The sequence below is a fragment of the Marinirhabdus gelatinilytica genome (assembly GCF_003353425.1).
GTDB lineage: Bacteria > Bacteroidota > Bacteroidia > Flavobacteriales > Flavobacteriaceae > Marinirhabdus > Marinirhabdus gelatinilytica.
In genome coordinates, this window is record NZ_QRAO01000004.1 from 172264 (window position 1) to 229934 (window position 57671).

The 57671-nt window shown below is 40.0% G+C and carries 57 protein-coding genes and 2 tRNA genes (2 of these 59 only partly in view); 40 read left to right on the forward strand and 19 right to left on the reverse strand.

The annotated features are described in order from the left end of the window. From C8D94_RS12090 to C8D94_RS12145, 12 genes are all read left to right on the forward strand, one after another. Window position 1, forward strand: a 1-nt sliver of a protein-coding gene (locus tag C8D94_RS12090) for an SDR family oxidoreductase (protein ID WP_245946316.1). Its footprint begins 989 nt before the window's first position; just 1 of its 990 coding nucleotides falls inside the window; its start codon lies beyond the left edge, outside the window; its stop codon straddles the left edge of the window (only 1 of its three bases is visible, at window position 1). A gap of 7 nt (window positions 2-8) precedes the next feature. Next, a complete protein-coding gene (locus C8D94_RS12095; protein WP_147278548.1) occupies window positions 9-806 on the forward strand; it encodes a sulfotransferase family 2 domain-containing protein in 798 nt (265 codons plus the stop codon). A gap of 53 nt (window positions 807-859) precedes the next feature. Continuing rightward, window positions 860-1717, forward strand: coding sequence for an ABC transporter permease (locus C8D94_RS12100; RefSeq protein WP_115124218.1), 858 nt, complete (start codon window positions 860-862; stop codon window positions 1715-1717). Continuing rightward, the gene (locus C8D94_RS12105) at window positions 1717-3003 is read left to right on the forward strand and encodes an ABC transporter ATP-binding protein (RefSeq protein ID WP_115124219.1); all 1287 of its coding nucleotides are present in this window, start codon (window positions 1717-1719) and stop codon (window positions 3001-3003) included. The genes C8D94_RS12100 and C8D94_RS12105 overlap by 1 nt, the downstream gene beginning before the upstream one ends. 12 nt (window positions 3004-3015) lie before the next feature. After that, window positions 3016-3852, forward strand: a complete 837-nt coding sequence (locus C8D94_RS12110; protein ID WP_115124220.1) for an FkbM family methyltransferase — start codon at window positions 3016-3018, stop codon at window positions 3850-3852. A 32-nt stretch (window positions 3853-3884) separates the two neighbouring features. Continuing rightward, window positions 3885-4661, forward strand: coding sequence for a putative nucleotide-diphospho-sugar transferase (locus tag C8D94_RS12115; protein ID WP_115124221.1), 777 nt, complete (start codon window positions 3885-3887; stop codon window positions 4659-4661). Continuing rightward, window positions 4652-5539 (forward strand): hypothetical protein, encoded by an 888-nt coding sequence (locus tag C8D94_RS12120; protein ID WP_115124222.1) that lies wholly within the window; start codon window positions 4652-4654, stop codon window positions 5537-5539. The genes C8D94_RS12115 and C8D94_RS12120 overlap by 10 nt, the downstream gene beginning before the upstream one ends. Further along, entirely contained in the window at window positions 5530-6366 is an 837-nt protein-coding gene (locus C8D94_RS12125) for a polysaccharide pyruvyl transferase family protein (RefSeq protein WP_115124223.1), read from the forward strand. Before C8D94_RS12120 ends, C8D94_RS12125 begins: the two co-directional genes overlap by 10 nt. 78 nt (window positions 6367-6444) lie before the next feature. Then, window positions 6445-7461, forward strand: coding sequence for a glycosyltransferase family protein (locus C8D94_RS12130; RefSeq protein WP_147278549.1), 1017 nt, complete (start codon window positions 6445-6447; stop codon window positions 7459-7461). Further along, complete coding sequence (locus tag C8D94_RS12135) at window positions 7462-8211, forward strand: class I SAM-dependent methyltransferase (RefSeq protein WP_115124225.1); 750 nt, start codon at window positions 7462-7464, stop codon at window positions 8209-8211. Window positions 8212-8214: 3 nt separating this feature from the next. Next, window positions 8215-10065, forward strand: a complete 1851-nt coding sequence (gene asnB / locus C8D94_RS12140; protein WP_115124226.1) for an asparagine synthase (glutamine-hydrolyzing) — start codon at window positions 8215-8217, stop codon at window positions 10063-10065. A 229-nt stretch (window positions 10066-10294) separates the two neighbouring features. Continuing rightward, window positions 10295-11152 (forward strand): glycosyltransferase family 2 protein, encoded by an 858-nt coding sequence (locus C8D94_RS12145; protein ID WP_115124227.1) that lies wholly within the window; start codon window positions 10295-10297, stop codon window positions 11150-11152. Window positions 11153-11157: 5 nt separating this feature from the next. Here C8D94_RS12145 and C8D94_RS12150 read toward each other — a convergent pair whose 3' ends face one another. Continuing rightward, window positions 11158-12054 (reverse strand): sulfotransferase domain-containing protein, encoded by an 897-nt coding sequence (locus C8D94_RS12150; RefSeq protein WP_170134772.1) that lies wholly within the window; start codon window positions 12052-12054, stop codon window positions 11158-11160. A 112-nt stretch (window positions 12055-12166) separates the two neighbouring features. Here C8D94_RS12150 and C8D94_RS12155 point away from each other — a divergent pair, with 112 nt between their 5' ends. The 17 genes from C8D94_RS12155 to C8D94_RS12235 all read left to right on the forward strand — a co-directional run bounded on the left by C8D94_RS12155 (window position 12167) and on the right by C8D94_RS12235 (window position 31694). After that, window positions 12167-13171 carry a glycosyltransferase family 2 protein gene (locus tag C8D94_RS12155; protein ID WP_115124229.1) on the forward strand — a complete coding sequence of 335 codons (1005 nt, stop codon included), beginning with the start codon at window positions 12167-12169 and terminating at the stop codon, window positions 13169-13171. Continuing rightward, complete coding sequence (locus tag C8D94_RS12160) at window positions 13168-14358, forward strand: glycosyltransferase family 4 protein (protein WP_115124230.1); 1191 nt, start codon at window positions 13168-13170, stop codon at window positions 14356-14358. Before C8D94_RS12155 ends, C8D94_RS12160 begins: the two co-directional genes overlap by 4 nt. Before the next feature lie 338 nt (window positions 14359-14696). Continuing rightward, entirely contained in the window at window positions 14697-16079 is a 1383-nt protein-coding gene (locus tag C8D94_RS12165; protein WP_115124231.1) for an asparagine synthase-related protein, read from the forward strand. Between the two features lies 1 nt (window position 16080). Further along, window positions 16081-16842, forward strand: coding sequence for a class I SAM-dependent methyltransferase (locus C8D94_RS12170; RefSeq protein ID WP_115124232.1), 762 nt, complete (start codon window positions 16081-16083; stop codon window positions 16840-16842). 1 nt (window position 16843) lies between these two features. Further along, a complete protein-coding gene (locus tag C8D94_RS12175) occupies window positions 16844-17899 on the forward strand; it encodes a glycosyltransferase family 4 protein (protein ID WP_170134773.1) in 1056 nt (351 codons plus the stop codon). Window positions 17900-18143: 244 nt separating this feature from the next. Further along, the gene (locus C8D94_RS12180; protein ID WP_211308919.1) at window positions 18144-18998 is read left to right on the forward strand and encodes a sulfotransferase family protein; all 855 of its coding nucleotides are present in this window, start codon (window positions 18144-18146) and stop codon (window positions 18996-18998) included. A gap of 2 nt (window positions 18999-19000) precedes the next feature. Further along, window positions 19001-20176, forward strand: a complete 1176-nt coding sequence (locus tag C8D94_RS12185) for a glycosyltransferase family 4 protein (RefSeq protein ID WP_115124234.1) — start codon at window positions 19001-19003, stop codon at window positions 20174-20176. Further along, window positions 20173-21222: an exostosin domain-containing protein gene (locus C8D94_RS12190; protein WP_115124235.1), complete on the forward strand. Its 1050-nt coding sequence runs from the start codon at window positions 20173-20175 to the stop codon at window positions 21220-21222. The genes C8D94_RS12185 and C8D94_RS12190 overlap by 4 nt, the downstream gene beginning before the upstream one ends. After that, entirely contained in the window at window positions 21215-22054 is an 840-nt protein-coding gene (locus tag C8D94_RS12195) for an FkbM family methyltransferase (protein ID WP_115124236.1), read from the forward strand. Before C8D94_RS12190 ends, C8D94_RS12195 begins: the two co-directional genes overlap by 8 nt. 9 nt (window positions 22055-22063) lie before the next feature. Next, a complete protein-coding gene (locus C8D94_RS12200; RefSeq protein ID WP_115124237.1) occupies window positions 22064-23494 on the forward strand; it encodes an MBOAT family O-acyltransferase in 1431 nt (476 codons plus the stop codon). Beyond that, window positions 23494-24372, forward strand: a complete 879-nt coding sequence (locus C8D94_RS12205; RefSeq protein ID WP_115124238.1) for a hypothetical protein — start codon at window positions 23494-23496, stop codon at window positions 24370-24372. The genes C8D94_RS12200 and C8D94_RS12205 overlap by 1 nt, the downstream gene beginning before the upstream one ends. A 15-nt stretch (window positions 24373-24387) precedes the next feature. Then, window positions 24388-25719: a glycosyltransferase family 2 protein gene (locus C8D94_RS12210; protein ID WP_115124239.1), complete on the forward strand. Its 1332-nt coding sequence runs from the start codon at window positions 24388-24390 to the stop codon at window positions 25717-25719. Further along, a complete protein-coding gene (locus C8D94_RS12215; protein ID WP_115124240.1) occupies window positions 25706-26788 on the forward strand; it encodes a glycosyltransferase family 4 protein in 1083 nt (360 codons plus the stop codon). Before C8D94_RS12210 ends, C8D94_RS12215 begins: the two co-directional genes overlap by 14 nt. After that, window positions 26785-27912, forward strand: a complete 1128-nt coding sequence (locus C8D94_RS12220) for a glycosyltransferase (RefSeq protein WP_115124241.1) — start codon at window positions 26785-26787, stop codon at window positions 27910-27912. Before C8D94_RS12215 ends, C8D94_RS12220 begins: the two co-directional genes overlap by 4 nt. Before the next feature lie 46 nt (window positions 27913-27958). Beyond that, on the forward strand, window positions 27959-29290 hold the full coding sequence (locus tag C8D94_RS12225; protein WP_147278550.1) for an O-antigen ligase family protein: 1332 nt from the start codon (window positions 27959-27961) through the stop codon (window positions 29288-29290). Next, a complete protein-coding gene (locus tag C8D94_RS12230; protein ID WP_115124243.1) occupies window positions 29241-30257 on the forward strand; it encodes a glycosyltransferase family 4 protein in 1017 nt (338 codons plus the stop codon). Before C8D94_RS12225 ends, C8D94_RS12230 begins: the two co-directional genes overlap by 50 nt. Window positions 30258-30299: 42 nt before the next feature. Beyond that, a complete protein-coding gene (locus tag C8D94_RS12235; protein WP_115124244.1) occupies window positions 30300-31694 on the forward strand; it encodes a sugar transferase in 1395 nt (464 codons plus the stop codon). Between the two features lie 178 nt (window positions 31695-31872). Here the strand turns inward: C8D94_RS12235 and C8D94_RS12240 are convergent, their stop codons facing one another. Together C8D94_RS12240 and C8D94_RS12245 are read right to left on the reverse strand one after the other, a co-directional pair. Then, window positions 31873-33045, reverse strand: coding sequence for a lipoprotein N-acyltransferase Lnb domain-containing protein (locus tag C8D94_RS12240; protein WP_245946307.1), 1173 nt, complete (start codon window positions 33043-33045; stop codon window positions 31873-31875). A 70-nt stretch (window positions 33046-33115) separates the two neighbouring features. Further along, a complete protein-coding gene (locus C8D94_RS12245) occupies window positions 33116-34183 on the reverse strand; it encodes a putative type IX sorting system protein PorV2 (RefSeq protein ID WP_449405538.1) in 1068 nt (355 codons plus the stop codon). A gap of 125 nt (window positions 34184-34308) precedes the next feature. Here C8D94_RS12245 and C8D94_RS12250 point away from each other — a divergent pair, with 125 nt between their 5' ends. Continuing rightward, the gene (locus tag C8D94_RS12250; protein ID WP_115124246.1) at window positions 34309-35049 is read left to right on the forward strand and encodes a CDP-alcohol phosphatidyltransferase family protein; all 741 of its coding nucleotides are present in this window, start codon (window positions 34309-34311) and stop codon (window positions 35047-35049) included. 131 nt (window positions 35050-35180) lie between these two features. Here C8D94_RS12250 and lptB read toward each other — a convergent pair whose 3' ends face one another. The 4 genes from lptB to C8D94_RS12270 all read right to left on the reverse strand — a co-directional run bounded on the left by lptB (window position 35181) and on the right by C8D94_RS12270 (window position 38145). After that, a complete protein-coding gene (lptB, locus tag C8D94_RS12255; protein ID WP_115124247.1) occupies window positions 35181-35921 on the reverse strand; it encodes an LPS export ABC transporter ATP-binding protein in 741 nt (246 codons plus the stop codon). Between the two features lie 82 nt (window positions 35922-36003). Continuing rightward, the gene (locus C8D94_RS12260) at window positions 36004-36357 is read right to left on the reverse strand and encodes a carboxymuconolactone decarboxylase family protein (protein WP_115124248.1); all 354 of its coding nucleotides are present in this window, start codon (window positions 36355-36357) and stop codon (window positions 36004-36006) included. Next, window positions 36347-37180 carry a twin-arginine translocase subunit TatC gene (tatC, locus tag C8D94_RS12265; protein WP_115124249.1) on the reverse strand — a complete coding sequence of 278 codons (834 nt, stop codon included), beginning with the start codon at window positions 37178-37180 and terminating at the stop codon, window positions 36347-36349. Before tatC ends, C8D94_RS12260 begins: the two co-directional genes overlap by 11 nt. Next, window positions 37180-38145 carry a KpsF/GutQ family sugar-phosphate isomerase gene (locus C8D94_RS12270; RefSeq protein ID WP_115124250.1) on the reverse strand — a complete coding sequence of 322 codons (966 nt, stop codon included), beginning with the start codon at window positions 38143-38145 and terminating at the stop codon, window positions 37180-37182. The genes tatC and C8D94_RS12270 overlap by 1 nt, the downstream gene beginning before the upstream one ends. Window positions 38146-38341: 196 nt before the next feature. On the opposite strand from C8D94_RS12270, the gene recQ reads away from it, so the two are divergent. Further along, window positions 38342-40537 (forward strand): DNA helicase RecQ, encoded by a 2196-nt coding sequence (gene recQ, locus C8D94_RS12275; RefSeq protein ID WP_115124327.1) that lies wholly within the window; start codon window positions 38342-38344, stop codon window positions 40535-40537. Between the two features lie 3 nt (window positions 40538-40540). On the opposite strand, the gene C8D94_RS12280 is transcribed toward recQ, so the two are convergent. The 8 genes from C8D94_RS12280 to C8D94_RS12315 all read right to left on the reverse strand — a co-directional run bounded on the left by C8D94_RS12280 (window position 40541) and on the right by C8D94_RS12315 (window position 45952). After that, complete coding sequence (locus C8D94_RS12280; RefSeq protein WP_115124251.1) at window positions 40541-41089, reverse strand: HNH endonuclease; 549 nt, start codon at window positions 41087-41089, stop codon at window positions 40541-40543. 74 nt (window positions 41090-41163) lie between these two features. Further along, complete coding sequence (locus C8D94_RS12285; protein WP_115124252.1) at window positions 41164-41868, reverse strand: lycopene cyclase domain-containing protein; 705 nt, start codon at window positions 41866-41868, stop codon at window positions 41164-41166. A 3-nt stretch (window positions 41869-41871) separates the two neighbouring features. Next, complete coding sequence (locus tag C8D94_RS12290; protein WP_115124253.1) at window positions 41872-42321, reverse strand: sterol desaturase family protein; 450 nt, start codon at window positions 42319-42321, stop codon at window positions 41872-41874. A gap of 3 nt (window positions 42322-42324) precedes the next feature. After that, window positions 42325-43167, reverse strand: a complete 843-nt coding sequence (locus tag C8D94_RS12295; RefSeq protein ID WP_115124254.1) for a phytoene/squalene synthase family protein — start codon at window positions 43165-43167, stop codon at window positions 42325-42327. Then, window positions 43164-44627 (reverse strand): phytoene desaturase family protein, encoded by a 1464-nt coding sequence (locus tag C8D94_RS12300; protein WP_115124255.1) that lies wholly within the window; start codon window positions 44625-44627, stop codon window positions 43164-43166. The genes C8D94_RS12295 and C8D94_RS12300 overlap by 4 nt, the downstream gene beginning before the upstream one ends. Window positions 44628-44683: 56 nt before the next feature. Then, window positions 44684-45595, reverse strand: coding sequence for a MerR family transcriptional regulator (locus C8D94_RS12305; protein ID WP_170134774.1), 912 nt, complete (start codon window positions 45593-45595; stop codon window positions 44684-44686). Window positions 45596-45740: 145 nt separating this feature from the next. Beyond that, window positions 45741-45826 (reverse strand) — tRNA-Leu (locus C8D94_RS12310). Between the two features lie 53 nt (window positions 45827-45879). Then, window positions 45880-45952, reverse strand: a tRNA-Lys gene (locus C8D94_RS12315). Window positions 45953-46102: 150 nt separating this feature from the next. Here C8D94_RS12315 and C8D94_RS12320 point away from each other — a divergent pair. After that, on the forward strand, window positions 46103-46621 hold the full coding sequence (locus C8D94_RS12320; protein ID WP_115124257.1) for a shikimate kinase: 519 nt from the start codon (window positions 46103-46105) through the stop codon (window positions 46619-46621). On the opposite strand, the gene C8D94_RS12325 is transcribed toward C8D94_RS12320, so the two are convergent. Together C8D94_RS12325 and C8D94_RS12330 are read right to left on the reverse strand one after the other, a co-directional pair. Then, window positions 46613-47116, reverse strand: a complete 504-nt coding sequence (locus tag C8D94_RS12325; RefSeq protein WP_115124258.1) for a phosphoribosyltransferase family protein — start codon at window positions 47114-47116, stop codon at window positions 46613-46615. The genes C8D94_RS12320 and C8D94_RS12325 overlap by 9 nt on opposite strands. 34 nt (window positions 47117-47150) lie before the next feature. Then, the gene (locus tag C8D94_RS12330) at window positions 47151-47528 is read right to left on the reverse strand and encodes an RNA-binding S4 domain-containing protein (protein ID WP_115124259.1); all 378 of its coding nucleotides are present in this window, start codon (window positions 47526-47528) and stop codon (window positions 47151-47153) included. A 76-nt stretch (window positions 47529-47604) separates the two neighbouring features. On the opposite strand from C8D94_RS12330, the gene C8D94_RS12335 reads away from it, so the two are divergent. After that, window positions 47605-48567, forward strand: coding sequence for an FKBP-type peptidyl-prolyl cis-trans isomerase (locus tag C8D94_RS12335; RefSeq protein WP_245946309.1), 963 nt, complete (start codon window positions 47605-47607; stop codon window positions 48565-48567). 78 nt (window positions 48568-48645) lie between these two features. On the opposite strand, the gene C8D94_RS12340 is transcribed toward C8D94_RS12335, so the two are convergent. Both C8D94_RS12340 and C8D94_RS12345 read right to left on the reverse strand, forming a co-directional pair. Continuing rightward, window positions 48646-49596, reverse strand: a complete 951-nt coding sequence (locus tag C8D94_RS12340) for a transketolase family protein (protein WP_115124261.1) — start codon at window positions 49594-49596, stop codon at window positions 48646-48648. Between the two features lie 68 nt (window positions 49597-49664). Beyond that, window positions 49665-50510 carry a transketolase gene (locus tag C8D94_RS12345; RefSeq protein WP_115124262.1) on the reverse strand — a complete coding sequence of 282 codons (846 nt, stop codon included), beginning with the start codon at window positions 50508-50510 and terminating at the stop codon, window positions 49665-49667. 258 nt (window positions 50511-50768) lie between these two features. Between C8D94_RS12345 and tgt the strand changes: the two genes are divergently transcribed. The 7 genes from tgt to C8D94_RS12380 all read left to right on the forward strand — a co-directional run. After that, window positions 50769-51899, forward strand: coding sequence for a tRNA guanosine(34) transglycosylase Tgt (gene tgt / locus C8D94_RS12350; RefSeq protein WP_115124263.1), 1131 nt, complete (start codon window positions 50769-50771; stop codon window positions 51897-51899). Between the two features lie 44 nt (window positions 51900-51943). Then, window positions 51944-53023: an LptF/LptG family permease gene (locus C8D94_RS12355; RefSeq protein WP_115124264.1), complete on the forward strand. Its 1080-nt coding sequence runs from the start codon at window positions 51944-51946 to the stop codon at window positions 53021-53023. Next, the gene (locus tag C8D94_RS12360) at window positions 53010-53912 is read left to right on the forward strand and encodes a DMT family transporter (protein WP_115124265.1); all 903 of its coding nucleotides are present in this window, start codon (window positions 53010-53012) and stop codon (window positions 53910-53912) included. The genes C8D94_RS12355 and C8D94_RS12360 overlap by 14 nt, the downstream gene beginning before the upstream one ends. 55 nt (window positions 53913-53967) lie before the next feature. Continuing rightward, entirely contained in the window at window positions 53968-54921 is a 954-nt protein-coding gene (locus C8D94_RS12365; protein WP_115124266.1) for an acetyl-CoA carboxylase carboxyltransferase subunit alpha, read from the forward strand. Between the two features lie 167 nt (window positions 54922-55088). After that, window positions 55089-56645 (forward strand): replicative DNA helicase, encoded by a 1557-nt coding sequence (gene dnaB / locus C8D94_RS12370; protein WP_115124267.1) that lies wholly within the window; start codon window positions 55089-55091, stop codon window positions 56643-56645. A gap of 69 nt (window positions 56646-56714) precedes the next feature. Beyond that, the gene (locus C8D94_RS12375; RefSeq protein WP_115124268.1) at window positions 56715-57221 is read left to right on the forward strand and encodes a hypothetical protein; all 507 of its coding nucleotides are present in this window, start codon (window positions 56715-56717) and stop codon (window positions 57219-57221) included. Window positions 57222-57320: 99 nt separating this feature from the next. Continuing rightward, window positions 57321-57671, forward strand: partial view of a DUF5694 domain-containing protein gene (locus C8D94_RS12380; RefSeq protein ID WP_115124269.1) — the 5' end (the start) only. 699 nt of this gene lie beyond the right edge of the window; only the first 351 of its 1050 coding nucleotides appear in the window; it begins with the start codon at window positions 57321-57323; its stop codon lies beyond the right edge, outside the window.

Consider the following 57671-nt stretch of genomic DNA (forward strand, 5'->3'; position numbering starts at 1 on the left):
AGAGGTATATGCTTATAACAGATTCCTATATCTATCTTGAACTACACAAGACAGGCTGTAGCCATACTCGAAAAATACTTCATTTGTTGGAGGGTGAAACTGCCGAACGCTATGGGCAGCACAATTCCTACTTTAATACGGACAAGGGGAAACTGGAAGAAATAGGGTTCCGTTCCAAAAAGAAGCTGGGCAATATCCGTAACCCTTGGGACTGGTACGTTTCGCTATGGGCATTTGGTTGCATGAAAAAAGGGGGATTATACCATAAGCTAACCCAGCAAAAAAGTTATTCCTTAAAAAATAGAATTAAGAACCCCCGGCTCTTTGCACAAAATAAGGCTTTATGGGAGGAATTATATTCCGACCCGTACAAGGTGGAAAATTTCAGGAAATGGTTACTGTTATTGCTCGACAATAAGGGCACACAAGTTACCGAAGGGTTTACCAACTATCCATTGGCCTCCTTCGCGGGCTTCCTAACATTTCGGTTTTTGCGATTGTACACATACAACTCTGATGAGTCGTTGCGTTCCATTACCTCCACGGAAGATGTAAGCACCTTTTATGGGGAACATTCGTTTATGGACGTTATCATAAAAAATGAAGCTATCAATGAGACGATTTTGTCCCTGTCTGATGTACTTGGTGCAAATGAAACTACCATAGCAGAAGTGTTAAAAGAAACCACTGCAAAAAGTAACAGTTCCATTCGTAACAGCTATACGGGTTATTACGATACCAAAACAAAAGATCTGGTCTCCAAGCGCGAATCTTTCATTATAGATCGATTTGGCTATCAATTTTAAACAACATTTAATTTAGTTGTGAATCCTGTGCAGATACCTTAAATTGCATCCCTATGGCAGAAGAGAAATGGCTATATGAAATTTCCTCCAAAAAGAAGTTGCTAAGCCTCAATTTCAATGAGATATGGCGGTATAGAGATTTGTTGCTATTGTTCGTAAAACGTGATATTACCACTGTTTACAAACAAACCATCTTAGGTCCACTTTGGTATTTCATACAACCTTTGTTTACATCGGTTATCTTTACGTTGGTGTTCAATAATCTTGGAAGCATAAGCACAGGTCTAATACCTCCTTTTTTATTTAATCTTACTGGGATTACTGCCTGGAATTATTTTAAAGAATGCTTAACAGGTACTTCCAATACTTTTGCCAAGAATCAAGGTATTTTTGGGAAGGTATATTTCCCTAGGGTAATCATGCCTATGTCTGTTACTATATCCAATTTGGTGAAATTTGGTATACAGCTTTTGATCTTGGTGTCTTTTTATGTGTATTATATAAGTACTGGAGCTATGATTACCCCAAATGGCTATATAGCCCTTTTTCCTGTTTATATTATCATGATGGCGCTTCTGGGGCTGGGAGTAGGTATGTTAGTGTCTTCTCTTACTACAAAATATAGAGACCTGCAGGTACTCATAAATTTTGCCGTACAATTGTTAATGTACCTCTCGGCAGTGCCGTACCCTTTAAGCGAGGCAAAGGCCAAGTTTCCTTATTTTGTAGCAATTTTTGTACAATACAATCCTGTTACGCAAATTGTGGAGGGTTTTAGATATATGGTTTTAGATTCAGGCACGTTTACTTGGACAGGATTTATATATACACTGGTCGTATGTGTTTTCCTGTTCTTGGTAGGACTAGTTGTATTTAATAGAACCGAAAAGAATTTTATAGATACTGTATAATGGCAAAGGTAATCTTAAAAGCAGAAAGCATAAGCAAGCAATACCGATTGGGATTAGTAGGTACAGGTACCGTAAAACATGATTTCAATAGATTTATAGCTCGTATCCTAGGGAAAGAAGACCCTTATTTGAAAGTAGGTGCTGAAAATGATCGAAGTGCAAAAGCGACCGAAAATTATGTGTGGGCACTACGTGATATTAATTTTGAAGTTAAAGAAGGGGAAGTACTTGGGATCATAGGGAAAAACGGTGCAGGAAAATCTACCTTGTTAAAAATCCTGAGCCGCGTTACCAGCCCCACAACAGGGGTTATAAAAACAAAGGGGCGTATAGCTTCCCTCTTGGAAGTGGGAACCGGGTTCCACCCCGAGTTAACAGGTCGAGAAAACATCTATTTGAACGGAGCCATACTAGGGATGACCAAGACCGAGATACAAAGAAAAGAAGAAGAGATTATCGATTTTTCTGGCTGTACAATGTATATTGATACTCCCGTAAAGAGATATAGTAGCGGGATGCGTGTGCGCCTGGCTTTTGCCGTAGCGGCCCATCTAGAACCCGATATCTTGGTGGTAGATGAGGTGCTAGCGGTAGGTGATGCGGAGTTTCAGAAAAAAGCGATAGGAAAGATGCAGGATATAAGTAAAGGGGAGGGCAGGACAGTATTGTTTGTTAGCCATGACATGACAGCAATAAAAAGTCTATGTACTAGGGTTGTTGTCCTACAAAACGGTAAAACTTTTTTTGAAGGCGAAACCGATGAGGCAATTGATAAATATTTAGAAAAATATAAAACTTCTTCAGGACTTATAAACTTTAAAGGAGGAAAGAATGTTTTTAAATTAAAGTTCTCTAGATTCGAGGTTTTAAATAAAAATAAAGAAATTTCCTCTTCGTTTCAATCTGGAGAAAAAATTACCTTTAAAACAACTATAAAGGTAAATCATAAAATTAGAAATCCAATTTTTAGTTTAAGGTTGAGTGATTCAAATAATACTAGCATTATTTGTTGGAGAAGCAATGATTTTATAGAACAACCACTTCCTAAGGGGCTAGAAGATGATTTAATTATATATATATCTACAAATAAGTTATTTTTACTAGACACAATCTATAAAGTTTCTATTAGTTTTTTAGATGGTAAAGAACTTTTGGATTATAAGCGTGACTTTATTTCTTTTGAAATTTTACCAGGAAAGCCTAACGAACGCTTTCACCCAATTACAAAACGAAAAACATATAACAGTATTGTTTTTGCTGAAGCTAAATGGCAAGTTGAACAATAGCAAATATTTGCGATGAAAAACTATAAGGAATTACGTATTGGAGAAAAGAAAGCTTTCTGGAAAGAAAACCCTTTACTTGGAGAGATTCCAATTAATATAAAGGGGATTATTCCTTTTAAAATGTATTCTCAGAATGACGATAGTGTTGTGAAGGAACTTCATTGGACAAATTATGAAGGATGGGAGTTGACAAGTTTATTGTTGTGGTCTGATTTGCTTATGAATATACCAAAGGGTATCATATTTGATATTGGAGCCTATTCGGGTATCTATTCTATTATTGCATCAAAAAAGGCAAAAAAGTGTGAAATCCACGCATTTGATATTCAGGATAACTGTATAAATCGTCTAAAAAAAAATATGAAAATTAATGAGGTGAATAATGTAAAGATCCATCAAGCTGCATGTACTGATTTTAATGGTGAATCTATTTTTTATTTTTATGAAGAGGAAGGAATTATGTCTTCCATTGCTGGACTAGTACCCAATAAAATAAATGACCTAGAAAAAAAAATAAGGACTGTCAAACTAGACGATCTTAAGGTCAATGGCTCGGTACAGCTTATAAAAATAGATGTTGAAGGTGCCGAATTGAGTACTTTAGGAGGTTTGAAACATATATTAATCAATGATAGTCCAGATGTTCTGATAGAGGTAAATAATTTTAAGGATATAAAAAAAGTCAAGAATTTGTTTCCCTCAGGCTATGTGCTTTACGATATTGACGAGGACAGTCTTACAATTAAGAAAATGGGATGGTTCAAAAAACCTTCTGCACATAGGAATTATTTGTTTACCAAGAAAGATCAAATGACAATTAAAGAGATATTTTCAGGCCTCGTTAAATGATGAAATATCCCTCAATTTGCAAAATTAATTAAATGAACGTATGCATACTATCCGGTAGATACCCAGTTACTGAGTTTCAATCGTACATAAACCATAAAATTTATGCAGATCATTTTGGCTATTCCTACGTACATTGTAATTGGCCAACTACTACAAAGAACAATTACCTCAATAAAATAGTATATATATTAAGCATTATTGATCATTATGACTATCTGGTTTGGATAGATGATGATGCATTCTTTATTGATTTTAAAAAAGATATAATGGAGTACCGCCCGGAAGGGGATTCTTTTATATCCTTTTGCAAGAGCCCTAATTTTAAAGAGCTTAAGACCGTTTTATCGTCTGGGCAATTTATTGTAAGGGTAAACGATTTGTCAAAGCTGTTTTTTGAAACTGTTTTAAAAACCGAAATGGATTCAGTGAAAAATTGGTGGGATGAGTCCCTAGGATACTTTACAAATGGCGATCAAGATATAATGATATATTTGCTTTTGGAAGATAAACGGTTTAAGAATAAGGTGGATTTGTATGATTATAAAAAATTCAATAGCCGCGTTGAAAATTTAATTGATGTAGATGTACATAAACCTTTAGTTCTACATTTTACTGGGAGAGGAAAAACCAAGCAAAAAAATTATATACGGATACAGCGTAATTTAAATATTCACCCCTCATTGGTGCCCAATACCAAGTTAGTTGAATATAATATTGTGGTCAAACCAAGTTATAACAAAGATGATGTGCAAAAAAATCCTGTATCATTATTATATAAGCTTAATCGAAAGATAAAAGGATGGTTGTAAGATTAAAGAACAATGAGCAGTATAATTTACCAAAACAGGTACAAAAAACTCTAAATAAGTATGCTTATGTTTTCAACCCTAGCTTAGTTATCTCAAGGGAGAATCATTATTTGGCAATTCGTGCTTTTTGTAAAGAATCCAATTCAATTTTAGCACTCCTGTTTGTATGGAATGATAAAAAAGAAGTGCAAGAGGTAAATTTAACTCATTACTTCTGCTCACGTTTAAAACTAGTAAAAGTGGCTGATCCAAAACTCTTTGTTTTAGAGGAAGAGGTTTATGGCACTTTTAACTCTGGAGACGCCATTAAGGGGTCAAATTCCATTATTCTGTTCCAGCTTGATAAAAGCTTGATAAAAAACTACTACGAATGTATCTACTCTGACCGCATTAAAACTGAAAAAAACTGGGCATTTTTTAAAGAAAAAGAAGAAATGTTTGTGCTTTACAGTCTTGACCCACTTAAAATCCTGAAATTAGATAAAGTTTCAGAAAATAAAATATTTTTTAAAAATTTTTTTTGCGACCCAACACAACGTCTCAAAAATCACTCTATAGGAACACCTCTGATAAGAGTGAAGAACGGCTATGGTTTCATAGCCCATAAAAAGCTGTACCGTAAGCGGAAGCGTCTTTATTTAGGGAAGATGGCGATTTTAAAAACAAGTGGCCCCGTAGTTGTCTCTGTTCGTTCTATACCAATAATACACTCATTTGAATCCTTATTGGGAAGTAAATTTAAATTTAACAAGAATCTTATATCTTGCTCTTATTTTTCTGGCTTATATCGTTACCAGAATAAATTAATATTAGGCTATGGTATTAATGATATAGATTATAACATTGTAATAGTAAACAAAAAAAAATTATGGCTCTAAGAACTTATTATTGGACTCAAAGAAACGTTTCCCTATATAAATATTATAAGTATAAGTTCTTTAAGCCAGATCGGCTTATGTTTAGATTTGGGAATGCAGGTGACATATTTAATAAAGATCTACTTACCTATTTGTATCAAGAAAAACCCGTAAACATTAAAAATGAAGGCAACCGACTTTTACTTGTAGGCTCTATTGCCACAAAAATTAAAGAAGGAGATATTATAAATGGAATAGGCTGGAAAGGTAACGATATGAAAGACATGGAGGACCTATTGGCCTCATTAAAAGTTTATGGTGTAAGAGGGCCATTAACTAAATCTCTCTTTGAAAAATCCGGGACGGATCTATCTCAAATAAAATTTGAATACGATCCTGGATTACTCATAAAGGAAGTCTATAATTTAAACACTACCCAAAATACCGAAGAGCAAGTGGTCTTTCTACCCCATTATCAAGACAAGGCAGTTTATAAGGGAAAATTTCCCAAAAGCCTAAAAGTGATAGATATAGATAATAAGCCGAAAAAAATTGCCAAGGAAATTATGAAGGCAAAGGTGGTTTACTCCTCTTCACTCCACGGGATTATTTTCAGTCACGCATTAGATAAGCCTTGTGTTTTTGTAGAGCCACAATCAAATGAACCTATATTTAAATACCGCGACTACTACCTGTCTGTAGGGCTTGAACAGCCCGAACCTATAGCGAACATCTATGCTGCTAATTTTATAAAAGATAAACCAACCAAATTGACCAAAAAAATTGGAAGAGAAGATTTTTTTTTCCCTGGTAAAAAACAATTAAAAGAAGAAGGAATTATTCTTTAAAAATAGAAAGGCTTTAAAAAACTGCAATTAAATTTTAAAACGAAAATAGTTTAAGTATAATAAACTATAGTGCTACATATGAGCAAAAACATATACTATATTAATCGCTATAACCTCCAAAAAAGGAAGGAAATACGTGAAAATACTGGCTATGAGCAGATCGTGAAATACAGCAGTTTGTTTAAGCCCATTACTGGAAATGAATTGCTGGCCAAAATAGTATTGAAGGTTTTAAAATTAAAATTACCTAAAAACTATTTGAAAATTACCATTAGCGAAGAGATTAAAGCACTTTTTATAGCTTTATTGACAGGAGCTCCTATCTTTTATTTATATGCAGATAAAGATGCTTTTTTATTACCTCTGCTGAAAAGAAAATTTGGTCTTAAGCAAGTAAAACTTTTCGGCACCCTCCATTGGCCCATAGAAACTAGTCAAAAATTTTCTTTTTATGAAAAAAATTTGATATTCCAGTTTGATGGAATTATAACTTTATCTTCATCATTGACCCTGCTGAATCATCCTAACCAAATTACTATTCCACATGGAATTAATATTAATTACTGGCAAGAAAATGATACTTTGAAGTTCAAGAACTTTTATCTTATAATAGGTGTTAGCAACAGGGATCATGAAAAGCAAATACAGCTCATAAAGCAAATTAAATACCTCGACAATACTGCAAGGTTTGTTGTTTTAATAGACAATAAAGTCATTTACAATCTATATGAAGGTCTACTTGATCTAGAAGTGATTAAAACAAGAATATCAGATGCAAAACTTAAGGAATTATACGTAAGATGTAAAGCAGTTATCTTGATCCAAAAATATTGCCTAGCATCTAACTTAGTCTTAGAGTGTATTGCCACTACAACCCCAATAATTGCAAATAATGTTGGAGATATTGCAGAATATTTAGGCAAGAGGTACCCCTTGTTTCTATCTCAAGACAATCAACCCAACAACTTAGAAAAATTTATATTTGATAATGAAAACTATAGACGGAAGATTTTAGAATACTTATCAGGACTGAGGGACACATTTAATTGGCCCAGTATTGTAAATAATACAGTAAAATTTATAAATAATAGCTAAATGGGCAATAAACTCACGACCCAAGACTATTGGGAAGCATACTACAGTAAGGGTACTGTTAACCAAAGAAACATTATAAATGTTTGCTCATACTACGATCATTATTGGAATAGTTTTATAGATAAGAACAAACAGAAACAAACAATTATAGAAATTGGGGGTTACCCAGGAAGGTATTTGGCCTATTTAGCCTCCAGATATAATTTGGCACCAACTTCTTTAGACTATAACTCAGACACCGATAAAATCAAAGAAATGTTTGAGGTTATGGAGGTGAAAAACTTTACTATTCTTCAAAAAGATTTTACAGTCTATACTCCTGAAATATCGTACGATTATGTACTTTCAAACGGCTTTATAGAACACTTTAATAATTTCGAAGAAATTTTAGACCTTCATGTTAAATACATGAAAAAAAACGGAAAACTATATGTTATGATACCCAATATGAAAGGATATGTATATTTTTATAAATATTTAGTAGATCGTCGCAACCTTAAAATTCACAATCTAAAATCTATGCGGAAAAGAGTATTCAAGAATTTTGCAGAAAGAAATGATCTCATAATAGGAAAATTAGAATATTTCGGGGACTTTCCACACGCAGTGCACCAAAAACTGAATCCTATTCAAAAAATTATATGCAAAATACATAGATTTTTGTTTAAAAGGTTTTTAAATAAAATATTGAATAAATATCCATCACCCTATTTTTCTAGTGGTATTGTGGCTATTTTTGAAAAAAAATAATCTATGTGCGGATTTTTAGGAGAATTCTGTTTTCAAGATACACCTACCACGGAGACAACAGTGTTCAAAAATCTATTGCGCTTGTCACAGCATAGGGGACCAGATCATTCTCAAGTTAATTGTGAAGAAACATTTCAATTGGGATTTAATAGATTGGCTGTCATAGATATAACCGAGGCCGGAAATCAACCTAAAATTAGTCCTTCCAACCGTTACCACATTGTTTTTAATGGAGAGATATATAACTATCAATCGCTTAAAAAAAAATATAAATTAAAAAACTTATCGAGTACTTCAGATACTGAAGTGATACTACATTTATTAGATTCCATAGGTGTTTCAAGTACTATAGAATTGCTTAATGGAATGTTTGCTTTAGCCATTGTAGACGTTTGCAAAGAGAGTGTTTTCTTGGCTAGAGATTTTGCGGGAATAAAACCGCATTTTTATGGTATTTGTGATAAAGGGTTGGTTTTTGCGTCACAATTTGACCAGATTTTCAAACACCCTTTCTTTTCTGGCAACTTAACTCTTAATGTATCTACAGTAAAAGAATACTTTGGTTTGGGTTATATGCCATCACCAAATACGATTTATAATAAAATTCATCAAATAAATCCGGGCGAATTTCTTGAGATTACCAAAAAAGGAAAAATAAATCGTTCAAGCTACTGTGTTTTAAGCAAACAAAAAGTGTCTAAAATAGATGAAACTTCAGAAGATAATTCAGAAATTTACAATAAACTCCTTGAAGATGTTGTAGCTCGACAAATGGTTAGTGACGTACCTTTAGCTAGTTTTCTTAGTGGAGGTATAGACAGCCCACTCGTTTCTGCTGTTGCCCATAACCAAAGCAAGAATTTAAAAGCCTATACAGTAGGCGTAGACGACCTACGTTTTGACGAAAGCGAGAAAGCAAAACAATATGCCAACATACTGGGTGTAAAGCAGCAATCAATACGTATAAGTGAGGATGAAATTATAGGTCATATAGATGAGCATTTCAAATTTTATTCCGAACCGTTTGGAGATTATTCTAGTATTCCTACGTACTTAATTTGTAAAAAAGCTAAAATAGAAAATACCGTTATGTTATCTGGTGATGGCGGAGATGAGCTTTTCTTTGGTTATCAACGAATGCTTCAAACATTAAAAAACCGAAATTGGTTTAAAGTTCCATTTAGACTACGCAAACAATTGATAAGGCTATCAAATAAAATTGGTTTTACAGGAACTTTTGGGCCATACTATTATAAAACAATGGGTGATTGGATATTGGCAAGGCATCACCAAATTTTTCCAAACGAACTCGAAAAAATGTTCCCTAAAATAAATTTAACTAATGCCACTAACTCGCTTTACAGGAATAATAGCATAGCTTCAAAAAAAGACCTTTTACATTGGTTACGATGGAACGAGTTCTATGGACACATGCAACGCGTTCTAATAAAGGTGGACCGTGCAAGTATGGGCAATAGCCTCGAGGTTCGTGTTCCTTTTTTAGATAAAGAGAGTATAGATTTTTCTTGGAAGTATTTTCCTCTTTCATTTAATGATTCGGATGATTTAAAATCAATTCTAAAGAAATGCCTTCAGGTTTTTATCCCAAGAAAAATAATACAAACTAGCAAAAAAGGATTTACTGTACCTATTGATACTTGGCTTAAAGGTGTATTGAGAGAAGATTTAGAAAAAACTGTTTTAGAAACCCCTTTCTATGGTAGCGAAACTATAAATGTAAGTGAAGTCAGAAAATTTGTCACTAATTATTTAAATGGTAAACATAATGCTGCATGGGGAGTTTGGCATATATATGCCTGGCAAAAATGGGCATCTATTCACGTTTCCGATTAGATAAACAATGTATATTTTGAATTTTAAAGTAAATGATGACCCTACGTATTATGAAAACCAAAAACTAAATAAAATAGAAAAGTCATCTTATTCATATTATCTAACAACTATGACATAAAATTATTTTCTTATTATATACATAGGATACATAAAAGAGTCCATCAATATGACTAAGGCATATCTTAATGCAGGATGGGAAATCTAAATTGAGAAAAAATAAAACTTTGTCTTGAATACATTAGTTAGTATTATCTTACCCAACTACAATCATGCTGCCTTTTTGCAGGAACGGTTGGACAGCATCTATAACCAGAGCTATAGAAATTTTGAGGTGCTAATTTTGGACGATGCCTCTACCGATACAAGTCTGGAGCTGCTCACCGTGTACAAAGACCACCCCAAGACAGCTCATTTTATACTGAACAAGAAAAACACAGGCTCCCCCTTTAAACAATGGGAAAAGGGATTGCAACTGGCACAGGGAGACTATGTCTGGATTGCAGAAAGTGATGATGCCTGCGCGCTCAATTTCTTAGAGACCCAAATAGCACATCTAGAACAAGCTAGTGTTGCCGTTGCCCAAACAAAAACATTTAATACTACGGGTGTGCAAAAGGAAATACCGCATCCCGTGTTTATGGAACATACTGAAACAATACTCACCAATGACTCCTTATTGTATTGCCCCATCCTTAATGTTAGTGCCACGGTTTTTAAAGCACTTCCTAAAGAAGATGTCGAGGGCTTTACATTTACCGAATACAGTTTAATAGGGGACCGGGTTTTTTATTATGAGGCCTTCCAGGGAAAGCGTATTGTAAAGAATGAACACACCACCAGTTATTTTAGGCAAGAGGGGACCGGGGTGTCCAATCTGGCACAAAAGGGGATACACTATCTTTCAAACTACTTTAGGCAACACGTATCCTTTATAAACTATGTTTCAGATACTGAAACGCTCGATTCAGCTGTAAGAAAAGCCTATATAGATCGTTTTTTTGCAAGGGTGCGTGATAGATTGTCCAGAAATCAAAAGATGTCCTTTACGTATGCTAAAATACTATGGCTTTATTATAGGAGTCGCTAAAAGGGTTACCAATCCTCTTCAGTATAAAAGTGGGGCCAAATAGGCTGAGTGCCTTCTTTAATGCGTTCTATCTCTTCTGGCTCTAAACGGGTTTTCCAAGTTGAGATATTTTGTTTTGAATCCCTTTGCCGTTCCTTGGGTCCCTTGCCCGTAGTGGTTTCAATTATTTTAGCGTGCATTTTGTTCGAATATTCAATATCCAGGAAATCGCAAAGCTTTTTAAACTCAACAACCGGTTGGGTGGAAAGATCCTCATGTCTCAAAAAGTACCAACCCGGTAAGTTCTCAGATCCACGCTTTAGCACGTAATGGTTCAGGATGTTCCATAGCACTATTCCTTGGGCTACAATATCTTTTTTAGTTGTGGCGAATTCTTCGATCTCAGAAGCAAAAGAGGAAAGTTCCCGTTCCATCAAAAGGGGTTGTGATTGGAAATTAGTAAAATCGAATTGCCAATCCTTTACCTTCAAACTTGCTATAAAAGCTGCTGGGTGACGAACCAATACCACAACCTTACTATCCATCTTTTCCTGGAACCATGGTGCCGAAAAAAGCAATAGCGGATCTTTAAAAAGGGTACGGTGTGTAACACGGTTTTTTATGTCGCCCAAGGCGTAATAATAACCCTTTAAGGAATTTGCTTTTGTCAAGGAAGTAAAGAGGTGCTTGGGTTGTAGGGAGGTGAACTTTTTAAGGTAGTTGTGTACTTGGTCTTGTTCGTGGGCAGGGGAATGGACCGACACATATTTGTACCATTGCGTGAAGGGTTGTTTGTATCTAGATATGGCAACATTAAACGGTTCTTGTACATAACGTAGCTCTGTGGCCGTGGCCAAGACTTTCCCCGTCCAAGTAGTACCAGACCTATGCGCTCCTGTAATGAGAATATTATTGTGCTCCACCTGTATGGAATAATTTAAGGCAAGGTACTATAGTTTTTTATAAAACAAGCTGAAAATATATAGCCAGCCCCAATTTTTTTTCCACCTTTGTATAAACGATGGTAGTACCACTATGAGAGTAGCATTAGTTCTTACCGTAAAGAATGAAGAACGGTTGTTGAGGCAAAATTTATTGTACCACCGGGCACTAGGGGCCGAACATATTTTCGTGTATTTTGATGGTACTACCGATGGGGGAAAAGCCGCTATTTCAGATTTGGATTTTGTGACCCTCCAAGATTCGGTTTCTCCAGAAAAATACGAGCACTTAACCTATCTGGAAAAATTCACTTCCCAAGCAGATGAGCATCATACGGCACGCCAATGCCTGAACACTTTTGATGCGCAGCAAGAATGTAAAGCAATGGGTATAAGCTGGTTGGTTTCACTGGATGCAGACGAACTGGTTTGTCCAAATACTACAGAGATTATTGGTTTGCCCCAGTTTTTTGATACTATTCCCCCCCAAGTGGAGATTGTTTATTTGCAAACCCGCGAATTCTTGCAGCATAAGATCTCTATACACAATGTTTTTTCCGAAGGGACACTCTTTAAGACAACTCCTACGTATCGTAGCAGGTTCAAAAATATCACCAAGCAACTTGATAACCCTTTTACGGGACAACAGCAAAAATTTCCCTATTGGTATGGGCAAACTATGGGAAAGGGAGCCATACGCATTGGAAAGGATGTTATTCCCCACAACGTGCACCGTTACAAAAAAGTGGATGGTTTACAAGTAACATCGGTTAAGGCTGGGCTGGTATTACATTATCACGCTTATGATGCGGCAGACTTTATCAAGAAATTCACAAATTTTTCTGAACATCCAGATACCTTTTTAAGCGGGAACAGTGTAGAAAGCATAAAACTGTTGTTGCGTGATGTGGTGAACAAAAGCGGTAAGACCGAAACCGAACTAAAAACATACTTTGAAAATAATCTTATGTTCTCCCGAACAGAGGTTACGGCACTATTGAAGAATAAGTATTTGTGGCTTTTATCCAGAGATCCAGCTCCCTTGGAAGAAATCACCTCCGTGCAACAAGTCTTTCAACAAAAAATAAAGGCCCATTGAAACCACGGTTGCACATAGCGATTTTTGACGGTAGTTTTAAGACCACTTCCTTTATCAACAGGCTTATTGGGGGACTTTCTGAAAAGCATGAAATCTCGGTTTTAGGGTTCAATGAGGACATACAGCAAAAAATACCGAGGGTTCAATACATTGCCTTGGGAAGTAGTGCCAATACAATGAGATTGCTTTGGCTAAGTTTGGGATACGCTTTTAAAGTACTTTTCCAGCGAGGCGATTTCAATAGGTTTTTATCATATATGCGTTTGCTTTTCGGTCTTAAAAAGCGAGAGCTCCAGCAGTATAATCTAGATACGGCCCTACGGCTGTTACAGCCTGATATTTTTCACGTGCAATGGCCATCGTTACTGCCGTGGTGTGAATCGGTTTTAAGAGATAAAAGAATCAAAGTGGTTTTGAGTCAGCGAGGCTATCAAAATAATATCCGTCCCTTTGTGGATGCTGAAAACTTTGCCTACCTCCAAAACATATATCCCAAGATAGATGGGTTCCATTCCGTTTCAAAGGCGATGGTGGCAGTAAGCAACAAAATGTACGATAGTCCTAACAAAATAGATAGGGTAATCTACTCCGGGTTCGATTTTGAAGCACTTCCTTTTATGGAAAATTATAACAAAAATATGCCATTGCGGCTCCTTTCGGTTGGTAGGCCCCACTGGGTGAAGGGATATTCGTATGTGTTGGAAGCGTGTTCTGTTTTAAAGCAAAAAGGAATTCAGTTTACATATACTATTATTGGAGGGCAAGGAAATGAAGAGCTACAATACAGGATAAATAGTTTAGCATTAAATACTGAAATACTATTGACCGGTAAAATCTCCCAAGAAAAAGTATATGGAACTATGGTTTCCAGCGATGTATTGGTGTTTCCTTCCATAAAAGAAGGACTTCCCAACGTAGTCGTTGAAGCCATGGCAACAGGCCTCCCCGTTATTGCGACAGATTGCGGTGGGGTATCAGAATTGATTGAGGAAACTACCGGTAGTTTGGTTCCTACCCGGGATGCCGCTGCCATTGCCGAGGCCGTGGTAGCTTTCGCTGAAAAACCCTTGGAAGTCATTAACGAACAACGAAAAAACGCCCGAAACAAAGTGATGGCCCAGCACGGTGCTGAAAAGATGGTTGCAGCTATGGAAGCATTGTATGATGAGGTGCTTAGTAAGGATTGAATCCCCCTTAGACCTGCCTCCCTTGTCATCGACGAGCGACGCTAGAAGCGAGAGAATGGCACAAGGAGGGGAGGTACAATGTTACATTGATTTCTAAATTCAACTTGGGCTGTAGCACCCCTAAGGTCCCCCCCTCAAGGGGGCAATCATTCGGCTGCGCTCACTACTTTCAGTCAAAACATATTTTAACTTTAAATAATCCTCAAGGGCACAATTGGATAATTCCCCCTCGATTTGCCTCCGACGAATGAGGCACGAGTGAGAGGAAGGCATAAGAAGGGGGGTGTTTTCCACCATCTAAAATTACTATATTTAACCCAACCAAATCAACAGCAACCTTGCCCACCATAAAAACTCCTATCATACCCACTAAACCTAGTTATGTGAAGGTGCGTGCACCTCACGAGTTTCATTGGGAGGCTATTTGCGTATTTGTTGCCACAGGTTTTTTTCTGGATACCGACACCTATTTTAAAGACTTAATGGTGCTGCCGCCAGCTTCTATAAATGAAATAGATGAGGAAGGTTTCTTTGTGAAGAGTACGCCTTGGTTCCATTGGCACAAGACTAGTAGAGCTCTTGCTTTTGAAGATGCCTTAGAAGAATTCACCCAGCTTTTTGAAACCATCATCGACGAGCAAGTGGGGGATAAAAAAGTGATACTCCCACTTTCCGGTGGGTTGGACAGCCGCACACAGGCAACGGCATTACACCATTTGGGAAAAGACGTGAATGCATACAGTTACGATTTTAAAGGTGGTTATCCCGAAACTGCCATTGGCAAACAAATTGCAAAAACCTGCGACCTCACTTTTACCGAACACCATATAGAAAAGGGATATCTATGGGATTGCATAGAACAATTGGCCGCCATAAACCAATGCTATAGCGAGTTTACCCACCCACGGCAAATGGCAATTTTTGATGAATATGAGAAGATGGGTGATATATTTTCTCTAGGACATTGGGGCGATGTACTGTTCGATACACCTACCTCCAAACAGCTTACCGAAGCAGAGGAGCTGGAATACCTGCTAAAAAAAATAATTAAAAAAGGCGGGATGGAACTGGCCAACGCCCTGTGGGAGCAATGGAACCTCCCCGATACCTTTGAGGCATACCTGCGTCAAAGGGTATCAAAACTGCTCCAAAAAATCGATATTCAGGATACGGGCGCAAAAATCAGGGCCTTTAAATCATTGTACTGGGCACCGCGCTGGACCAACACCAACCTATCGGTATTTGAGGAACAACACCCCATAACGTTGCCGTATTTTGATGATAGGATGTGCCAGTTTATCTGCACGGTTCCCGAAAAACACCTTGAGGATCGAATGCTTCAAATTGCGTACATAAAAAAACGAAACCCAAAATTGGCGAAAATCACCTGGGAGCAACACAAACCCTATAATCTGTATACCTTTCAGCAGAATACGTCGCCTAAGAATATACCCTACCGTGCGGTTCAAAAATTGAAGCGGGAAACCAAAAAGGCTTTGGGGAAGCCTTACGTACAGCGCAATTGGGAATTGCAGTTCGTAGGGATGGAAAATGACGAAAAGCTACAGCAATATCTTTTTTCTGAAAATATGCACCCTTTTATTTCAAAACCTTTGTTGGCTAGATTTTATAACAATTTTAAAAATATAGATCCCGTACACTATTCGCATCCTTTGAGTATGTTGCTTACCTTGTCACTTAAAATGAAATTATTAAAATAATATGGGTTTTTTGGATAATTATAGAAAGTATAAAAAGTTTTTTCGAGAGGGAAAGCGTATTGTGAACGACCCCTTTTTTACCCAAGCACAAATAGCAACACGCAAAGAGTTGAAAAAGGAACCATCACGAACAGAAATCATCAATTTCTTTATCAAAACCTTATCGGGTACCAAATATCTTGAGATCGGTGTTCGCAATCCAGACCACAACTTCAACAAAATAGCTTGTGAAAATAAATACTCGGTAGACCCGGGATTGGAATTTAAAGAGAACCCAGCTACCTTCAAGATGACCTCAGATGTCTTTTTTGGAAAATTGAGGAGTGAAACCCTCACTATCCCCTCGAACATCCAATTTGATGTAATTTTTATAGATGGTTTACATACAGCAGATCAAGTTGAAAAGGATCTACAAAATAGCCTACAATATCTTTCAAAAGATGGCGTGATAATCCTTCACGATTGTAACCCGCCTACCGAATTCCACCAGCGCGAATGTTTCAACTTTAAAAATTCACCCGCCAAACACAACTGGAACGGAACTACCTGGAAAGCGTATTACAAATTTAGGCATGAACCTTCCTTGTACAGTGCCTGTTTCGATACCGATTGGGGAGTAGCTGTACTCTCCAGAAAACAATTTCCGGCTTTCAATGCTTTAGAAAAAATAGAGAACCGCTATTTTGGGTACGATATTTTGCAAAACAACAGAACACGGCATTTGAATTTGCTCGATTTTAATGTTTGGAAAAATAAGTTGTAGTATGGTAACCATTCTCTACACCATCCCCAATTTTAAAACTGCTGGTAGCCAGTATGTGCTGTTGGAGCTGTACAAACGTATAGACCGAAGCAAATTTAAACCATACGTGCTGGTAGAGAAGTTTCCGGATATTTTTCCAGATGAAATTCCTTCTGAAGAGCGACTGCATATAACGGAAGCAGTGGGCCAGCGATCGTACATCGGTCAGTTGGCTACACTGTTGAAAGAAAAAAAAATAGATTTGGTGCATTCCTGGGATTACAAGAGCAACAGCATTGAAGCACTGGCCAGCCGGAAAGCCGGTGTAAAATACCTATATACAAAAAAGAACAATGCGTGGTCCAAACGCTGGTTTGCGAAGAGTTTTTTGTCTTCCCATGTGGTGTACAACAACCCAGAGATGCAGGAACGCTTTTTCTCACATTTTTTACTGAAACACAAAACCTCTTTTATTCCCCACGGAGTTGATACTGAAATTTTTAAACCTTTGGAGTCAACAAAAAGCACTGAAAACTTCGTGATAGGTTGCATAGGCGTACTAGGGGAGAACAAAAACCAACTATTGCTACTGAAGGCTTTGCTGGAACTACCTGAAACGGTTTGCGTACATTTTTACGGAAAGGGCAACGAAGCATATAAAGTAACATTGGACTCCTTTATAAAGAAACATAACTTAGAAAATCGGGTTGCTTGTAAAGGCTATATTGCCAACCAGGATATCCCAAAAGCTATGGCAACATTTGATGTTCTGGTATTGCCCAGTAAGAACGAAGGATTGCCCCTCTCAATTATGGAGGCTATGGCGTGTGGGGTAGCGGTGCTTTCCTCCAATTCGGGTGGTGGGGCACAGTTTTTACTGAAAGATGAAGCTGGGGGCTATATTTTTGAAGACAGAGCGTCTTTGATTTCACAATTGCTTCAGTTGTATAAAAATCCCACATTGAGAACACAATTGGGTAAAAAAGGAAGAGCAAGGATCATCTCCAGTTTCAGTATTGAAAAAGAAGTGGATGCCTATAAACAATTGTATCTTTCCATGCTGAAAAGAGAGTTCTAATTTTATATTTAATACAAAGTTTAAATCTAAATTTTCTGAACGTATGTTTTTTTGGTCAGCCTAGCATTTTTGCTTAGCTCACAGATTAATATTTTATTGGAGTTCGTGAATCTCCTGCGTCGATTTCCCTTTCTTGCTCCCTGCGAAAGAGGTATGACAAAGAGGAAAGCAACAGTAAAAAAAGAGAAGCGTAATTATTTTAATCTGTATGATATGATTTCAGAAAAAGCTTTTAAAAGATAATATGTCAAAATTTAACAAACATATCATCATTGTAGGATCTGCCAGGAGCGGGACAAGCTGGCTGGCCGAAACCATTGCCAAACAATACCGCTACCGTAGCCTTTTTGAGCCTGAACACGAGTACAATACCCCAAACGGACATTTGCTCTGTGATAGATGGGTCACCCAAAAAGAAGGTTTTAAAAAAGGATATACATACTTAAAAAAGGTATTTGCCAACCGTGTGGATAACGATTGGATCGCCCAGAACAGTAACCGAAAATGGAAACGCCACCTCTGGCCATTTATACCCAAAAAGTATGTTATCAAATTTGTACGGTGCAATCTTGCGGCGCCCTATATGCAAGAGGAGTTTGGAATTCCTGTGGTCCATATCGTTAGAAACCCTTATGATGTGCTCCACTCACAACAACGCGTAAAATTTCCGTGGTTGTACGATTTAAGTAGGTTTGCAAACGATGCAGCACTTGTGGAATTGCTTCGTGAAGAATTCCAATTTCAGTTTAAAGAAGAAAGTAAGTATGCACCTTTAGAAAAGTTGGCGATACGTTGGTGTATTGAAAACGTAGTACCCATTACCTCGCAAAAAGCCGAAAGTAAAAATTACCGACTCATTAGGCACGAGGACCTTAGAAACAACATAGGTGTTTTCCTGCAACTGTGTTCCGATTTTAACCTGGAACCACTTGCAAACGTTGCGACCGAGTACACCAAACCTTCTTCCAAAACCCACCCCAAGAGTACGATAATAACGCCTGAAACACACGCAAAACAATTCAGTAATGACGAACTCCAGCAAATCAATGCTATTTTAGATACCTTTGGAGCTCACTTTTACCCAAGACAACATCCTTAGGCATGCGCATAGGTATTGTACTCTCACAACCCCCGGGCTATTCAGAGACCTTTTTCACAAGCAAGATAAAGGGGTTGCAGGAACACGGGATTACAGTACACTTGTTTGTACAAAAACAGCCTACTGCCTTTACCCTGTGCAAGGTGGTTACAGCACCAAGCGTACTTGCCGTTGCACCGTTACAACTATTGAAGATGCTCTGGGTTTTTATTGGGCTGTTGCCTCATCTTGGGAGTGTGAAGAAGTTTGTGCAACTGGAACGGTCCCACGGAACCCCTTGGGGGAGACTCTTCAAGAAAATTTATTTGAACTCACATATACTGAAGGCAAAACTGGATTGGTTGCATTTTGGCTTTGCCACCCAAGCATTGGGCAGCGAGCTTGTTGCAAAAGCCATCGGGGCAAAGATGGCGGTGAGTTTCCGGGGTTTCGATTTGAATGTATACCCTGTTAAACACCCAGGTTGTTATGATGTGCTGTGGAAACAACTAGACAAAGTACATAGTATCTCTACGTATTTGTATGAGAAAGCCATCGATTTAGGACTCGCTGTAACAATTCCGCATCAAATCATTACTCCGGCAGTGGCTATGGATTTGTTACCTAGCATTTCAGAAACAAACAATAAAACGTTACAGATTGCCACCATTGCCCGCCTTAACTGGATCAAGGGGTTGGATACAGCCATAGCTGCACTGGCCAGGTTGAAGAAGCAAGGGTTTAAGTTTCAATATCACCTTATTGGTGCGGGAAGTATTATGGATACGGAGCGGTACACCTATCACGCCTACGAGGAAAACTTGACAGATGAAGTTGTTTTCCACGGCAAATTAAACCATTCAAAAACATTGGAACTATTGGAAAGAACCGATGTTTATGTACAGCCCAGTATAAATGAAGGATTCTGCAATGCTGTTTTGGAAGCTCAGGCTTTAGGGAAATTAGTGATTGCCAGTAATGTGGGCGGATTGCCGGAAAATGTTATTGATGGTAAAACGGGATGGTTGTTTCCTGTTGAAAATACCGCAGCTTTGGCCAACACCATTCAAAGAGTAGTGCAACTTTCTGCGGAAGAAAAAGAAAAGGTTTCCACCCAAGCAACACAGCGGGTGGCGAAGCATTTCACTATTGCACAGCAACAACAACAATTTGTTTCATTTTATACGGAAGCACAATGATTCAAATTTTTGTCCCATTAACGGTACATCCCAAACGGAGGCATATCTTTCCGTTGTTAAAACCCTTCGAGAAAGGGGAGGGGTACAATGATACCACCCGAATGGAACAGTATGGTATTTCAGAAAAGGACATAAAATTTGTGGATACAATTGAAATAGCAGATTATGTTGTACTGCCCATGTCCTGGAATTTTTACAGTTCTGAAAAAAGACTCACGGAAGCTCAAAAAGCGGTCGAAGGTGCTGCTATGAGAGGAAAAAAGGTGCTTTCGTTTATGACGGGCGATTTTGGGGTTAACATTAAGGAATACCCCAACCTAGTGGTGTTTAGGCACAGTGGGGAACGCGCTAAACTTTCAGCAAACCATAAGGGCTATCCTGCTTTTATAAAAGATCCACTACAGGCACAGTTCAACACAGACCAAATTACAGTGAGACCCTACACACCACAACCCGTGGTAGGCTTTTGTGGGCAGGCCAATGCTTCCTTGTTCAATGCCGCTAAGGAATACTTTAGGACACTGGGTAGAAATGTACAATCGAAATCAGGTTTCAGCAGGGCACCATCGCAACAGCTATTGTCCACATCGTACCTACGGGCTTCGGTTTTAAAAACTCTTGAAGAGGCCCAAGGGGTAACTTCTAACTTCATCTACCGAAACAAATACAGGGCAGGTGCCGCCAATGATCTAGAACGCAAAAAAACCACCCAGGAGTTTTACGAGAATCTGCAACAGAGCGATTATGTGGTTTGCGTACGAGGGGCGGGAAATTTTTCGGTTCGATTTTACGAAGCGCTGGCTATGGGAAGAATCCCTATTTTTATAGACACAGATTGTGTGTTGCCATTGGCCGAAGAAATCGACTGGAAACAACACGTGGTTTGGGTGCCGTATGGTGAAAGAGACAGAGTTGCCGAGAAGGTACTGGATTTTCACAATTATTTGAGTGCAGCCCAATTTGAAGCACTACAATTACAGAACAGGAAGCTTTGGTTGGATACGTTACGAATAGGAGGTTTCTTTAAAACAGTTTTAGGTGAATAAGTTGAGAGCATACATATACAACATAATCCCAAAGAAGTATAGAAACAGCTTGGGCAAATCTAAGGTGTTGAAGCCGCTGCGCGATGTGTTTTTTAGGACCAAAAGTGGGTTTAGGGAGTTACAGGTCCCTGTTGAAAAGTGCTATGGAAAGTATGAAGTATCGTTTCAATTTGTTAGTTCCATTCAAATAGCGACCAAAGCCAAAAAAAAAGGCATAGAAACAAGGTTGCTCAATAATTCTATTCGAATCCTACAGCAGTCAAGACCAAGATTGGCAAATGATTATATAATCGCAGATGTAGGTGCCAATTTTGGTTATTTGAGCCTGGTTTGGTCCCAAACCGTTTGTAACCAAGGAAAGGTGTATGCTTTTGAGCCACACCCCAACTTATTTGCAGCGATACAGAAGTCCATTGCCGTAAACAAGCTTGAAAATAGTATTACGCCCACAAACGTAGCTGTGGGAAAACAAAAGGGTAGTATAGCGATCTCGCTGGCGAGCACAACTTCCAACACCAAAGAGGGCGAGGTGGGCGAAGCGCAATTAAAATCGAAGGCTACCATCCAAATGATTACCATAGACGAATATTTCATGGATTTTGAACGATTGGATTTTATAAAGATAGATGTAGATGGTATTGAGCTGGACATCCTACAAGGAGCAGAAGAAATACTTGCTAGATTAAAGCCCATCGTTGTAGTGGAAACCAATGGGAATACCGATTTACTAGAATTTTTCAATCAAAGAAATTATACCATACTCAATATGGAACTAAATACTTTTGATATGCAAAAAGAATTACCCCTAAATATATTTTGTGTCCCTAACTAAATTTAAACAGTGCTTTTTAACTCACTAGATTTTGCCATTTTCCTGCCTATAGTCTTTATACTGTACTGGTTTGTATTTGGTAAGAACCTAAGGGCCCAGAATATACTGTTGGTCCTTGCGAGTTATCTGTTCTACGGATGGTGGGATTGGCGTTTTTTATTTTTGATACTCTTTAGCACTGTTGTGGATTATGGCGTGGGGCTGGCATTGCAAAGAGAACAACGGCAAGCACGGCGAAAACTGTTTTTACTTGTTAGCATTGTCGTGAATATTGGCCTGTTGGGCTTTTTCAAATATTATAATTTCTTCCTGGATAGTTTTGTAGATGCCTTTTCACTCTTTGGCAGTAGCTTTACAGTAAACAGGTTGCATGTAATCCTACCCGTGGGTATTTCGTTCTACACCTTCCAGACATTGAGTTACACCATAGATGTGTACCGAAGAAAAATGCAACCCACAAGGGACTTTGTCGCTTTTACCGCTTTCGTATCGTTTTTCCCACAGTTGGTGGCAGGGCCTATAGAGCGTGCTACAAACCTATTACCGCAGTTTTTCAAAAAAAGAACGTTTCATAGGGATCAAGCTGTGATTGGAATAAAACAGATTGTTTGGGGACTGTTCAAAAAGTTGGTCATTGCCGATAATTGCGCACAGTATGCCAACGAGATCTTCAATAATTATGAGTCGTACAGTAGTTTGACCCTTGTCTTGGGAGTGGTTTACTTTACCTTTCAGGTGTACGGCGATTTTTCGGGGTATAGCGATATAGCAATTGGTACAGCACGTTTGTTCAATTTTAGGTTGAGCGTTAACTTTAGATATCCCTTCTTTTCACGAAGTATGGCCGAGTTTTGGCGCCGGTGGCATATAACCTTGATGTCGTGGTTTCGAGATTATGTGTACATTCCGCTAGGAGGGAGCAGACACGGTAAATTGCTTCAAGCTAGAAACGTATTGATCGTGTTTGTGCTCTGTGGTTTGTGGCACGGTGCTTCATGGAATTTTGTGGTGTGGGGGCTGTTGTACGGGTTCTTTTTTATGCCCTCCATTTTCAGAACCGTTAACATTCATTCCTTTAAGAATGTGACCCCCAGATCACTCCCCAGTCTACGGGCCTTTTTCGAGATGTCTCTAGTGTTTGCTGGGATTGCCTTTGGGCTTGTGTTCTTTAGAACCCCAACCCTGGCCGATGCGTTCGCCTATCTGGGAAAAATAGCAGAATTTTCGGTGTACCAAGGTATGTTGGGGATTTATAGATATGCTTTTGAAATGTTGCCCTTATTGTTATTGCTATTATGGTGGGAGTGGTACAACCGCAACAAGGAGTTCCCGCTGTTTTCAGCCAAGCCTGAATACTTGAGAACGGGATTGGTTATCCTGTTCATTGTGTGCCTGGGCAATTTTGAGGAACTAAAACAATTCTTTTATTTCAAATTTTAATGAAGCCGTTTGTAAAATACATAGTAATCCTTTTGGCAATCACCCTTTCGGGTATGCTCGTACTGGATTTGTTTTATACTGTTGTGTTCAATACAGGGGCTTACAGGAACAAATTAATGTGGGTGCGTGATTTAGAAAATAGGCCCCAATTAGATTATATTATTTTGGGTTCTTCACGAGCCAATTACACTCTAAAACCAAACCTGATTGAAGCACAAACCGGAAAGGAAGGATACAATCTGGGAATGAATTCCTGCAATATAATTGAAACGCAGGCACTGCTAGAAGAATTTTTGCAACATGGCGATACCAAAGCGGTGTATGTGCAGGTAGACAGCCAATACCGCCAGGATTTTCCAGATCCCATAGGTGAAGTAGTGTGGATGCCCTACATCAATGAAGCTGGGGTATATGAACATTTTGAGGATTTTGGGAGCAAGTATAAGGCCTATCGATATATTCCCTTTTACCGTTACCAGAAATTTGGTGGCAGGCTAGGACTTCGGGAAGTGTTCTCTTCACTGTTTGGTACTGGTTACAATTACAACAGTACCAAAGGATATATGCCCCGTTACGGTGTTTTGGAAGGGGAAAAAGACTTTATCCCAGATGTACCCCTGGTCGCGGAAAACTTGTATTACACAAACTTGGTACGTTATTGCAAAGAGCGCGATATTGAGCTTTACTTTTTTACGGCTCCCTATTATAAATTTGAAGGCGATATTGAAAAATTGGATACGTTTTTGCCCAATTACACAAACTTTTCAGATAGCCTAAAGCAGCCCAGCTATTTTAGCGACCAGATACACCTGAACACAAAAGGTGCTAAACGTTTTACTGAAATTTTTATGGAAACTTATTTTTCAGAAACACCGTAAAGAGTACCTTCGTATATGCCATTTAGATTTCTACTATACTTACAGCCCGTGCGATATTTTTCTGTTCCCAGAGCGAATGGAAATTATATCTATCCTAAGGCCGAGAGCATACCTGAAAACATTTTAGAAAAGCTCGCAACTTCTTCAAAATATACTTCAAAGCTGGCTACGGAATATGATCTTTCCTGGCAGGCTATCCATATAGGTTTTGTTAAAGGGGCAACATTTTACAACACTTTTGAAAAGCTGCCCATTAAAGATGAGTACGTTTTTTTAAGATCCTATTTTCGCCCCATTTGGTCCTTGTATGTGTTACTTATTAGGTTAGTAAGTTTTAAAAATCCCTTTGCTGAGATAGGCGCATTCTTTTATGCTCAGGATGTTAAAAAGCAACAACTAACGAACAATGCAATCGAGCGTGGAGCTTTTGAAAATTTTGAAAGTAAACTTGTTGGCAACAATCCCTTGGTTTCGGTAATCATCCCAACGTTGAACAGGTATGAGTATTTAAAAGATGTGCTGAAAGATTTAGAGAAACAAACCTACACACATTTTGAGGTGATCGTGGTAGATCAATCCGACGACTTTTCTGAAGGTTTCTACGCACCATTCAATCTAAAAATCAATCTTGTTTACCAGGAAGAAAAAGCATTATGGCTGGCAAGAAATACAGCCATAGAAGTTTCAAAAGGGGAGTTCCTTTTGTTTTTTGATGACGATAGTAGGGTGGAAACAAATTGGATTTTCCAACATTTAAAATGTTTGGATTATTTCAATGCCGAAGGTTCCTCTGGGGTATCGCTCTCTACGGTAGGGGCTAAGGTTCCAGAAAATTATTCATTTTTTAGGATCGCGGACCAGTTGGATACGGGTAATGTATTATTGAAAAAGGATGTCTTCAGAAAAATAGGTCTGTACGATCGCCAATTTGAAAAACAACGTATGGGCGATGGTGAATTTGGTATGCGGATGTACAAACATGGATTTACCAATATAAGTAACCCCAGAGCCTCGAGGCTGCATTTAAAAGTAGGTACAGGTGGTTTGCGGCACATGGGAAGTTGGGATGCCTTTAGGACCCAAAAATTGTTTGCCCCAAGGCCTATCCCCAGTGTGCTGTATTTTTATAGACGCTATTTCGGGAAAAAGAGAAGTTGGTTCGCTTTATTGAAAACCATCCCACCCTCCATTGTCCCATACCGATTCAAGAAAAGCCGTAAGCTCAAACTTTTGGGTATCTTTGTCTCTATATTTTTGTTGCCAATAATTGGTGTACAAGTACTTATTTCTTGGCGTAAGGCCACACAAAAGCTAAAGCAAGGACCTCAAATACGTGCGCTCAACTAAATTATTATTCATCACCTCAGAGTTTCCCCCACAGCCAGGTGGTATTGGGAACCATGCCCATAATGTAGCCAAATATTTAAATGCCCATAATTTTGAGGTTACCATACTCACGGACACCCGTTCCAAAACCGGTGAGGTGGAAAAGGTTTTTGATGCATTCCAACCGTATGCAGTTCATAGAACCCGTAGGAAGTCGCCTATTTTTTTAACCTACTTAACACGACTGCAAAATTCTTTTAAGGTGCTGAAAAAGAATGATCTGGTATTGGTCTCTGGAAAATTTCCACTTTGGTTAGGTGGGCTGTTGAGCCTGTTTACCAGCAAGGGAATCTTTGCGGTAGTACACGGCTCCGAGCTGGGAACAGAGAATACATTTACACATTGGTGTTTGGGAAGGTTTGAAAAGATTATTGCGGTTTCAAATTATACCATGTCACTTCTTCCAGTACCTCTGCAAAAAAAATGTACTGTGATACCCAATGGTTTTGAAATTGATGCCGATGCTGTAGAAGAAAAAGATATCCCTAGTGCTTTGCGATTAATAACCGTAGGTAATGTTTCTGAGCGCAAGGGCCAGCAAAATGTTATCAAGGCATTACCGCAATTACTGAAAAAATTCCATGAGTGTATTTATAATATTGTAGGAATATCTACCGAAAAGGAAAAATTGATCCAATTGGCCAAGGATCTCAACGTTTCTGAAGCTATTGTGTTTCACGGGAAGGTTTCCGAAGAAAAAAAAATCGATCTTTTGAGGCAATCGACCGTTTTTGTTATGTTGAGCCAGCCCACAAAAGCTGGAGCCGTAGAGGGTTTTGGAATTGCTATTTTAGAAGCAAATGCCTTGGGTGTCCCAGCAATAGGTTCCATAAATTGTGGTATTGAAGATGCTATAGCTCATAACGTTTCGGGAAGGTTGGTCGACCCTAAAAATCCCGGGGAGATTACAGAAGCAGTCACAGAAATACTGCTCAATTACAGTGCATACTCAAAAAACGCGGTTGCTTGGTCCAAAAATTTTACTTGGGATACCGTCATTAAAAAGTATCTTACCGTTTTAACAGGATGAAACTAGCCATTATATCACATACCAAACATTTCCTTGATAAAGATGGAACCCTGGTGGGTTGGGGACCTACCATTAGCGAATTGAACCATTTGGCGCCACATTTTGAAAAGATATACCACATTGCGGCCCTTCATGACGAGACCCCGCCACCAAGTTCCTTGCCATACGAACATAATAATATTGAATTTGTGGCTTTGCCTCCTACGGGCGGAGCTTCAGTATTCAAAAAACTGGGAATCGTAAAAAATATCCCAAGGACAATTTCGATGGTTCGAAAAGTATTTAAAAAGGTAGATGCATTTCAGCTAAGAACCCCAACGGGAATAGGGGTATATTTAATTCCGTATCTCACTAAATTCAGTAATAAAAGAGGTTGGTACAAATATGCGGGCAATTGGAACCAAAACAATGCACCATTGGGGTATCGACTCCAAAAAAAGATGCTCATAAAACAGCCCCGAAAAGTGACCATTAACGGTTCTTGGCCAGATCAACCCCAGCACTGTTATACGTTCGAAAACCCTTGCCTTACACTGGAAGAACGTAAAGAAGGGGTTACGGTTATTTCAAATAAAAACTATACAGCACCGTTTGCATTCTGTTTCGTGGGTAGGTTGGACGACGCCAAAGGGGTACAGCGAATTATTGATGCCTTTTCAGGAATTGATATACAAGCTGTTGCACATATCCATTTTATTGGAGACGGAGTTAAATTAGCATCGTATAAATTGCAATGCGAACAGCACAATATTCCAGCAACGTTCCATGGTTTTTTATCACGTAACAAGGTTTTCGACATCTATAGGGAGAGCCAATTTTTGTTATTGCCCAGTACGGCTTCGGAAGGTTTCCCAAAGGTAATTGCAGAGGGGATGAACTTTGGGTGTGTACCTATAGTTTCCAATGTTTCGAGTATAGGGCAATACATTAATCCAAAAAATGGTTTTGTGCTAGAAGAAACTTCTACAGAAGTACTGCAAAAATTACTTGAAGAGGCGATGCTGCAAACCCATGAGGAGCTTAAAAAGAAAGCGAAAGAAGGTTATGTTACTGCAGCTAAGTTTACATTTGCACACTACAACCAGCGAATCCTTAAGGATATTTTAGAAATTAATACCAAATAACTCTATCTCGGTACAAACCAAAATAGCAAACCATCCCTTGTTCTTCGTGTTTTTCCACGTAGGGGTAGGGCTTTTGGCAACTATCTTTAAGCCTGCCATGATCGTTTATTTCCTGGTTGTGGTGGCCTATTTTCTATATCGAATCTTTGTGCTCCCTAATAAACAGCGGGAGGTCTTGATAGCCGCTTCCTATATGGTTGGGGCAGAGGTGTTCTTTAGGATGACCAAAGCGTATTTCCTATATGAAACAGGGAAATATATGGTAATAGTGTACATTTTGATAGGGATGCTCTATCAAGGCTTCAAACGGAGTTCGCTCACCTACTTTATATACTTTTTACTTTTGCTGCCCGGGGTTTACATTGCTTTCTTGAACACTGAGTTTAACGATAGGTTTAGACAGGATATTCTCTTTAATCTAAGTGGGCCGCTATGTTTAACCATAGCTGCTATGTACTGTTTTGGCCGAACCGTAACCTTAAAAGAATTGTTTACGTTCCTCAATTTTTTGGTGTATCCTATTATATCTATGACACTCTATATCTATTTCTACAATATCGATATACGCGACGTAGTGACCGGAACGGCATCTACTTCTGCTACCTCGGGTGGTTATGGTCCCAATCAGGTGGCAACTATCCTAGGTCTGGGTGTTTTTATATTGTACAGCCGGTTTTTAATTCCCTACAAAAATAAACTCGTGCATTTGGTCATGATGTTTTTATTATTGGCTTTTGCGCATAGGGCCATTATTACATTCTCTAGAGGAGGGGTATATGTGTCTGCAGCAATGATTGCGGTTTTCACAGGGGTGTTTTATTTAGTGGCCTCCATTAGAAAGAAGTTTGTGTTGACATATAGGGTTATAGCTGTTGTGGGAGCTTGCCTTGCTATTTGGACTTTTTCGGTATTACAAACTGATGGCCTTATAGCAAATAGATATGCCAATAAGGATGCATTGGGAAGGGAAAAAGAAGATGTTACTACAGGAAGGGCAAGATTGATAAATGCCGATTTTCAAGCATTTGCCGAAAATCCAGTATTTGGGATTGGAGTGGGAAGATCAAAGCACTTTTATGAAGAGCGTTTGAATATAGAAATTCCCAGTCACAATGAGGTGTCCAGATTGTTTTCGGAGCATGGTGCGTTGGGCATCTTGGCGTTACTCATTTTACTTTGTGCCCCTATATTTTCAAAAACTCAAGGCAGAAAGAACATTTATTTTCTTCCTTTTATCATATTTTGGATTTTGACCATTGCCCATTCTTCCATGCGTATTGCAGCACCAGCATTTATTTATGGTCTATCTTTACTGAATATAGAATACAATGAAAAGAAACCTACTGTACATAGGCAACAAGCTATCGAAGAAGGGTAGTACCGTTACTTCTATTGAGACGTTGGGAAATTTTTTGAAAGCCGAAGGTTTTCAGGTCACAACAGCTTCTTCAAAAAAGAATAAAGGAGTTAGATTGCTGGATATGCTTTGGAGTGTTGTAAAACACAATAAGAAAAATACAGTAGTATTGATAGATACTTACAGTACCCAAAATTTCTACTATGCTGTTATGGTTGCAAGACTATGCAGATGCTATAAATTACCATACATTCCCATCCTTAGAGGAGGTAACCTTCCATCCAGGCTTCAAAAAAGCCCGAAAAAAAGCAAAGCACTCTTTCATGGAGCGCAGGTAAACGTAGCTCCCTCACATTATTTATTGGAAGCGTTTAAAAGTGAAGCATATACCAACCTGGTCCACATACCCAATACTATTGAGATAGCCAACTACCCTTTTAAACCCAGAAAAAAAGTACAGCCCAGATTACTCTGGGTACGCTCCTTTGCTCAGCTGTACAACCCTTTGCTAGCACTGGATGTGCTCTCAAACTTGCTGAAAAAAGGGTACGATGCTACATTGACTATGGTGGGCCCACCTAAGGACGAAAGCTTTCAGCAATGCAAAAAGAGAGCTGAAGAAGAAAACCTACCGGTAACCTTTACAGGCATGCTCTCAAAGCAACAATGGATTGCTTTGGCTGCTTCACAAGACATTTTTATCAATACTACCAATTTCGATAATACCCCTGTGAGTGTCATAGAGGCTATGGCTTTAGGGCTTCCGGTTGTCTCTACCAATGTGGGTGGGTTGCCCTACTTGATTGAAGATACAAAGGACGGTTTTTTAGTGCCCCCAAATTCGACCGAAAAATTTACCGCTGCTGTTGAAACAGTGCTAAAAAACCCAAAAAAATCACAAGAAATTGCACTTGCGGCACGCCACAAAGTAGAGCAATTCGATTGGCAGATTGTCAAACATCAATGGATTTCGCTTTTGTCGCAATAAATAAATCCCTACTTTTAAGGCACCAAATCAACCATCCTCCTCATGTCGCAGAAATCGAATATCCATTTTGATATTTCTGAACGCAAAGTGCTATTGCGTTTATTGGATATAAGCTCTGTGCTGGGTTTACTGTATGTTGTGGGGCTTATTTTTCATTTCGATTATTTTAGGATAGATGCTACACGCTGGGTATGGTCCATAGTGCTTGCGCTGTATTTGAGCATTTTCGCTACTATTTTTGAGCTTTATAACTTACAAAAAGCAGCAAAGTTTGAGGTAGTGGTGCAAAACATCATTCTCACTTCTTCTGTAACTGTGCTCTTTTACTTATTAACACCATTTTACACACCAGAACTTCCTGGAAACCGGTTACAAATAATCTATTTTTTCCTTTCAATAAACATAGCATTATTTGTGTGGAGATATGCATATATTGTCCTTATATCTGCTCCCAGATTTTTTAAGAAAGTACTGCTCATTACAGATTCGGATTCGGTATTGCCTATTTTGGAGGCGCTTCAAAAGTCAGATCCCAACTACAAGATACTAGGTTTTGTAAATATTGATAAAAAACAAAAACCTGAAGGACTCCCAGAGGAGCTCTTGCTATTTTCTACCGAGGATATTGCTGCCATTGTAAATGAACAGTCTATTTCTGAAATTGTTGTAGCTACCCCACAATCGCAACCCATGACACTGGATGTGAATACACAGTTGGTCTCCTTACTTGAGAGCGGTGTTCCCATACGGGAATACACCCAAGTATACGAAGAGATTACGCACCGTATCCCCGTACAGTATGTAGAACAGGACTTTTACCGTTATTTCCCCTTTAGCCGAAGCAATCAAAACAAATTATACCTTTTCTTCCACCGTGTGCTGGATTTGCTCTTTTCGGTCATTGGGTTGTTGTTTGGATTGGCTATTTTCCCCTTTATCCTATTAGGAAATATTGTAGGTAACCGTGGTCCTGTATTTTATACCCAAACCCGAGTTGGTAAGAATGGTAAACATTTCAATATTTACAAACTGCGTAGTATGGTGGTAAATGCCGAGGCCGCTGGTGCTCAATTTGCGTCCAAAAAGGATACTCGGGTGACAAAATTTGGTCGTTTTCTACGTCGCTCCCGTTTTGATGAGATCCCACAGTTCATCAATGTAATAAAAGGGGATATGAGTGTAATAGGTCCGCGTCCAGAACGTCCTGTCTTTGTAAAGGAACTTTCCAAAAAAATACCTTTTTACGAGGTGCGACACCTTGTAAAACCCGGTGTTACGGGATGGGCGCAGGTAAACGCCAAGTACGGGATGACACAGGAAGATGCACTGGAGAAATTGCAATACGATTTGTACTACATAAAAAGGCGGAGTCTCTTCTTGGATATTAGTATTGTGATTAAGACATTGAGCACGATTATCTTTTTTAGAGGGCAATAGCAATCTACGATTTACGAAGTACAAGTTTAGTTTTATCAAGACGATAGATATATGAAGGAGGGACCTGAAGCGTTTCTGTTAATAGAGCAGTGGTAACCCGTAAAACCTAAGTAGTGATGGTGGTTTGTGAAGTGACTCACCTTATTGATTGGGATATGTGGTAGAGCAGGAGGGATTCCTACTTCAAAGCCTTTAAAAGATATACATACCTAATTGTAAGTGCTATGAATAACGGTATAAAACCATACGCAAATTCCTGCACCCCTGTGAACCAATGCAATGCCAAAAGTGATAAGAGCAATAGTAAAAACAGTACATACCTGCGTACCCAAACTTTAGGTTGCTTTTTGGCTATAACAACCACTATAAAAATTGAAAAGGGAAACGCCCATAGCAGGTTGTAATTATTTGCCGTGGCGCTATGGTCTGTTGCAAACCACAATAAACTGAGTAGTATTCCCACGACTCCGGTTACTCCCAGTATAGTAGCATCTAAGGCTCTGGTTCGTTCTTTGTTTTTTATATCTTTTACGGTAATCCCAATAATGACAAGGCCTATAACCAGAAAAATTAACAATGGTGAAGTAAAGAAATTAGGGGTTTCTTTTTCCCTCGAACTTTCATACAGCGTATAGGTTTCCTTTACCAAGGGAGTTTTTTCTCCATCGCCTACTTGTGCTGTAGCAGCAGCTTTATACACATAATCTGGCAAGAACTGGTATTGCCAGGAATTTGCCTTGATGTCGGTTACGGCACCTATGGCTACGTCCATCCCCAAACTTCCCCAGGAATTCCAATGTACGTTTTGCTGAATGAGCTCTCTGAACGTTTTTTGCTCTGTACTAAAATCTTCTACATATTCAAGATCGTTACCTAGCACCGAAACCAATACATCACGAATCTTGGTAGCGCAGTTATCATAAAAGAAATCGTATTTGTAATATTTGTTTTCGGGCTTTAAGTTATTGTTCAAAAAGTTGAATAACGCCTGCTTTTCAGAATACGAAAGGTTGAGTACCTGTTGTTTTATCCAGCGGTCTTGAGCTTTGTAATGTGCTATAAAAGGTTGTGCTTTTACTCCTTCTAGTTTGTAGAGCAATTTTCCTTGAGCGAATTTTGTGTAAAAGTTGGGTGTGTCAAAATCGTACACCCCATAATTATATACTGCATCTATCCCTCTCTCTGGGTCCTGAATGTAAAAAGCACTGTGCCCAAACTTATCGTACAGATTGTCGCCTGGCCCCATGGTGAGAATGCTTACCTCTGCACTGGGAGAAAGAGGTGTATATTGTGCGCTAGCTGAAATATTCAGCAAGAATATAAGAACAGCGAAAGCAAATTTTTGAAACAAGATAAATTAGATTTTTATAGCTTGCAAAATACTAAATCCTGAAACGTTTCAGCTATAAAAGAAGCAGCATTTACCTAAAGATGCTCCAATCCAGCTTTACTGAAAATACATTGGAGTACAGGGCTGCACTCTGGTCGCCAATATCGGTAAGTGCGTAATCTATCTGTATCCCCTTGTATTTAAAGCCCACGCCTATATTGGGTTGGAAGCCAACAGAGTCGCTCCCGTCCAGTTGCTGTATATTTTGGAAGTTACCCATACCTGCTCGTACAAATATCATATCAATGTACTTAAACTGGAGTCCTAGGGCGGGATCTATACTGGCAAACTCGGTAGAGATAATATCATTTGTCTGCGCAAACCTAAAGTTGAGATCTGCCTCGGCCAATAGTATATAATCGAAATGAAACTCAAATTCCTTTGCAATCCCTACTTGTAGTTTGGGTATGGTTATCTCGGTGGTTTCGGGTAGTTCTTGGTTTTGACCTTCAACTGCGTTGGAAATTGTAGCAAATTGCTCTTCGTCTATGCTCCAAGCATTAAAGGTTGTGGTAATATCACGAGCCATAACACCAAATTTCCAGTTACCGCTATTAAACTGTATCCCAGCGTCCAGGCCGAAGCCCCAAGAAGAGGCAAAATCTCCAATAATCCTTCGTATCACCTTGGCATTTACCCCAACATTCAATCCATCCAACGGAAGTTCCCGGGCATATGAGAACGTGACCCCATAATCTGCTGTAGAGAATAGGCTAATGCGGTTGTAATCTATATTTCCTTGTTCATCGATAAGTTGTGTGGTGTTCAGGATGTCGTCTACCCCAAAGCGAATTACCGAGAGTGCTACAACGCTTTGTTTGTCCAACGGCATAGCAAAGGCGGCATAATCGTAATTGGCAATATTCGCGAAATAGGACGCATGCATCAAGGATAATTGTCTGTCTTCCAGCCCAACTAATCCAGCTGGGTTCCAGTACCCACTGTTCACATCGTTGGTGGAGGCCACCACGGCATTGGACATACCAAATGCAGCGGCGTCTACCCCAATATTCATAAACTCGTTGGAATATTTTCTAACGGTTTGGGCAGAGGCCACGTAAGTGGTAAGGAACAAAAAGAAAAGGAGTTTCTTTTTCAAGCTGAAAATTTTGCGCAAATATCTCATTATTTTACAGAATACTAAACTATTATTTTGGTTAGATATTGTGCTGTATGGGGCTTAGACGAAAATAGTTTCTTATTTTTACACGTAATGCCATTTTTATGCTGAAACATATACCCAACCTAATTACTTCCCTCAATGTATTGTGTGGCTGTGTGGCCATTTTCTTTGCAGTCTCAGGCGATTTGGTCACGGCATCCTATTTTGTTTTTACGGGGATATTTTTCGATTTTTTCGATGGACTCGCCGCTCGATTGCTCAATGCCCATAGCGAAGTTGGCCTACAATTGGATTCTCTAGCCGATATGGTGACTAGCGGTGTGGCGCCTGCCATAGTGATGGTGCAATTGCTTTCTGAAAGTAGTTTGGGCTCCCCCTTACAAGTGGGCGAAACTTTTTTTGCTGAAGGTTGGAACACTGGATGGCACAACTACCTGCCCTTAATAGGGTTGCTCATTGCTGTAGCTTCAGGATATAGGCTGGCAAAATTTAATGTGGATACACGCCAAACTACAAGTTTTATAGGCTTGCCAACCCCTGCTAATGCTTTGTTGGTATTGAGTTTGCCACTTATCTTAGCATACCAGTCTTCTGAAATTGCTGAAACAATTATCCTGAACCCGTGGTTCTTGACCATACTTACCTTGCTTAGCTGTATCTTGCTGAATGCAGAACTACCACTTTTTGCCTTAAAGTTTAAAACGTGGGATTTTAAAAGCAATGCAAAGCGTTACATTTTTTTGGGTATCTGTTTGCTGGCCATTGTATTGCTGAAATTTATTGCTATCCCAGTAATTCTACTAGTATATATTGTACTCTCACTGGTATGGAAAGAGTTGTGATTTTTTGTGTTAGGGATTGAACGGTATGTTTGAGCTCTCCCAGGTTTTGGCTTGAGGTAGTGGAGGGGAAGCGAGTAGTGAAAGCCCGACCCTTCTTGCTGGTGGATGGTGGCGATGGAAAGGGGAACACCCTAAAACTCCAATTTCTTCTTCCGCAGCTCGAAATTTTGACCTAGATATACTTTCCTTACCATCTCATCGCTTGCCAGTTCCTCGGGCTCACCGTGTTTAAGGATACTACCCTCAAACATGAGGTAGGTCCTATCGGTTATGGCGAGCGTTTCCTGTACGTTATGGTCTGTAATGAGGATACCAATATTTTTGTTCTTGAGCTGTGCCACGATACGCTGTATATCCTCCACGGCTACGGGATCTACTCCTGCAAAGGGCTCGTCCAGGAGGATAAAGTGTGGATCGGTCGCCAGGGCGCGGGCAATCTCGGTACGGCGGCGCTCACCACCGCTCAACAGGTCACCACGACTTTTTCGAATGTGGCCAAGACCAAATTCCTCAATAAGCGACTCCATTTTCATGTGCTGCTCTTTTTTGGAGAGCTTTGTGAGTTGTAGTACACTTAAGATATTGTCCTCTATGCTCAACTTCCTGAATACCGATGCTTCCTGTGCTAGGTAGCCAATACCGTTTTGTGCACGTTTGTACATGGGGTATTTGGTAATTTCGGTACCTTCCAGAAAAATCTTTCCTCCATTGGGCTTTATAAGCCCCACGATCATATAAAAAGAGGTGGTCTTTCCCGCTCCATTGGGGCCCAATAGACCCACGATCTCACCTTGGTTCACCTCTACGGTAATACCTTTTACCACCTTTCGGCCTTTGTAGGATTTTACTAGATTTTGGGCTTTGAGTTTCATGTGTACTTTAGGTGAAAACGATAATGTGTTCGTTTAATTGCTGTGATATCAAAAATACAGCTTAATTTTCCGAAGTAAAAATTTAAACATCTTGAGTTTGCAGCGCCTCCCAATATTCGTATGCTCTTCGCAGGTGGGGAATAACAATGGTACCTCCTACGAGAAGCGATATACTCAAGGCTTCAACTACTTCTTCTTTTGAGATCCCTAAATTATAGCAGGTTTCCAAATGGTACCGTACACAGTCGTCGCAGCGTAGGACCAAACTGTTGCCCAAGCCCAACAATTCTTTGGTTTTTTTGGGGAGGGTGCCTTCTGTAAAAGCGTTTGTATCCAGATTGAAGATCCGTTTTAAAATCTTGTTGTTGTCTTCCAAGAGCTTCTCGTTCATCTTGGAGCGGTAGGCGTTAAATTCTTCTACAATGTTATGTGCCATGGGTGTTGAGTAGTTTTTTTTGTTTTCGCACTACAATTTTGGAGATAATAATGCTTATTTCGTATAAGATTAAAACAGGTACGGCCACGATTACTTGGCTGGCAATATCTGGTGGGGTAATAATTGCTGAAATGATCAAGACTCCCACGAGTGCAAACTTTCGGTATTTTTTTAGCCATGCCGGTGTTACCAGTCCAACCTTTGTCAAGAAATAGATTACGATTGGCAGCTCGAAAATAAGGCCGCTCGCAATAACCGAAGCCCTTACCAGGCCTATGTAACTACTTAGGTCGAAATCGTTAAAAACAGCCTCGCTTACTTTGTAGCTTCCCAAAAAGTTAATGGTGAGGGGGGTAACTACATAGTATCCAAAACAAACCCCTATAAAGAACAGTAAGGATGCAATGATGATAAATCCACGGCTGTTTTTACGTTCGTTTGTGCGCAAGCCCGGGCTAACAAATTTCCAAAATTCATAGAGTACATAGGGAAAACCTATTATAAACCCTGCCGTAATGGAGGTCCATATATGTGCCGAAAATTGCCCAGCGGGTGTCCTACTCTGTATACGAAAACTCTCTTCCTTAAAGCAAAAACTTTCTTCCAGCCCTAACTGGGTCGCTGCCCTGCAAAGTAACTTGTATGTTGGGAAATCTGGGTTCTTGGGTCCGAGGATAAGTACATCGAAAATAAATTCCTTGGCGATAAAAGCAATAGTAGCCAGGACCATAACCGCAATGGTAGAGCGTATAAGGTGCCAGCGTAATTCTTCGAGATGGTCCAGGAAAGACATCTCCTTTTCGATATTCCTCTTTTTTGCCATTAAATGATACCTTCTTTGGTAAGGTTATGAATATGCACTACACCACAATATACACCGTTTTCTTCGGCAAGTATTTGGGTTATCCCGTTTTTATCCATAAGCTCCATGGCTTCTACGGCCATGGCGTCGTTATGTATTTTCTTGGGATTGGCAGTCATGATATCCTTGGCTGTTAAGCCTTTTATATTTTCTTCTCTGGTAAGCATTCTACGCAAGTCCCCATCTGTAATGATACCTACTATTTTATTGTTTTCTACCACAGCGGTTACTCCCAAGAGTTTTTCTGAAATCTCAACGATTACCTTTCTTACATCGGTATCTGGGGTTACTTGTGGTTTTGAGTTAAGGGACGTAAGGTCGCTCACCCGTAGGTACAATTTTTTACCAAGGGAGCCACCGGGATGAAAACGTGCAAAATCCTTACTGGAAAAACCGCGTAGATCCAAAAGTGCCATTGCAAGGGCGTCTCCTACCACCAGCTGTGCCGTGGTACTTGTGGTTGGGGCAAGGTTGTTGGGACAGGCCTCCTTTTCGGCATAGGCGTGCATGACATAATTTGCTTGGACTCCCAAGAAAGATTCCTTGTTGGAGGTGATGGCCAGTAGCTTATTCCCCCTACTTTTTATAAGTGGAACCAACACCTTTATTTCTGGAGTATTACCACTTTTAGAGATGCATATTACTACATCATCCTTGAGTATGGTACCCAGATCCCCGTGAATAGCATCGGCAGCGTGCATAAAGATAGCTGGTGTACCTGTGGAATTAAGGGTGGCCACGATTTTTGTTGCAATATTGGCACTCTTGCCAATTCCTGTGATTACCACTCTGCCCTTGCTATTGTAGATGGTTTCTACAGCGTGTGCAAACTCATTGTCCACCAAGTTTACTAAGTTCGCAATAGCTTCACTTTCGGTTTTAATGGTTTGTTTTGCAACTTCGATTATCTGTGAGGTCCTGTTCAAAATTTGAAGATTAATAAGTTTGTAACTGTTTCAGAAATTAGTATATTTAGTAAGTGAAAAGAACAATTATTACTGTTTTCACAATATACATGTAATAGATACAGTTTTACAAAATTAGTTGCAAAATTACGATTGTTCCCCTGTTTATACAATTTTAATTGGCATCAAAAAACATAACAACATAATAAGAACCAGCGTGGCTGAATTAGATTTATACGCAGCTCTCAAGAAGTATTTTGGTTTTTCGAAATTCAAAGGGCTTCAGGAAGAGGTGATCAAGAGTGTGTTGGCACAAGAAAACACTTTTGTAATTATGCCCACCGGTGGTGGCAAGTCCCTTTGCTACCAGCTTCCCGCACTTATGCAGGAAGGTACCGCAATTGTAGTTTCCCCCCTTATAGCATTGATGAAAAATCAAGTGGATGCCATTAGAGCACTTTCCTCGGATGAAGGTATTGCCCATGTATTAAACTCTTCTTTGAACAAGACCGAGGTAAAAAAGGTCATGAGCGATATCGAGAATGGTATCACAAAACTTCTCTACGTGGCTCCAGAGTCGCTCACCAAGGATGAATATGTAAACTTTTTACAGACGCAAAAAATTTCATTCCTCGCCATAGACGAGGCCCATTGCATTAGTGAGTGGGGCCACGATTTTAGGCCAGAATACCGAAATCTTAAAAAGATAATCGAACGTATAGGAGATAATATTCCAATAATTGGGCTTACTGCCACCGCCACTCCCAAAGTACAGGAGGATATTCTCAAAAACTTGGGAATTCAGGATGCCAATACTTTTAAGGCCTCTTTTAACCGTCCCAACCTTTTTTATGAGATACGGCCCAAGACCAAAAATGTAGATGCGGATATCATTCGCTTTGTAAAGAAAAATGAAGGAAAAAGCGGGATTATTTACTGCCTGAGCAGAAAACGTGTAGAAGAGTTGGCACAAACCTTACAGGTTAACGGGATTAAGGCGATTCCCTATCACGCAGGGCTGGATGCTAAAACCCGGGTAAAGCACCAAGATATGTTCTTGATGGAAGATGCAGACGTTGTGGTGGCGACCATTGCCTTTGGGATGGGTATAGACAAACCAGATGTTCGTTTCGTCATACACAACGATATTCCCAAGAGTATCGAGAGCTATTACCAAGAAACCGGGCGAGCCGGTAGGGATGGTGGTGAGGGACACTGTCTGGCCTTTTACGGATACAAGGATATTGAAAAACTTGAGAAATTTATGAGTGGCAAACCCGTTGCCGAACAGGAAATTGGCCACGCCCTCTTACAGGAAGTGGTTGCGTTTGCTGAAACGAGTATTTCCCGCAGGAAATTTATACTCCATTATTTTGGGGAAGAATTTGATAATGAAACCGGTGAGGGGGGAATGATGGACGATAATATGCGAAACCCCAAAAAACAACATGAGGCGAAAGAGGATGTTGTTAAATTGCTGAAAGTGGTAAAAGAGACCAATCAACAGTATAAAAGTAAAGAGGTTGTAAATGTATTGGTGGGAAAGGTAAACGCTATGATTAAATCCCACCGGACAGACCAACAATCCTTTTTTGGAATAGGGAACGATAAAGAGGCAGAATATTGGATGGCACTGCTGCGTCAAGTATTGGTGGCAGGAATGCTCTCCAAGGATATTGAGACCTACGGGGTTATAAAGATTACTGAAAAAGGTCTGGACTTTATTAAAAAGCCCGAAAGCTTTATGATGACCGAAGACCATTCCTATTCCGAGGATAGAGACGATAATGTAATAACACAACAAAAGGGCGGAGGTGCAGTGACCGATGAGCAACTCTTTAAATTGCTGAAAGGAGAACGAAAGCGTTTAGCCGATAAGCTGAGCTTACCCCCTTATGTGATTTTTCAGGATCCCTCACTAGAGGATATGGCGCTAAAGTACCCTATTACATTGGATGAGCTTGCTAATGTCCACGGTGTGGGTGACGGAAAAGCAAAAAAATACGGAAAGAGTTTCGTAGCGCTAATCTCAAGATATGTAGAGGAAAACGATATAGACCGTCCAGACGATTTTGTGGTGAAATCTACCGGGAGCAATAGTGGTTTAAAGCTATATATCATTCAAAATGTAGATAGAAAATTAGCACTCGACGATATTGCCGATGCCAAGGGAATTGAAATGGACGCCCTCATGGACGAAATGGAGGCCATTGTATACAGCGGTACCAAATTGAACATAAGTTATTGGGTGGACGAGACCTTGGACGATGACCAACAAGAGGAGCTGCACGATTACTTCTTGGAAGCCGAGACCGATAGCATTGAAGAAGCCATGGAAGAATTTGATGGCGACTACGATGTAGATGAGTTAAGGCTCTACCGTATCAAGTTTATAAGCGAAGTGGGTAATTAAGCTTTAATATTCGGTTACCGAACCCCAATTTTCTCCACTTTTAATTCTGTATAGTTGCATTTCAGAAATACCAAACTGCTTGGCTATCATCTTTAGGCGCGTACGGCGATTGGGATCGTAGATTTTCCTCTTGATGAGTTTTACCTTGGCTTCGGTAAGCTTGGAATAGGTTCTCTTTCTGGGCTTGTTTTTATATTCAGGATTACTGAACTGGTGAACCTCTTTTTCTCGCTTCGTAGCCCATTTCAGGTTATCAACGTGGTTGTTCTTTTTATGGTAATCCAGGTGTATTACGTACATACCATCTTTTTGCTCCAAAAAGTGCTGTGCCACGAGTTTGTGTACATATCGGCTTGTGGTTTTTCCGTTTTTCTTTTGTCTAACAGCAAGGTTCTGGTAACCGTTTATAAAGGACGGTTTTAGCAAGAACTCTTTCTCGCCCTTGCAGTTTATGAGCCTGCCGTAGTTTGAGATCTTAAACTTTTCAGTATCGGAAATCTTATCATCAAACACAATAGCTTTCCACTCTTCGTTCCAATAGCTTCGTATCATGGGTTTTTGGTTTAGAAAGTTTTACTTTTTATGTAAAAGCTATCGGCTCCCCAACCAAAGCTTGTTATGCTAATTTAACTGTTTTCCACAGGTTTTATAGTTTTTTTACTGAAATACTCCGTACACGCAAATACCGTGAGCAACATTCCTAGATTATAGATTATATCTTCCACGGGGATGGTATGTAGGCGTATTCCCATATTTTCGATATTGTTGTACCACACTACTTGCTCTTCAATCCAACCCCCGGTAAGTGTTCCGTTCACTATAAAAAATGGAATTAAAATAATGAGGTAGGTAGCAAGAAAGGACTGTAACGAAGCCCTGTTTCGGTTAAAAAGCAAGCCTAATATAAGCAAGGCATATACAAAATTGACCAAGGTGTACCATCTGTCATAATAATACCAAAGGGTCACGATCAATATAGAAAATAATAGCACCACCGTTACATTTACGGTTTGTATTGAAAATTTAAAATTCTTGTTCAATGCCAAGATGGCGTAATGTGTAAAGATGCATGCGTAGGGGATACAGAAGAAGAACAACCATTCCTCAATGGGAAGACTCAAAAATGTATACCCCGTAATGTATGCATCGTTAAATCCCCAGAAACCGTTAGTGGTGAAAGCGATGTCCCAAGGAATGAAAATGGCCATCATCACCAATACGCCTATTAAAAACCCTTTCCATTTTTTATAAAATTGAATCTTGGGATGAAAACTGAACAGGAATGGAATAATAAAAGAGCCCAGATTGAGCCATAGGTAGAGGTATTCCATATATTATTTTTTGAAATATTTCATAGGTGGCACCAACATCCCAAAACATTCGCCCTCTTTCTTGCCCAGATGCTTGTGGTGTATTTTGTGGGCCCGTCTAATGCCTTTTGCATACCAATTAGTAGCATTTCGGAACAGCTTGAAACGTTGGTGTATAAAAATATCGTGGACAAAAAAATAGGTAACGCCGTATGCAAAAATGCCCAGGCCAATGGGCAGGCCGGCCCAAAAACCGTAATATTCCCAACCAATGAAACAGCCTATACTAACCCCAGCATAGAACAAAAAGAAAAAATCGTTGCGCTCCCACCAGCTGTTGTGGTCCTTTTTATGATGGTCTTTGTGGAGAGACCATAAAAAACCGTGCATAACATATTTGTGCGTGAACCACGCCATAAATTCCATAATGCAGAAGGTAGTGAGGAAAATCAATATCCAAAAAACGAGGGTCATAGCTTATCGAACGAGTTTTAGTTGGTACTTTACATAACTACGTGTCAAGAGTCCAAATTTTTGGTAATTGGGCACTCTAATCCTGGAGTTCTTAATTTCAAGAGCCGGGGTTTTTGCCAGTTTCTTTAGAAGCTTTCGGTAGTACCGATAGGCCATAAAAACTCCAAATTTGGCCTCTGCAGGTAGGTGCAATATACCTTGGTACCCTTTTTTGAAATCTTCTTCAATATCTTCAATAATTTTCTTTTTTGAAGCTTCATCCAAGGCATTGAGGTTTGTGTTAGGAAAGTAAGACCTGCTCAATCCTTCAAAATCTTCTTTTAGGTCGCGTAAAAAATTCACTTTTTGGAAAGCGGAACCCAGTGACATAGCGGCACTTTTCAATGCTTCATATTTTTGGGTATTTCCCTTCACAAAAACCTTAAGGCACATAAGCCCCACAACATCTGCAGAGCCGTAAATGTATTCTTTAAATTCTTTGTCGGTCAGGTACTCGCTCTTGCTTAAATCCATCCGCATACTCTTCATAAATGCACTAATGAGCTCTTGGTCTATACTGTAAAGGTGTACCGTTTGTTGAAAGGAATTCAATATAGGATTTAAGCTGATTTTTTCAGTGAGGGCATTTTCCAGGTCTTTTTCAAATCTATTGAAAAGCGCGGGTTTATCGTAATCGTGAAAACTGTCCACAATCTCATCAGCAAAGCGAACAAAACCATAAATATTGTAAATGTCCTGCCTAATGCTGGGCGCAAGCATTTTCGTGGCCAAGGAGAACGAAGTGCTATAGGCATTGGTAACCTGCTTACTGCAGGAGTTTGATACGGTGTCGAAAAGTGCTTTCACGAATGGTGTTTTTCAATTAAACTTGCGGCTAGCTTTCCTGAAATCAAGGATGGCGGAACACCGGGCCCAGGGACCGATAGCTGACCTGTAAAATATAGGTTCTTTACTTTTTTGCTCTTAATTTTTGGACGCAGAAAAGCGGTTTGTAACAATGTGTTTGCCAAGCCATACGCATTGCCCTTGTACGAGTTGTAATCTTCAATAAAATTATTAATACAGAACGACTCTTTAAATATAACGAAATTTCTTACTTGCTGGTTGGTAAGCTGCTCAAAACGGGTCATTATTTTTTGAAAATAGGTCTCTCTAATGCTTTCTGTGTCTTCAATGCCAGGTGCTAAGGGTATTAAAAAAATAGCGGCTTCTTTTCCTGTTGGGGCAGCGCTGTCATCGGTTTTTGAAGGGAAACTTGCGTAGAACAAAGGGTTTTCTGGCCAAGAGGGATCATCGTAGATAGTACGGGCGTGGGCCTGAAAATCTACGTCAAAAAACAGCGTATGGTGTTCCACGTTCTCAACTTTCTTGTCGAAACCTACGTAAAAAAGTAATGAAGAGGGGGCAAAGGTTCTTTTTTCCCAATAGCTTTCAGGGTATTGGCGGTATTTTTTGGGGAGCAGTGTTTCGGTATGGTGGTAATCTGCGCCGCTCAAGATAATATCTGCTGAAATGTTTTCCCCGTTAACCACTAGCGTTTTTGCTGTACCATTTTCAACAGGAATACGGTCTACAGTACTATTGGTATGTACAGTAACACCTAAGCTTTCAGCTAGCTTTTTCATGCCTTCAATTACCGAATACATCCCATCCTTGGGGTGAAAGGTGCCCAAACCAAAATCGGCATAGTTCATAAAACTATAAAATGCTGGAGTGTTTGAAGGTTTCGCACCTAAAAATAAAACCGGAAATTCCAAGATAGAGACCAAACGCGGATTATTAAATTCTCGCCTCACCTCTTTGCTTATAGTGCTAAAGAACTGCCCTAGCTTTTTCATGGTTACTGGCGTTACCAGTTCCAAGGGAGAAACTCCCGGGCGGTACACAAGGTCTTTTATGGCAATGTTATAATTGTCCTGGGCCTTGGCAATAAATTTCCTTAGCTGCTTGGAGCTCCCTTTTTCTTCGGCTTCAAAAGTGGCGCATATTTTTTCGAGGGTATCCCCGATAGTTATAAAATCGTTCTTCCCAAAATATACCGAATATGCTGGGGCGAGCTTTATGAGTTCATAATACTCTGAGGGTTTTTTATTGAAATCTGAAAAGAAACGCTCAAAAACATCCGGCATCCAATACCAAGTGGGGCCAATATCGAAGGTAAAGCCCTCTTTTTTTAATTGTCTGGCGCGACCACCTACGGTACTGTTTTTCTCGTAAATGGTTACATTGTTGCCTGCTTTTGCAAGATAAGAAGCAGCAGCCAATGAAGAGAACCCAGAACCTATTATTGCGACGTTTTGTTTCATTATTGTTTAACAAATTTATATAATTCTTCAACAAAATAGGTGAGGTCTCCCAAAATTTATCTTTTCTTTAAGGTTTCCAGTGCAGTGGTTAACTGTGGTATGTTTGTGAAAAGCTTTATGTTTTCGGGTAAGTTCTCATTAACGGCCTCTTTAGCCTTGCCTCCCATGAGCCATAGTTCGTTTTTATTGTTGGGTCCTATGGTAGCATTGTATAGTTCGCAGAAATCCTGAATGGTCTGGTGTGATGGTTCTACGGTGAGGTAACTAAGAAATTGTATGTCCTCGTGGTGTTTTATGACCTCCTTTAAACTGTTGAAGGATATATTCCCGCCAAGGTATATGGTGTTTACCCCGTGGCTTACGCACAGGTAATTGGCATATACAAGTCCTATTTCGTGAATTTCCCTATAGGGCAGGAACAGCGCAAAAGTGGGAGGTGCTTTTAATTCATTTTTGTGGTATTGGCTTTCTAGGTTAAGCACAATTTTCTGTTTTACCATTTCAGAAATAAAACGTTCATGGCATGGGTCAATGGTGCCGGTTTGCCATAAAATACCGAGGTCAGTTAGCAGGGGGATAAAAATATCTTGAAATACTTCGGGAAACGTCCTTTCCTCCAAAAGTGCGTTGTAGGTTTTTGCAAATAATTGCTGGTTAAACTCGAACATAGCCATTTTAAAGTTGAAAATAGAATGTTCTTCGGTTTTGGTTATGGCAAGTTCTGCTACCAAATTTTTCAGTTCCTTTTTGTCCAGTGCAGCTATCTTGGATATTTTATATCCATTTTGGTACAGAAAAGATACGTTCAGCAACTTTTTTAAGCTTTCCAGATGGTAGGCCCTGATATTGGTTTCGGTCCTGGAAGGTTTCAATATCCCATATCGCTTTTCCCAAATCCTAATAGTATGTGCTTTTATACCACTTAGGTTTTCAAGGTCCTTGATACTGAATTTTGTTTTAACAAGCATTTGGGATTTGTTAGATACCAAAGATAACATTTCTAGGATAAGGATCCCCCAAAATATGTCCATCTATTAAAGGGCAGGAGTTGTGTGCCGGTGTAACTAAGCGCAGGGTATATAAAAAAGCCATCTCGATGGAGATGGCTTTTTTTGGTACCCGGGATGGGACTTGAACCCACACGCAACAAGTGCACACGGCCCTCAACCGTGCCTGTCTACCAATTTCAGCACCCGGGTAGTTGTTTCCTGCTGGAAACTAAAAAAGTACCGCGACGAGCGATACTTTTTAGTGACTTGGCTGGGGCTCGAACCCAGGACCACCTCCTTAAAAGGGAGGTGCTCTACCAACTGAGCTACCAAGTCATAATTTCAAATTGCGAACGGGAATATTAATTCCCTTAAGCGGGTGCAAATATACTAGCATTAAATTTATTTTTCAAAGTAATTTCAAAGAAATATTTTCTTTCACCATAAATTGATAATTTCAATTAAAATTTGAATAATTTTACCATTGTGAAACTACTACTTTTAGGATATATGGGGAGCGGCAAAACTGCTGTAGGAGAGCGTCTTGCTGAAGTGCTGGACATTCCGTTTTACGATCTGGACCTTGAAATAGAGAAGGGGGGGCAAAAAAGTGTTCCTGAAATCTTTAGTGAAAAAGGGGAGATATATTTCAGAAAAAGAGAAGTAGAAGTGCTTCAAGAACTCCTAAAATCTGACGAGAGATTTGTGCTATCACTGGGCGGCGGTACACCTTGTTATGGCAATGTGATGCAAATTATAAACAAAAGGGCAGGAGTGACTTCAATATTCCTGAAAGCATCAGTAGAAACTCTTACGCATCGGTTATTTCCGGCGAAGCAGCATAGGCCCTTGATTGCTCATTTGCAAACTGAAGAGGAACTTAACGATTTTATTCGTAAACACCTCTTTGAGAGAAATTTTTACTATCACCAAGCAGCCTTAACGGTACATGCCGATACAACGGTAAGGGAAATAATTTCTGAAATTGTGGCAAGATTATTCTAAAACAGCTCTATCGTTCCCTTTCTCAAAAATTACCGAAACATTTTCATTGAGGGAGGTAGATAACGAAATCCCTTTGTAATCTGCCTTAACCGGGTATTTTTTATGGTTTCTGTCCACCAGCACAGCTGTTTTGAATTGTTTGAGCGGAACCTCCAAAAAATGCTTTATACCATAGATAAGCGTAGTGCCAGAGTGTAGCACATCGTCCACCAAGACCAAGCTTTTGTTGGTGTATTCTTCAGGTGAGAGGCTTGTGGTAATGGTAGTTATAGGATTTTTTTTGTCCATTTGCACCTTACATAGTGTTACTTGTATGGGAGAGATTTTTTCTACTGTTTTTTTTAGTTTTTCAGCAAGCGTGTAGCCATTTTGGACAATTCCTGCGATAATCACTTCGGTCTCCGAAACATTGGCCTCGTATATTTGATAGGCCATACGTTTAATTTTGTGTTCAATTTCGGTTTTTGTCAATATAACAGTTTCGGTCTGTGGCATTTCATAAGGTTTTTTCAAAGATACTAAGGTAATATCATTCTTCGTCGTCGCCACGGGTATAATCTTCTATATCACGACGGTCTTTTTTGGTAGGTCTTCCTATCCCTTTTTTCCGGTAGTAGGTTTTGGAGTATTTTAAAAGTTCGGTTTTCTCAAAGTTTTCCTTGGGGGTAGTGTCCACGCGGTACAGGTTTACAAGTTTGGCACCCACGCGGCTTGGTGGAATATCCAGAACCTCTATGGTATAGTCAATTTGGTTTTTTCTGAAATGTATGGTGTCTCCCGGGTACACGTCCCGTGAGGGTTTCACCTTGCTGCCGTTTACCTTTACGGCACCTTTTTTACAAGCCTGTGTCCCTATGTTTCGTGTTTTAACATAGCGTATGCACCATAAATATTTATCAACCCTCATACAAAAGCCCTTAATTCTGCGTTAATAAAGGATACAAAAATAATGGAAAATTGTATCTTGCGCACCTCAAAAAAAGATGATGAAACACATTAAATACATAATCCCACTTTTAGTAATGGGTATTTCTCTGTTTGTAAGCTGTAGTAATGACGATGACGGTACCGACTCTACGTTTATCCCTGCTAGGGATAGGGGGGAGGAAGTAGTACGTGCTACCAATATTATTGAAGAATACCTGACCACGCATTTTTATAACTACGAAGAGTTCCAAAACCCGCCAGCAGATTTCGATTTCAGAATAAAATTTGATACTATCGCTGGTGACAATGCAGATAAAATTGCATTGATTGAACAAGTGGAATCCAAAACTGTTCAAGATAGGGTAAATGAAGATGTTTCCTATACACTATATTATTTGGATGCCTTGGAAGGCGCGGGGGAAAAGCCAAACTTCCCGGATCTAGCCACGATTAGTTACGAAGGAACCTACCTAAATGTCCCTTTTGAAGATGAAGATGGTAGTCTAGAGAACTTTAGTCCTTACACGAAGATTTTTGACTCCTCAATTGTTCCCGTAAAGTTTGATATGACGAATGTTGTTAACGGCTTACAGGATGGTTTGATCGAGTTTAAGACCGCGTCAACAATAATTACCAACCCAGATGGTACCGTAACTTTTGAAGAGTTTGGTGTGGGCGCTGTATTTATGCAGTCAGGTTTGGGATATTATGTAGATGTACCTGCAGGCTCTAACATACCTTTGTATTCGCAGCTTATCTTTACGTTGCAAATGTACGAGAGTGAGATAGGAGACCAAGACGGCGATGGAATCCCATCTTTTATGGAAGACCTAAACAACAACGGTCTAGAAGAAGACGATGATACAGATGGCGACCTTGCCCCTAACTATAGTGATGCAGACGATGACGGCGATGGCAGACCCACAAGTGACGAGATTGTAGTGAATGCAGATGGCTCCATTACATTCCCGGATGAGGACAACGACGGAACACCAGATTATCTTGATTCTGATAGTTAATTGGGATTGTTCTTACAAGAAATAAAAAATGCCTTGAGATCTCCTCAAGGCATTTTTTATGGTGCTAACTTAAAAGGATTATTTTCTATCCAGCACCTTTTTTGAAGCTTTTACAATTGCGTTAGCGTTTAGTCCGTATTTGTCCATAAGCTGGTCTGGAGTACCGGATTCTCCAAACGTATCTTGTGTTGCAACAAATTCTTGAGGTGTTGGGTGTTGTTGTGCCAGTACTCTTGCCACACTTTCACCAAGGCCCCCTAGGTAGTTGTGTTCTTCGGCAGTGACAACGCAGCCTGTTTTTTTAGCAGATGTTATAATGGCCTCATCATCCAAAGGCTTAATGGTGTGAATGTTTATCACTTCGGCTGAAATACCCTGTTCCTGTAATGTTCCAGCAGCTTGGAGTGCCTCCCAAACCAAGTGACCAGTAGCTACAATGGTAACATCGGTACCTTCTTGGAGCATCACGGCTTTTCCAATTTCAAAAGTTCCGTTTTCAGGAGTGAAGTTGGCAACTTTTGGCCTCCCAAAACGTAAGTATACGGGCCCATCGTGTTCAGCAATGGCGAGTGTTGCGGCTTTGGTCTGGTTGTAGTCACAGGTGTTGATAACCGTCATCCCTGGTAACATCTTCATAAGCCCAATATCCTCCAGGATTTGGTGCGTCGCTCCATCTTCGCCCAAGGTAACCCCGGCGTGGGAAGCACAAATCTTTACGTTTTTGCCACTGTAGGCAACACTCTGGCGTATCTGGTCGTACACACGTCCGGTAGAGAAATTGGCAAATGTACCCGTAAACGGAATTTTCCCGCCAATGGTCATCCCCGCAGCCATCCCAATCATATTTGCCTCGGCAATTCCTACTTGGAAAAAACGCTCTGGATGATTGGCTTTAAATTCGTCCATTTTTAAAGAGCCTGTCAGGTCTGCACAAAGTGCCACAACGTTTTTGTTCGTCTTGCCAAGTTCTGTCAATCCTGCTCCAAAACCTGAACGGGTATCTTTTTTTCCTGTATCTGTGTATTTCATCTAGTACTTAATTATACTGCTTTGCAGCATTATTTTTATTTTTAATATCCCCTTTGGGGCCAGAGGGATTAATAGTCCCCCAGTGTTTCAGGATTTTGCGATAATGCGTCTTCCAGTTGCTCGTCATTGGGTGCTTTACCATGCCAAGCGTGGGTGTGCATCATAAAATCTACCCCATTGCCCATAACGGTATGCATCAAGATGCAAATAGGTTTACCGTTGCCCGTTTTTTCCTTGGCGGTTTTTAGGGTTGAGAGGATTGCTTCAAGGTTATTGCCCTCTTTAACCTCAAGGACTTCCCAGCCAAAAGCTTCAAACTTTGCTTTTAGGTTTCCTAGCGGAAGGACCTGCTCCAAAGAGCCATCAATTTGCTGGCCGTTATAATCTACCGTAACTATTAGGTTGTCCACTTTGTTGCCGGCAGCATACATAATGGCTTCCCAGTTTTGGCCTTCCTGCAACTCCCCATCGCCACAAAGCGCATATATTAAATGCGAGTCCTGATTCAATTTTTTGGTTTCCGCAGCACCTATGGCAACCGATATCCCTTGTCCCAAAGACCCCGAAGCTACTCGAATACCGGGCAGCCCCTCGTGTGTTGTTGGATGGCCTTGTAGGCGTGAATCTATATGTCTAAAAGTATTTAGTTCATTTACAGGGAAATAACCAGCCCGTGCCAGAACACTATAAAAAACTGGAGAAATATGCCCGTTGGAGAGAAAGAAAAGATCTTCTCCTTTTCCGTCCATATCAAAGCCATCTTTTCGGTCCATCACCTCGTTGTAGAGCGCTACAAAAAATTCGGTACAGCCCAAGGAACCCCCTGGGTGCCCGGAGTTTACGCGGTGTACCTGCCGTAGAATATCCCTACGAACCTGTATTACAAGATCTTCCAGTTTTTTTATATCTGCCATGGTATGTTTTGATTTTCAGTTTCAAAAGTAATTCAATTCGCTACTAGCACAAAGGCCGAAACCAAGCTTTTATTAACGATTTACGGGTTTTGTTAACAGTTCTTGAAGTTTGAAGGTTGTTGTAGTACGCTAAGGGTTCTTTTTACTGAATTCTCACCTGGAAGGATCTGTAGAGAACTTGAAACTTTTAATTCGTTCCTTGTCGTTCGCAATTCGTCATTCAAAAAAGTATCTTTGCTGCTTCAACAGAAATTCTATATGCAGTTTACCCTACACAAAACCGATCCCGAAACACAAGCAAGGGCAGGAACCATACAACTTGATCACGGCCCCGTGGAGACCCCGATATTTATGCCCGTGGGAACTATTGGAACGGTAAAAGGTGTGCATCAACGTGAACTTAAAGAGGAGATAAACCCTGATATCATACTAGGGAATACCTACCATTTATACTTACGCCCGCAAACCGAAATCCTTGAAAAAGCAGGAGGGTTGCATAAATTCATGAATTGGGACCGAAACATCTTGACCGATAGTGGTGGTTACCAGGTCTATTCGTTGAGTGATAGACGGAAGATCAAGGAAGAAGGGGTAAAATTCAAATCACACATAGACGGCAGCTACCATACCTTTACCCCAGAAAATGTTATGGAGATACAGCGTACCATTGGGGCAGATATTATTATGGCGTTTGACGAGTGTACACCGTATCCTTGCGATTACAATTATGCCAAGCGCTCTATGCACATGACGCATCGCTGGTTGGAACGTTGTATCACACATTTAGAAAAAACACCGCTTAAATACGGTTATGACCAAACATTTTTCCCTATTGTGCAAGGAAGCACTTACAAAGACCTACGGAAACAATCTGCCGAATATATTGCAGGGGTAGGAGCAGAAGGGAACGCTATTGGGGGACTCTCGGTAGGTGAACCCGCCGAAGAAATGTACGAAATGACCGAAGTGGTAACCGCAATACTTCCCAAAGAAAAACCACGTTATCTAATGGGTGTGGGTACGCCCATAAACCTGTTGGAGAACGTTGCTTTGGGAATAGATATGTTTGATTGTGTGATGCCTACACGTAATGGAAGAAACGGTATGTTATTTACCGCCCATGGCACCATAAACATAAAGAACAAAAAGTGGGAGGCAGATTTTTCCCCCATAGACGAAATGGGGATTACCTGGGTGGATCTAGAGTACAGCAAGGCCTATGTGCGTCACCTCTTTACCGTTAATGAAATGCTGGGAAGACAAATATGCACCATTCATAACCTTGGGTTCTACCTTTGGTTGATGCGTGAGGCGAGAAAGCAGATATTGGCAGGTACCTTTGCCACTTGGAAAAACAAAATGGTGAAACAAATGGACAAGCGATTGTAGCGTTCATAAATTTAAACCGAAATCTTGGATTTTGAATCAAGACTATGCTAAGCATTTTAGATAAATACATTCTTAAGAAATACCTCGGGACCTTCGGGCTGCTGCTGCTGCTGTTCGTCCCCATTGGTATCATAGTGCACTTGGCTGAAAAAATTGATAAGATTCTTGAAAATGAAGTCCCGTTCCCCATTGTTGCAAAGTATTTTCTGGACTTTACCATCTATTTTGCTGATTTGCTGTTCCCTTTGTTTCTGTTCCTTTCGGTAATTTGGTTTACTTCTAAACTTGCAAATAATACCGAGGTCATAGCCTTTTTGAGCAGTGGCGTTTCGTTTTACAGGTTTTTACGTCCGTATATGATCGGGGCCACTATTGTGTGTCTCATTGCCCTGGCTTCTGGGATGTACTTTGCGCCAACGGCCAGTAAGGGTTTCAACGAGTTTAAATACAAATACCTAAAAAAGGGAAAGCGCGACCGGGACCAGACCAATGTGTTCAGGCAGATCAACGACAACGATTACATCTACGCCAGCTATTTTAATGTAAAGGAAAAAAGTGGAAGTAACTTCACCTTGGAACATTTTGAGGGTAACGAAATGAAATATAAGCTTTCGGCAAACCGCATAAAATACAACCCTCAAGATAGTACGTACTCACTTTTTAATTATTCAAAAAGAATTGTAGGTGCCCACGATGATAGTATCGAGACAAAAAAACGCTTGGATACCGTTTTCGATTTTGAGATGGAAGATCTCACCCCGGTAGACTATATAGCCGAAACCCTTAACGTTGTGGAGCTCAACAAATTTATTGCTCGTGAAAAAGCTAGGGGATCTTCTTATATCAATAGATATGAGGTGGTTCGCTACAAACGGTACAGTCTCCCGGTTTCGGCATATATCTTAACTATTATTGCTGTGGCTGTTTCCTCCATAAAACGCCGTGGTGGGATGGGGGTAAACCTTGCCATTGGTATTGGTATTGGGATGGTCTTTATATTTTTCGACAAGATTTTTGGCACCATGGCAGAGCAGAGTAACTTCTCCCCGTTTATTGCAACGTGGTTCCCTAATTTTGTATTTGCTATTTTAGCAATCTATCTGTTGAAAAATGCAAAACGATAAACTCCTCAATTACCTTCATTTACATTTCATCATATTTATTTGGGGCTTTACGGCCGTACTGGGAGCGCTCATTTCAATAGAGGCCATTCCTTTGGTATGGTACCGTATGTTAATGGCAACCGGGCTTATTCTCCTTTTTCTGAAGTTCAGGAAGATATCCTTAAAGTTTCCGAAGAGAACACTCGCGGGATTTGCGCTAGCGGGATTGATCATCGCCCTGCACTGGCTTGCTTTTTTTGGGGCAATTAAAGTTGCCAACGTATCGGTAACCCTTGCAATAATGTCCACTGGGGCATTTTTCACCTCCCTTTTGGAACCCCTTTTTTACAAACGGAAAATCATTGGCTACGAAGTGTTTTTCGGCTTGTTGGTTATCATGGGATTGTACATTATTTTCAATGTAGAGGGCGATTATTTCTTGGGTATTATACTCGCTCTGGCTGCATCATTGTTGGGGGCCCTATTTTCCGTCATCAATGGAAAGTTTGCGGTTAAGTACAATGCTTCGGCCATTTCGTTCTACGAACTTGGGTTTGGGACGCTGTGTATCACTGTGTATTTAATTTTTAGCGGAAGCTTTACTTCAGAATTCTTTCAGCTGAAAGATTCGGACTGGTTATACCTTTTTATATTGGCTTCGGCTTGTACGGCCTACGCGTTTATCGCTTCGGTGCATGTAATGAAGTGGATAAGCCCTTACACCGTGATGCTCACCATAAATATGGAACCCGTCTACGGAATTATCCTCGCACTCCTTGTTTTGGGCGATACCGAAAATATGAGCCCACAGTTTTACTACGGTGCCTTGTTGATAGTGCTTACTGTAATTGCAAACGGCATTGTAAAAAATAGAGTGGACAGAAAAAAGCGTACTTTACCCAATGTGTAAGTACAAAATTTTATATTTGTAAATTATAATTGAAACAAATCAAACCAAGAAACATATGGAATATCTTGATTTTGAATTACCCATAAAAGACTTGCAGGAGCAATACGAAAAAGCTTGCCAGATAGGCGAGGACAGCGATGTAGACGTAACCAACACCTGTAAGCAAATCGAAAAGAAACTAGCCGAGACCAAAAAGGATATTTATAAAAACCTGACCCCATGGCAGCGTGTACAGCTGTCCCGTCACCCCAACCGTCCCTACACCATGGATTATATCAAGGCCATTTGTGGGGATTCTTTTTTGGAGCTCCACGGGGACCGAAATTTTAAGGACGATAAAGCCATGGTAGGCGGTCTAGGTAAGATTGGCGACCAAAGCTATATGTTCATTGGCCAGCAAAAAGGCTACAACACAAAGACCCGCCAGTACCGAAACTTTGGGATGGCAAATCCAGAAGGGTACCGTAAGGCATTGCGCTTGATGGAATCTGCCGAAAAATTCAACATCCCAGTGGTAACGCTTATTGACACCCCAGGAGCCTTCCCGGGAATGGAAGCCGAAGAGCGTGGACAAGGAGAGGCAATCGCCAGAAACATCTTGGAAATGACACGTCTTAAAGTCCCCATAATTGTTGTGATCATTGGCGAGGGTGCCAGTGGTGGAGCTTTGGGAATTGGCGTTGGTGATAAAGTGTTGATGCTCGAAAATACCTGGTACTCGGTAATTTCTCCAGAAAGTTGCTCCTCTATTTTATGGCGCAGCTGGGAATTTAAGGAGCAAGCCGCAGAAGCATTGAAGCTTACCGCTACCGACATGAAAAAAATGAAACTGGTGGACCAAGTGGTGAAAGAACCTCTGGGTGGTGCACATAGCGACCGTGAAAAAACATTCAGGAGCGTGGCAAGTGCTATTGAAAAAGCTTATGGCGAATTCAAGAACTTATCCCCAGAAGAGTTGGTGGACCAACGCATGGAAAAATATTCGAATATGGGAGTCTTTAAAGGCTAACCATAACCATACCAACACATCCCAAAATCCGAAGTTCGTGCTTCGGATTTTTTTACGGGTTATTAACAGAAAATTAAAGTTATCCACAATGTAATTGTTGACGACCCGTTAATATTAGAAAGCAAAAACATAACCATTCCAGTTAACATTTTCTTTACATTCGCCCTATGGAAAAAGTGCAACCTCAAACCTCACGCAAAACCCGATCCTCGCAGGTAATCTCGCTGGAAAAAGGAAAGTTACCACCGCAAGCAATTGATTTAGAGGAAGTTGTGTTGGGAGCCATGATGATTGACAAAAAAGGGGTCGATGAGGTTATTGATATTCTCTCTGCAGATGTGTTCTACAAACAGCAGCACCAACTCATTTTTGAGGCCATCCATTTGCTCTTTGAAAATAGCGAGCCGGTAGACTTATTAACCGTTGCGAGCCAATTAAAGAAGAATGCGACCCTTGAAGCTGCTGGAGGTGAGTTTTACCTTGTGCAACTCACCCAAAAAGTGTCCTCTTCGGCGCATATCGAATTTCATGCGCGTATCATTCTTCAGAAATATATCCAGCGTTCGTTAATTAAGATTTCAAACGAAATTATTGAAGAATCCTACGACGAAACAACTGATGTTTTTGACCTTTTGGATACCGCCGAAAGTAAGCTATACGAGATCACCCAAGGAAACATAAAGCGCTCTTCTGAAACAGCACAACAACTGGTAATACAGGCCAAGAAAAAAATTCAGGAAATTGCGAACCGTGAAGGATTATCCGGGATCCCCTCCGGCTTCGATAAGGTAGATAAACTTACTTCCGGCTGGCAACCCAGCGATTTAATTATTATTGCTGCACGACCTGGTATGGGTAAAACCGCTCTTACGTTGTCAATGGCCCGTAATGTTGCGGTGGAGCATAACATTCCTGTGGCGTTCTTCAGTTTGGAGATGTCCTCGGTACAGTTGATCACGCGATTGATTTCTTCGGAAACAGGGCTTTCTTCGGAAAAACTACGAACCGGAAACCTGGAGAAACACGAGTGGGAACAGTTAAACGTTAAAGTAAACGGTCTGGAAAAAGCACCGTTGTTTATAGATGATACGCCTTCGCTCTCTATTTTCGATCTGCGTGCAAAAGCCCGTCGTCTCTCGTCGCAACACGGTATAAAACTCATAATGATAGATTACCTACAGTTAATGACAGCAGGAGGAAGCCAAAAAGGAGGGAACCGTGAACAGGAAATATCTACCATTTCGCGTAACCTGAAAGCATTGGCAAAAGAATTGAACGTTCCCGTAATCGCACTTTCACAGCTTTCCCGAGCCGTGGAAACCCGTGGAGGAAGCAAACGTCCTTTGTTGAGTGACCTTCGTGAATCTGGGGCTATTGAGCAGGATGCCGATATTGTGAGCTTTATCTATCGCCCAGAATATTACAAAATTGAAGAGTGGGACGACGAAGAGCGCTCCCCAACCGAGGGCCAGGGGGAGTTTATCGTGGCCAAGCACCGTAACGGTGGGCTGGATGAGATAAGACTGAAATTCGTTGGTCATTTGGGACGTTTCGAGAACTTGGAAACCTTTGACTACACGGGCGAGTTCCATAGTAGTATGAACGCCGCCGCTAATGATGATACCTTCAAGACCGACAAACTGCCAAGTCCGGATGAGGCCTTTGGAAGTTCCATGAACAACGACCTCTCTCCCGAGGGTGGAGATGATGATGTACCGTTTTAATTTTTCTGTTTCAGTTGGATACTAGTTGCGGAAAAAAATTATTTTTGGGCCATTATCTAAAATGTAACAATGGAAACACTTACTTGCCCTGCCTGTAAAATTAAGGTTTACGAAAACCCAGATTTTTGTGATAACTGTAAATACCCTTTTATAGGTTCTGAAAAAGAAAAATCTATTCATATAGGAAAGTTCATCTCTAAAAAGGGTGTGGTTCAGGATTCTTCAAATGCCCTTGGTAACGTTCAGAAAATTTTATTTTTCCTTGGTGGGTTAAATATACTTACGGTTATAATTATGTATTCAAGCACAAATAGCCATTGGCTGGATTTGGCTTTGAATGGTTTTCTTGCTTTAGTATTTATCTTCTGTGCCATCTTTTTAAAAAAGGCTCCTTTGCTATTTACAATCTTACCCTTAGCTACATTGCTTGGTGTCTATACCTTAAATGCTGTAATAGACCCAATGTCTCTGGTAAACGGAATTATAATTAAAGTTTTGATCGTGGGTAGTTTAATCTACAGCATGTATCTTTCGTTAAAGGCAAGAAAATTTCAGAAGCTGTACAAGCTTGGGTAGTTTTTGATTGTTATTTGAAATTTCATTTCTACACAGGGGCGCCATATTTCCTTTTTTCTGAATTTTAGTATATAAAGTATTTTCCATATTTTATGAATTATGGGTAAAACAATCTTTTCAAAAGCATTACCATTACTGCTAGCAGCAATGCTTTGTATGCCATTGCTCGCGCTATCGCAAAGAAGTCTAGAAAAAACCGAAGTATTGATTTTGGGCACACCGCACCTGTTCAGTATGGAAAAATTTAAACCTTCCATGCTGGATGGGGTTAAGGAAAAACTGAATAGCTACGATTTCGATATTATTTGTGTGGAGAAAATGCCCGGGCAACTATTGTACGATATCTCAAGGAGAAAGGATACTGCATTTAATGGGTTGACCAGGATGCAAAAGCACATTAAACTGGCAGATTCTGTACAATCTTACCTTGGGGGTGATTTCTTAGCTTCC

Coding starts and splice junctions, on each gene's coding strand:
- C8D94_RS12355 (WP_115124264.1), top strand. CDS start 51,944: ATGCTAAGCATTTTAGATAAATACATTCTTAAGAAATACCTCGGGACC.
- C8D94_RS12100 (WP_115124218.1), top strand. CDS start 860: ATGGCAGAAGAGAAATGGCTATATGAAATTTCCTCCAAAAAGAAGTTG.
- C8D94_RS12340 (WP_115124261.1), bottom strand. CDS start 49,596: ATGAAATACACAGATACAGGAAAAAAAGATACCCGTTCAGGTTTTGGA.
- C8D94_RS12210 (WP_115124239.1), top strand. CDS start 24,388: ATGCCATTTAGATTTCTACTATACTTACAGCCCGTGCGATATTTTTCT.
- C8D94_RS12105 (WP_115124219.1), top strand. CDS start 1,717: ATGGCAAAGGTAATCTTAAAAGCAGAAAGCATAAGCAAGCAATACCGA.
- tgt (WP_115124263.1), top strand. CDS start 50,769: ATGCAGTTTACCCTACACAAAACCGATCCCGAAACACAAGCAAGGGCA.
- C8D94_RS12135 (WP_115124225.1), top strand. CDS start 7,462: ATGGGCAATAAACTCACGACCCAAGACTATTGGGAAGCATACTACAGT.
- C8D94_RS12330 (WP_115124259.1), bottom strand. CDS start 47,528: ATGAGGGTTGATAAATATTTATGGTGCATACGCTATGTTAAAACACGA.
- C8D94_RS12095 (WP_147278548.1), top strand. CDS start 9: ATGCTTATAACAGATTCCTATATCTATCTTGAACTACACAAGACAGGC.
- C8D94_RS12305 (WP_170134774.1), bottom strand. CDS start 45,595: ATGCTTGTTAAAACAAAATTCAGTATCAAGGACCTTGAAAACCTAAGT.
- C8D94_RS12220 (WP_115124241.1), top strand. CDS start 26,785: ATGAAACTAGCCATTATATCACATACCAAACATTTCCTTGATAAAGAT.
- C8D94_RS12120 (WP_115124222.1), top strand. CDS start 4,652: ATGGTTGTAAGATTAAAGAACAATGAGCAGTATAATTTACCAAAACAG.
- C8D94_RS12300 (WP_115124255.1), bottom strand. CDS start 44,627: ATGAAACAAAACGTCGCAATAATAGGTTCTGGGTTCTCTTCATTGGCT.
- C8D94_RS12325 (WP_115124258.1), bottom strand. CDS start 47,116: ATGCCACAGACCGAAACTGTTATATTGACAAAAACCGAAATTGAACAC.
- dnaB (WP_115124267.1), top strand. CDS start 55,089: ATGGAAAAAGTGCAACCTCAAACCTCACGCAAAACCCGATCCTCGCAG.
- C8D94_RS12250 (WP_115124246.1), top strand. CDS start 34,309: ATGCTGAAACATATACCCAACCTAATTACTTCCCTCAATGTATTGTGT.
- C8D94_RS12175 (WP_170134773.1), top strand. CDS start 16,844: ATGGTAACCATTCTCTACACCATCCCCAATTTTAAAACTGCTGGTAGC.
- C8D94_RS12360 (WP_115124265.1), top strand. CDS start 53,010: ATGCAAAACGATAAACTCCTCAATTACCTTCATTTACATTTCATCATA.
- C8D94_RS12375 (WP_115124268.1), top strand. CDS start 56,715: ATGGAAACACTTACTTGCCCTGCCTGTAAAATTAAGGTTTACGAAAAC.
- C8D94_RS12125 (WP_115124223.1), top strand. CDS start 5,530: ATGGCTCTAAGAACTTATTATTGGACTCAAAGAAACGTTTCCCTATAT.
- C8D94_RS12190 (WP_115124235.1), top strand. CDS start 20,173: ATGATTCAAATTTTTGTCCCATTAACGGTACATCCCAAACGGAGGCAT.
- C8D94_RS12260 (WP_115124248.1), bottom strand. CDS start 36,357: ATGGCACATAACATTGTAGAAGAATTTAACGCCTACCGCTCCAAGATG.
- C8D94_RS12290 (WP_115124253.1), bottom strand. CDS start 42,321: ATGACCCTCGTTTTTTGGATATTGATTTTCCTCACTACCTTCTGCATT.
- C8D94_RS12110 (WP_115124220.1), top strand. CDS start 3,016: ATGAAAAACTATAAGGAATTACGTATTGGAGAAAAGAAAGCTTTCTGG.
- C8D94_RS12170 (WP_115124232.1), top strand. CDS start 16,081: ATGGGTTTTTTGGATAATTATAGAAAGTATAAAAAGTTTTTTCGAGAG.
- C8D94_RS12180 (WP_211308919.1), top strand. CDS start 18,144: ATGTCAAAATTTAACAAACATATCATCATTGTAGGATCTGCCAGGAGC.
- C8D94_RS12335 (WP_245946309.1), top strand. CDS start 47,605: ATGATGAAACACATTAAATACATAATCCCACTTTTAGTAATGGGTATT.
- C8D94_RS12365 (WP_115124266.1), top strand. CDS start 53,968: ATGGAATATCTTGATTTTGAATTACCCATAAAAGACTTGCAGGAGCAA.
- asnB (WP_115124226.1), top strand. CDS start 8,215: ATGTGCGGATTTTTAGGAGAATTCTGTTTTCAAGATACACCTACCACG.
- tatC (WP_115124249.1), bottom strand. CDS start 37,180: ATGGCAAAAAAGAGGAATATCGAAAAGGAGATGTCTTTCCTGGACCAT.
- C8D94_RS12345 (WP_115124262.1), bottom strand. CDS start 50,510: ATGGCAGATATAAAAAAACTGGAAGATCTTGTAATACAGGTTCGTAGG.
- C8D94_RS12185 (WP_115124234.1), top strand. CDS start 19,001: ATGCGCATAGGTATTGTACTCTCACAACCCCCGGGCTATTCAGAGACC.
- C8D94_RS12155 (WP_115124229.1), top strand. CDS start 12,167: ATGAGAGTAGCATTAGTTCTTACCGTAAAGAATGAAGAACGGTTGTTG.
- C8D94_RS12230 (WP_115124243.1), top strand. CDS start 29,241: ATGAAAAGAAACCTACTGTACATAGGCAACAAGCTATCGAAGAAGGGT.
- C8D94_RS12280 (WP_115124251.1), bottom strand. CDS start 41,089: ATGATACGAAGCTATTGGAACGAAGAGTGGAAAGCTATTGTGTTTGAT.
- C8D94_RS12130 (WP_147278549.1), top strand. CDS start 6,445: ATGAGCAAAAACATATACTATATTAATCGCTATAACCTCCAAAAAAGG.
- C8D94_RS12115 (WP_115124221.1), top strand. CDS start 3,885: ATGAACGTATGCATACTATCCGGTAGATACCCAGTTACTGAGTTTCAA.
- C8D94_RS12205 (WP_115124238.1), top strand. CDS start 23,494: ATGAAGCCGTTTGTAAAATACATAGTAATCCTTTTGGCAATCACCCTT.
- C8D94_RS12285 (WP_115124252.1), bottom strand. CDS start 41,868: ATGGAATACCTCTACCTATGGCTCAATCTGGGCTCTTTTATTATTCCA.
- C8D94_RS12235 (WP_115124244.1), top strand. CDS start 30,300: ATGTCGCAGAAATCGAATATCCATTTTGATATTTCTGAACGCAAAGTG.
- lptB (WP_115124247.1), bottom strand. CDS start 35,921: ATGAAACTCAAAGCCCAAAATCTAGTAAAATCCTACAAAGGCCGAAAG.